A 46,454-nucleotide genomic window follows, 5' to 3' on the forward strand; every position below is an offset into this window, starting at 1 on the left:
ACGAAGGGACGCACCGAGTTGACCCCGGCCGAGGAGACAGCAGCCGTACGCGTCCACGACCTCTGGAAGTCCTTCGGGCAGCACACCGCGGTCGCGGGGATCGAACTCACGCTGCCCGCGGGCAAGTTCATCGGTCTCGTCGGCCCGAACGGCGCAGGCAAGACCACCACCCTCTCCATGGCCACCGGGCTGCTGCGCCCCGACCGCGGCACCGTGCACGTGGCGGGCCACGACGTCTGGGCCGACCCGGCCGAGGTCAAGGCCCGCATCGGCGTCCTCCCCGAGGGCCTGCGCCTCTTCGAGCGCCTCTCGGGCCGTGAACTCCTCGCGTACACCGGCCGGTTGCGCGGCCTGCCCGGCGAGGAGGTCGACACCCGCGCGGCCCAGCTCCTGGACGTGCTCGACCTCGCCCCGGCCCAGCACAGACTCGTCGTCGACTACTCGACCGGCATGCGCAAGAAGATCGGCCTCGCCGCGGCCCTCCTCCACAACCCCGAAGTCCTCTTCCTGGACGAACCGTTCGAGGGCGTCGACCCCGTCTCCGCGCAGACGATCCGCGGCGTCCTGGAACGCTTCACCCGCGGCGGCGCGACGGTCGTCTTCTCCTCCCACGTCATGGAGCTCGTGGAATCGCTCTGCGACTGGGTCGCCGTCATGGCCGCCGGCCGCATCCGGGCCCAGGGCCCCCTGGCGGACGTCAAGGGCGACGCGGCCTCCTTGCAGGAAGCCTTCCTGCACCTCGTCGGCGCGAACGGGCGGGACGGCGGCGGCACCCTCGACTGGCTGGGCGGCAAGCGATGACCCGCGTCCTCGTCCAGCTCAAACTCGCCCTGCTCCGCAACGGCCTGCGCCAGTCCGCCGGACGCCGCGCCGCCTACATCGCCTCGGTCACCGCCGCCCTGCTGGTCGCGGCGCTCCAGCTCCTCGGCCTCGTCCTCCTGCACGGGAACGCGCACGCCGCCACCGTCGGCATCCTCCTCACGGCCCTGCTCGCGCTCGGCTGGGCGGTGCTCCCCCTCTTCTTCCCGAGCGGTGACGAGACCCTCGACCCGACCCGGCTCGTGATGCTGCCGCTGCGCCCCGACCCGCTGGTGCGCGGGCTGCTCGTGGCCTCCCTCGTCGGCATCGGCCCGCTGTTCACGCTCTGCCTCGCGACCGGCGCGGCGTACGCGTCCGCGCGCGGCCCCGCCGCCGCGGCCGTCGCCGTGCTCGCGGTGCCGCTCACCGTCCTCACCTGCGTCGCGCTCGCCCGGGCCGTCGCCGCCGCCAACATCCGGCTGCTCACCAGCCGCAAGGGCCGCGACCTCGCCGTCCTCAGCGGCCTCGTCGTCGCCGTCGGCGCCCAGCTCGTCAACTTCGGTGTGCAGCGCCTGGGTTCGGCGGGCGGTGTGGGGGCGCTCGACCCGCTCGCGGACGTACTGCGCTGGGTGCCCCCGGCGTCGGCGATCGGCGCCGTCCACGCGGCGGGCAGCGGCTCGTACGCCGTCGCGGCCGCCCAACTCGCGCTCTCCGCAGCCGGGTTCGTCGCCCTGCTCATCATCTGGCGGCGCGCCCTGACCCGCCTGATGACCTCCCCCGACGGGTCGACGATCCAGGCCGCGGAGCCGGGCCGCCGCGGCCGCCGCTCCGGCGCCGGACGCCGGGTGCTCCCCAACGGCCGTACCGGCACCGTCATGGGCCGCACCCTGCGCTACGTGTGGCGCGACCCCAAGACCAAGGCCGCCTGGGTCACGTCCCTCGCCATCGGCCTGATCGTCCCGGTCTTCAACGCCCTCCAGGGCACCGGCTCCGTCTACTTCGCGTGCTTCGCCTCCGGCATGCTCGGCATCCAGATGTACAACCAGTTCGGGCAGGACACGTCCGCGTTCTGGATAGTGGCCATGTCGATCGCCTCGCCCCGCGACGCGTACCTGGAGATGCGCGCCCGGGCCCTGGCGCTGCTCCTCATCACGCTGCCCTACGCCACTCTCGTCACCGTCGTCACCACGGCGATGCTCGGCGCCTGGGCGGACCTCGCGGAGGTCCTGGGCCTCTCCTTCGCGCTGCTCGGCGCGATGCTGGCGACGGGCGCCTGGTCCTCGGCCCGGTTCCCGTACTCGATCCCGCAGGAGGGCTACAAGAACGTCGCCCCCGGTCAGGCCGGCCTCGCCTGGATCTCCATCTTCGGCGGCATGGTGGCCGCGGCCCTGCTCTGCGCCCCCGTCCTCGCGCTCACCGTCGCCCTGCACGCGACGGGCGCCGACGCCTGGTCCTGGACCCTCCTGCCGGTCGGCGCGGTCTACGGCGCGGCGGTGACCGCCCTCGGCCTGCGGCTGGCGGCCCCCCGCACGGCGTCGCGGCTGCCGGAGATCCTCACGGCGGTGAGCAAGGGCTAGGAAGCCCGGAAAAGCAGGCCACCGGAAACGGCCCCGGAAACGCGGGCGACCCGCGAGCCATGGTTCCTCCCGTACGAGACGGTCGGAAGCCGGCCGGACGTACCGGCGGCTCGCGGGTCGGGTGACTGCTTGGGAATAGGGCCGGCTGCACGCACAACACACGTGCTGGTCCGGCGCCGAATTCGAGTCGCGACGACGGGCCGCTAGCCCGCAGTCACCTCAGACGTCCGGCATTCATACATGCTCCGAACCACCTCCTCTCCTCTGTGCGACACAGCCTACGAACCGGTGCCACGGCGCTCAACCGGTTTTTCCAGACCGTGGGAAACCGGCCCGGGCCGAGGGTCGTGACCGGGGTGGCCCTCGGACTCCGGCCGGGCAGGGGGCATGCTGGGGGTGTGCTGGTATGGGATTTCGCGAAGTTGACCGAACTCCGTGTGGGATGCGTCACGTTCGAGTTGAATGATCTGGAGCAGTACGAGGATGTCGTCGCGCCGACACAGCCCGCAGGGGGTGCCAGGTGAGTGCTTCCCGGCGTAGTGGGACCGCCGATGCGCTCGGGCCCGATGAGCCCGGGCGGGACGGGGCCGATCTGCTGGCCGCGTTGCTGGACGGGATGGACGCCGCGTTGTGCGCTTTCGACGCCGACGGGGTCGTGACCCATTGGAACCGGGAGGCCGAGCGGATTCTGGGCTGGTCCGCGGCGGAGGCCGTGGGGCGTACCGGGTTCGCGGGGTGGGCCGTGCGGTCGGCCGACGCGGACGAGGTGCAGGGGCGGCTGCTGGCGGCGATGCACGCGCCGGGCCGACAGGTGAACGAGTTCGCGCTGCTGACCAAGGACGGGGGGCGCGTTCTCGTACGTACGCAGTCCGCCGCGGTCCCGGGGCCCGACGGCAAGCCCGCCGGGGTGTACTGCGCCTTCAGCGAGGTGCACGCGCAGATCGATCTGGAGCGGTCCATCGCCTTGAGCGAGGCGCTGTTCGAGGACGCGGTGTGGGGTGTGGTGCTGGTCGACGCCGATCTGCGGCCGGCCGTGGTCAACGCGCATGCCGCGCGGGCGCTGGGTTCCGGGCGGACGGCTCTCCTCGGGCGCCCGCTCGGCGATCTGATCTCCCAGGGCGTGGAGGAGCTGGAGAGCGCGCTCAACCACGTGCTGTCGGAGGGTGAGCCGCCGGCGCCGATCGAGGTGTGGGTGACGTTGCGGCTGCCGGAGGGCGGCCAGGAGCGCAGGTGCTGGCGGAGCGGCTTCGTGCGGCTGGCGTCGCCGCTGGCCGAGGAGCCGGTGCCGCTCGGGGTCGGCTGGCTCTTCCAGGACGTGACCGACGCCAAGCTGGTCGAGCAGGACGCCGCTCAACTCCGGTTCCGGGCCAACCAGTTGCACCGCGCCGCGCGCGCCGCCGCCGAGTGCGAGGAGCCTGCCGAGGCGGCGACCGTGCATCTGGACTTCGCGCTGGCCGGGTTCGCCGACCACGCGGTGATCGACCTGGTGGTGAGCGAGGAGCCGCCGCGGCTCGTGCGCGCCGCCGAGACGCCGTCGGGTGCGCCCGGGGCGAGTCTGCTGGTGACGCGGGGCGCGCTGCCCGTGCGGTACGCGGACGGGCATCCCGCGTTGCAGTGCGTGGACCGGGCGGGTTCGGTGCGGGCCGGGGCGCCGGAGCCGGGCGGGGCCGGCGCGGCGCAGTGGGCGGCGGCCCGGCAGTGGCCGGAGGGGTCGGTGTACGCGCTGTGCGCGGTACTGCGCAGCCGGGGGCGGACGCTCGGGGTGGTGACGTTCCTGCGGGGGGTCAGCCGGGCCCGGTTCGAGCGGGGCGACGCGATGTACGCGGAGAGCGTGGCGGTACGGATCGCCGCCGCGGTGGATCTCGCGGGCCTGGGTCCGGCGAAGGGCTGAGGTCCGGGCGCGCCTTCGGGTTCAGTGCTGGTAGAAGATGCGGTCGCGGTACTCGGCGAAGACCTTGGCGTTCCAGGCGTGGCCCCCGTCCACGTTGCCCGAGCGGAGCAGCGGCGGCTGGATGCCGCGGTCGGCGAGGGTGGTGGCGCAGGTGGCCAGGGTGGCCTGCATGAGGGCGCTGGTGGTGACCGTGGAGGCGGAGGCGAAGGGGGCGTCGATGCCGTCGTGGCCGAGCTCCGCGTCACCGACCTCGATCTTGGAGTCCAGAACGAGGTCGCAGTGGTCGCGCAGGTACGTGCCGGAGGCGTGGCGGGACTTGGGGGCGTCGGGGCCGGTCGCGTAGGCGAGGGAGGTCACGCCGATCACCTTCAGGCCGAGGGCCCGGGCGTTCATGGCCATCTCCACGGGCAGGGCGTTGCGGCCGGAGAGGGAGATGATGACGAGGGCGTCGCCCGCGGTGGCGGGGCTGGAGTCCAGGACGGCGGCGGCCAGGCCGTCGACGCGCTCAAGGGCGGAGCCGAGGGTGGCCGGCATGACGTCCACGCCGACGGCGCCGGGGACGGCCAGCAGGTTCATCAGGGCGAGGCTGCCCGCGCGGTAGACGACGTCCTGGGCGGCGAGCGAGGAGTGGCCGGCGCCGAAGGCGAAGAGGCGGCCGCCCGCGAGCACGGTGTCGGCGAGCAGGGTGCCGGCGGCGGTGATGTTCTCCGTCTCCTCGTCGCGGACCCGCTGGAGCAGGCCGATCGCGGTGTCGAGGTACTGCGTGGCCGGCTTGCTCTCGCGCATCGGCGTAGCCCCTTGCGTCGTGGTGTCGCGGATCACGGTGCGGTCTGGACCAGGGCTGTGTCAATACGCTTCCGGGCGCTGTCGGGCCGCTGTTTCCCCGGCGCGGGACGGTTGTCAGCGGTATGCGTCAGAATTGGGGGCAGGGCCAGCGCACGAGCGACGCGGCGAGCCAGCGGGGCCGGCGCCGAGCAGAGAGCTACACGAGGGGCACGTATGTCCGGACTGATCGACACCACGGAGATGTACCTCCGCACCATCCTCGAGCTCGAAGAGGAAGGTGTGGTCCCCATGCGCGCCCGGATCGCCGAGCGGCTCGACCAGAGCGGCCCGACGGTCAGCCAGACCGTGGCCCGTATGGAGCGGGACGGCCTGGTCGCCGTCGCCGCCGACCGGCACCTGGAGCTGACGGACGAGGGCCGCCGGCTCGCCACGCGCGTGATGCGCAAGCACCGGCTCGCCGAGTGTCTGCTGGTCGACGTGATCGGCCTGGAGTGGGAGCAGGTGCACGCGGAGGCGTGCCGCTGGGAGCACGTGATGAGTGAGGCCGTCGAGCGGCGCGTCCTGGAGCTGCTGCGGCACCCGACGGAGTCGCCGTACGGGAACCCCATCCCGGGCCTGGAGGAGCTGGGCGAGAAGGACGGGGCGGACCCGTTCCTGGACGAGGGCATGGTCTCGCTCTCGGAGCTGGACGCGGGCGCGGACGGCAAGACGGTCGTCGTGCGGCGTATCGGTGAGCCGATCCAGACGGACGCGCAGTTGATGTACACGCTGCGCCGTGCGGGCGTGCAGCCCGGTTCGGTGGTCAGCGTGACGCAGTCGCCGGGTGGCGTGCTGGTGGGCAGCAGCGGTGAGGCGGCGGAGCTGGCTCTGGACATCGCCTCGCACGTCTTCGTCGCCAAGCGCTGAGCGCGGGTCCGCGCGGGACCCTCCTGCCCGGCGCTTCCTCCGCGCGCTGACCAGCGGCTGCAACTGCCGTGACGGGCGAGGCAGTTGAATTGTTTTCAGGCGCGCGGCACCTTCGCGCAGAAAGCAAGATTCACTGCACGGAATCGCAGCGGCGGGACGCCGCACGTGCAAGGCTGTCGCCGTGAGGCATATGACCGGAGGGGGCCTGGTATGGACCTGCCGCTTGAGGTTGAGGGCCCCGGCGCCTGGCGGCGCCGGGGCCTGTCCTCCCCCGTGCTGACCCGGAGCCCCGAGCTCCCAGGGTCATCCCCTGCGGACCCCTTTCCCCGAGCGGTCCGCCTCCCGAGGAAGAGATCCCCTCGGGAGCGCAGGTCATTCCTTGAGCGATGTCACTCGAACGAGGGGTGTTTTCCGACAGCACCAGGAAGACCGCACTTTCGAAAGAATGTTCGATAGCGTGCGGGGGTACGCGACTGCAGGCGCGACCACAAGGAGGTGCCGGGGCCTATGGCACGGCGCATCGACGTGATGGGAGCGGGCGGGATCCGGCTGGCCGCCTGGGAGTTCGCCGATCCGCCCAAGACCGGCGACGGCGGGCGGACGCCGGGAGTCCTGTTGCTGCACGGCCTGATGGGCCGGGCCTCCCACTGGGCGGGGACCGCGCGCTGGCTGGCCGAGCGGCACCGGGCGGTCGCCCTGGACCAGCGCGGGCACGGCCAGAGCGACAAGCCCCCGCAGGGCCCCTACGACCGGGAGGCGTACGTACTGGACGCGGAGGCCGCCCTGGTGCAGCTGGGTCTCGAACCCGCCGTGCTGATCGGGCACTCCATGGGCGCGCTGACGGCCTGGCAGCTCGCCGCCCGCCGCCCCGACCTGGTGCGGGGCCTGGTCATCTGCGATATGCGGGCCTCGGCGCTCGGGGCCGCCTCCCAGCGCGAATGGGAGGACTGGTTCAGGGCGTGGCCGCTGCCGTTCGCGACCCTCGCGGACGTGCGGAAGTGGTTCGGCGAGGACGACCCCTGGGTGGAGCGGCCGAACCCCGCGCGCGGGGAGTTCTACGCCGAGGTGATGACCGAGTCCACGGACGGCTGGCGGCCGGTGTTCTCCCGGCGCCAGATGCTCCAGGCCCGCTCCACCTGGGTGTTCGACGCGCACTGGGAGGAGCTGGCCGCCGTGCAGTGCCCGACGCTCGTCGTGCGCGGCCTCGACGGGGAGCTCGGCCGGGCCGAGTCGCAGGAGATGGTGCGGGTGCTGCCCCGGGGGGAGTACGCGGAGGTGGCCGACGCCGGTCATCTGGTCCACTACGACCAGCCCGAGGCGTGGCGCGCGGCGATCGAGCCGTTCCTGGACGGGGTGCTCGCCGAGTGGTGAGAGTGGTGAGCGGGGCGGCCCGGGGCAGACGCGAATGTGCAGACCAGCCCTAGGGGCTCAGCCGTTCGACGCGCCAGGCACCGGTCTCTGCGCCTGCCCCCGCTCCGACGTACCGCAGTCGGTCGTGGAGCCGGTTCTCGCGGCCCTGCCAGAACTCGACCGTCCGCGGGGTGACCCGGAAGCCGCCCCAGTGCGGCGGCACCGGGATCGCCGAGCCCGCCGGGTAGCGGCTCTGCAACTGCGCGTAGGAGGCGTCGAGTTCGGAGCGGTCCGGCAGGACGGTCGACTGGGCGCTGGCCCAGGCCCCCAGTTGGGACCCGTACGGCCGCGAGTGGAAGTACGCCGCCGTCTCCCCGGGCGACGTACGCGCCGCGGTCCCGGTGACGAGGACCTGGCGGCCCATCGGGTGCCAGGGGAACAGCAGCGCGATGTGCGGGTTGACGGCGAGGTCGCGGGCCTTGCGGGAGCCGTAGTTGGTGTAGAAGACGAAGCCCTCGTCGTCGTACGACTTCAGCAGCACGGTGCGGGAGCTGGGGCGGCCCTCGGCGTCGGCGGTGGAGACGACCATCGCGTTCGGTTCGGCGGGCAGCGCGCCCGGAGCGGCCGCCTCCTTGAACCAGCGGGTGAACTGCTCCATGGGGTGCGCGGCGACGCCGGCCTCCAGGAGACCGCCGTCGCGGGGGCGGTACTGCCTTCGCATCGTGGCGGGATCGGGCACCGGGCCGTCGTCCTCCATGCGACCGGCTACGCGGTCGGCGTCACCGGCCCGGTCCCTGCGATCTGCGTGGTCCGTGCGGTGCGTGCGGTCTGTGCCGTCGTCGTGGGCGCTCACGGCGCCATCCTGCCGCACCCGGGGCCCGTCGGGTGAGACGTGGCACTCAGTGCCGTGAACTCTCGCCAAGCGTGGCACCGAGGGTTATCGTCCAGAGGCCGAAACGATGCCGAAACACATCCTGGATCGGTTGGATGACCCCGCGCCGTACGGGGCATCACGGGGTTGACCCAGCACAGTTGCAGTCCTGCTTCCCGTCCACGCATCAAGAGGAGCCGCCCGATGTCTGACCCCGGTTTTGTACCCGGCCTCGAGGGAGTCGTCGCGTTCGAGACGGAGATCGCCGAACCGGACAAGGAGGGCGGCGCCCTGCGGTACCGGGGCGTCGACATCGAGGATCTCGTCGGCCACGTCTCGTTCGGCAACGTCTGGGGGCTGCTCGTCGACGGGGCCTTCGACCCCGGCCTGCCGCCCGCCGAGCCGTTCCCGATCCCCGTCCACTCCGGCGACATCCGCGTGGACGTCCAGTCCGCGCTCGCCATGCTGGCGCCCGTCTGGGGCCTGAAGCCGCTGCTCGACATCGACGAGAAGCAGGCCCGCGACGACCTCGCCCGGGCCGCCGTCATGGCCCTCTCCTACGTCGCGCAGTCCGCGCGCGGGCAGGGCGTGGCGATGGTGCCGCAGAGCGAGATCGACAAGGCGCGGTCCGTCGTCGAACGGTTCATGATCCGCTGGCGCGGCGAGCCGGACCCCAAGCACGTCGCGGCCGTCGACGCGTACTGGACGAGCGCCGCCGAACACGGCATGAACGCCTCGACGTTCACCGCCCGGGTCATCGCCTCGACCGGCGCGGACGTCGCCGCGGCGCTGTCCGGCGCCGTCGGTGCCATGTCCGGGCCGCTGCACGGCGGGGCGCCCTCGCGCGTCCTCGGCATGATCGAGGAGATCGAGCGGACCGGTGACGCCGACGCTTTCGTCCGCAAGACGCTCGACAAGGGCGAGCGGCTGATGGGCTTCGGGCACCGGGTGTACCGGGCCGAGGACCCGCGTGCGCGGGTGCTCCGCAGGACCGCCCGCGACCTGGGCGCACCGCGGTTCGAGGTGGCCGAGGCGCTGGAGAAGGCCGCGCTGGCCGAGCTGCACGCGCGCAGGCCCGACCGGGTGCTGGCCACGAACGTGGAGTTCTGGGCGGCGATCGTGCTGGACTTCGCCGAGGTGCCGGCGCACATGTTCACGTCGATGTTCACGTGTGCGCGGACCGCGGGGTGGAGCGCGCACATTCTTGAGCAGAAGCGGACGGGGCGGCTTGTTCGTCCCTCGGCGCGGTATGTGGGGCCGGGTTCGCGTGCCCCGCACGACATCAGCGGCTTCGCCGGGATCGCGGAGTAGTTCGGTCTCGTTCGGTTCGGTGGCGGGTGCGGGCCGGTGGGGCTTCTCGCGCAGTTCCCCGCGCCCCTGAAATGCGCACTACGTGCGCCATTTCAGGAAGGCGCGTGGAACGCGCCCTCATGGGGCTGCGGCGAAGCCGCATGCCTCAGGGGCGCGGGGAACTGCGCGACCAGCCACGACGCGACCGCACCCGGCGACGGGACACCCGCCGCTACGGCGAGAGCACCCGGTCCACGATCCCCGCCCACTCGGCGACGACCCGCTCGCGCCGCGCCCCGTCGTCCGTCAGCAGATGGGCGAGGCCCAGCCCCCGCGCCATGTCGAGCAGGCCCTGCACGACCTCCCGCTCCCCGGGCACGGACTCGTCCGCGTCGAGGAGCCGGACGGCGATCCGGTGGGTCTCGCGGCCGACCCGGGCCTCCAGCTCCGCGACCCGGCCGCCGAGCGCGGGCTCGTTCGAGGCGGCGACCCACAGGTGGAGCGCCGCCCGGAACAGCGGGCCCGTGTAGAGGTCGACGAGCGCCGCGACCGCCTCGGCCCGGCCCTGGGGGCGCAGGCCGCGCAGGGCCACGGAGCGTTCCTCGGCGACGTACTCGACGGCCGCGGTGAACAGGTCCTCGCGGGTCGGGAAGTGGTGCTGGGCCGCGCCGCGCGACACTCCGGCGTGTTCGGCGACGACGGCGACCGTCGATCCGGACCAGCCGTGTTCGGCGAGGCACGCCACGGCGGACTCCAGGAGCTTCTGCCGGGTGGCGCGCGAGCGGTCCTGCTTCGGCGACGTCACAGCGCGCGCGCCTGTTGCACGTGGGGTCACCACACCCATGCGGGGTCCCGTCGTTCGAGGAAGGCGGTCATCCCTTCGCGGGCCTGGGAGGAGGCGAACAGCCGCGCCGACAGCGCCGTCAGCGTCTCCGCGTCCCGGTCGAAGGCTTCCAGGACCTTAACCGTGAGCAGTCGCTTCGTCTCGGCCAGGCCCTGCGGGGAGGCCCTGCGCAGCCCGTCGAGGACCGGTTCGAGGGCCTGGTCGGCGTCGTCCGCCGCCACCGTCACGAGTCCGATGCGGGCCGCTTCCGCCGCGTCGAACCGCTCGCCCGTCAGGTAGTAGCGGGCCACGGCGCGCGGGTCCAGGCGGGGCAGCAGCGGCAGGGAGATCACGGCGGGGGCGACCCCGATGCGTACCTCGGTGAAGGCGAACGACGAGGCCGTGGAGGCCGCCGCGATGTCGCAGGCGCCCAGCAGGCCAAGGCCCCCGGCGCGTACGTGCCCGTCGACGCGCGCGACCACGGGTCTGCGGAGTTCGACGATGCGCCGGAGCAGCCCGACGAGGGCGTCGGGGTGCGGCGGGTCGCGCAGGTCGGCGCCGGCCGAGAAGGTGGTGCCGGTGTGGGTGAGGAGGACGGCGCGGGTGTCGTCGTCCTTGTCGGCGTGGTCGAGGTGTCCGGCGAGTTCGCCGACGAGGGCCGACGACAGGGCGTTGCGGTTGGCGGGCGAGTCGAGGGTGAGGGTGGTGAGGCCGCGCGCGTGGGCGCGGTGGACCAGGTTCGCGGCGGGCATCAGCTCTGCTTCTCCCTCAGCTCGCGGCGCAGGATCTTCCCCGATGCCGCGCGCGGCACTCCGTCGATGAAGTCGACGCGGCGGACCTTCTTGTACGGGGCGACGCGTCCGGCGACGTAGGCCATGACGTCCTCGGCGGTGAGCGCCGGGTCGGAGCGCACGACGAACGCCTTCGGGATCTCGTTGCCGTCGTCGTCGGGCACCCCGATGACGGCCGCGTCCGCGATGCCGTCGTGGGTGAGCAGGAGCGCTTCCAGGTCGGCGGGGGCGACCTGGAACCCCTTGTACTTGATGAGTTCCTTGACCCGGTCGACGACGAACAGCCAGCCGTCGGCGTCGACCCGGCCGACGTCACCGGTGTGCAGCCAGCCGTCGCCGTCGATCATGTCGGCGGTGGCCTGGGGGCGGCCGAGGTAGCCCTTCATGACCTGCGGGCCGCGGATGAGGACCTCGCCGGGTTCGCCGGGGGCGACGTCCTTCGCCGGGTCGTCGAGGGAGAGCAGCCGCATCTCGGTGGCGGCGATGAGCTTGCCGACGGTGCCCGGCGGCGGGTTTTCGGCGTTCAGGGGGACGACGTGGGTGCCGGGCGAGAGCTCGGTCATGCCGTACGCCTGGCCGACGGGCGGCAGGCCGAGGCGGCGCGAGCAGGCCAGCGCGAGTTCGGCGTCCAGGGGCGCGGCCGCGCTGATGACGTACTCCAGCGACGACAGGTCGTACCCCTCGACGGCCGGGTGTTTGGCGAGGGCGAGGACGATCGGCGGGGCCACGTAGAGGGCATTGATGCGGTGTTTCTCGATGGCCGCGAGGAACGTGTCGAGTGCGAAGCGGGGCAGGACGACGACGGTGGCGCCCTGGCGGAGCGGGGCGTTCATGAGCGCGGTGAGGCCGTATATGTGGAAGAAGGGCAGGACGGCGAGGATGCGGTCGCCGGGGCCCATCGGGACGAGGGGTTCGAGCTGGGCGAGGTTGGTGGCGATGTTGTGGTGGGTGAGCATGACGCCTTTGGGGACGCCGGTGGTGCCCGAGGAGTAGGGCAGCGCGGCCACGTCCTCGGCCGGGTCGAGCGCGACCGAGGGTTCGGGGGCGCTGGTGCCGAGCATGTCGAGCAGCGAGCGGTGGCCGCTCTCGCCCGCCGGGTCGCAGACGAAGGTCTCCCGTACGCCGCCCGCGAGTTCGGCGGCGGCGACGGCCGGGGCGAGGAGCGGGGTGACGGTGACGATCCAGCGCGCCGCGGAGTCCCGCAGCTGCTTCGCGAACTCCTCGGGCGTGGCCAGCGGGTGCACCGTCGTCACGGAGGCGCCCGCGCGGGTGGCGCCGTAGAACGCCACCGGGTAGGCGACGGTGTTGGGGCTGTGCAGGGCGACGACGTCACCCTTGCGGACGCCCGCGTCGGCGAGTCCTGCGGCCACCTTGCGGTGGAAGGCGTCGAGTTGGGCGTAGGTGATCGTCGTACCGGCCACCCCGTCGATGAGGGCGGGGGCGTCGCCGCGGGCGGCCGCGCCTCCGAGCACGACGTCGTGAATGGGTTCGTCGACGACGGCCGTGTCCTCGTACTCGCTCCGGTACACCATGCTGAACTCCTCGTCCGCGGAGGGAAATCGGGCAGGCGGGTCTCAGTACGACTCAGGCGGGTCTCAGTACGACTCAGGCGGGTCTCAGTACGACTCAGGCGGGTCTCAGTACGACTTGGGCAGTCCCAGGGTCTGGTGGGACACGTAGTTGAGGATCATTTCCCGGCTCACCGGGGCGATACGCGCCACGCGTGAGCCGGTGATGAGGGAGGCGAGGCCGAACTCGCGGGTGAGGCCGTTGCCGCCGAGGGTGTGCACGGCCTGGTCGACGGCGCGCACGCACGCCTCGGCGGCCGCGTACTTGGCCATGTTGGCGGCCTCACCGGCGCCGGCGTCGTCGCCCATGTCGTAGAGGCGGGCCGCTTTCTGCATCATCAGGCGGGCCAGTTCCAGCTCGATGTGGACCTGGGCGAGGGGGTGGGCCATGGCCTGGTGGGCGCCGATGGGGGCCCGCCAGACGGTGCGCTCACGGGCGTACTCGACGGCGCGGTTCAGGGCGTAGCGGCCCATGCCGATGGCGAACGCGGCGGTCATCACGCGCTCCGGGTTGAGTCCTGCGAACAGCTGGAGCAGGCCCGCGTCCTCGTCGCCGACGAGCGCGTCGGCGGGCAGCCGCACCTCGTCGAGGGTCAGCTCGAACTGCTTCTCCGCGGCTTGCAGCTCCATGTCGATCCGGCGGCGTTCGAAGCCCGGGGTGTCGCGGTCCACGATGAAGAGGCAGGGTTTGAGGCTGCCGGTGCGGGCGTCCGACGTGCGGCCGACGATGAGGGTGGCGTCGGCGATGTCGACGCCCGAGATGAAGACCTTGCGGCCGGTCAGCACCCAGGTGCCGTCGTCGTCCTTGCGGGCGGTGGTGGTGATCCGGTGCGAGTTGGAGCCGGCGTCGGGTTCGGTGATGCCGAAGGCCATGGTGCGGCTGCCGTCGGCGAGCCCCGGCAGCCAGGCCCGCTTCTGCTCCTCGGTGCCGAAGCGGGAGATCACGGTGCCGCAGATCGCCGGTGACACGACCATCATGAGGAGCGGCGACCCGGCCGCCCCCAACTCCTCCAGGACGATGGAGAGTTCGGCGATGCCGCCGCCTCCGCCGCCGTACTCCTCGGGGAGGTTGACGCCGAGGTAGCCGAGCTTGGCGGCCTCCGCCCACAGCTCGTCGGGGTGGGCACCGGCTGCGGTGACCCGGGCCATGTAGTCGCGGCCGAACCGCTTGCCGAGTGCGGCGACGGCGGCGCGCAGCGCCTGGTGCTCTTCGGTTTCGAGAACGGTGCCGACAGTGCTCATGCGGGCGTTTCCTCCACGACGACGGCCAACAGGGAACCGACCTCGACCTGGCGGCCGACGGCGGCGTGCAGAGCGGTGAGCGTTCCGGTGGCGGGAGCGGAGATGCGGTGCTCCATCTTCATGGCCTCCAGCCAGACGAGGGGCTGCCCGGCGGTGACGGTCGCGCCCTCGGCGAGCCCGTCGGCGACGCGGACGACGGTGCCGGGCATCGGTGCGAGCAGGGAGCCGGGGGCGCGCTGCTCGCTCGGGTCGGTGAAGCGGGGCAGGGCGGTGAGGGTGGTGCCGTTGACGTACACCCGGTCGCCGTAGGTGGCCACGGTGAACTTCCGCCGCAGCCCGGCCACTTCGAGGACGACGTGGTGCGGTGAGGCGTGCACGACGCGTACGCCGCCGTCGGCTTCGAGTCCGGTGCGGGTGTGCCGGTAGTGGACCTCGTGCTCGGCACCGTCCGGTTCGCTGCGGTAGCGCTTGGCCAGGGGCTGCGAGGGCACGTTGCGAAAGCCCCCGAACCGGTGGCCGCGGGCGCTCGCGAGGGCGGCGGCGAGCGGTGCGTACGGGTCGGGTTCCGGAGCCGTCAGCTCGGCGAGATGCCGCTCGTAGAACCCGGTGTCCATGCGGCCGCCCGCGTACTCGGGGTGGCGCAGGGAGCGGACGAGGAGGTCGCGGTTGGTGACCGGGCCGTGCACCTCGGCGCGGTCCAGAGCCCCGGCGAGGGCGCGGACGGCCGCGGCGCGGGTGGGCGCGTGGGCGACGACCTTGGCGAGCATGGCGTCGTAGTGCACGCCGATGGTGTCGCCGTCGGCGTACCCGGCATCGAGCCGTACCCCCGGCGGCAGGGACAGGCGGTGCAGGGTGCCGGTCTGCGGGGCGAACCCGGCGGCCGGGTCCTCCGCGTACAGGCGGGCCTCGACGGCGTGCCCGCGCGGGTCCGGCGGAGCCTTGTCGAGCGCCTCGCCCTCGGCGATCCGCAGTTGCAGGGCGACCAGGTCGATGCCGAACACGGCCTCGGTGACGGGGTGTTCGACCTGGAGGCGGGTGTTCATCTCCAGGAAGTGCGCCGCGCGGTCCGTGACGAGGAACTCGACCGTCCCCGCGCCGACGTAGGTGACGGCGCGCACGGCCCGCTCGGCCAGCTCGTGGAGCTGTCGCTCGACTTCGGGGGCGAGGCCGGGCGCGGGTGCCTCCTCGATCACCTTCTGGTGGCGGCGCTGGAGGGAGCAGTCGCGCGTCCCGAGCGTCCACACGGTGCCGTGGGTGTCGGCGAGGACCTGCACCTCGACGTGGCGCCCGCCCTCGACATACGGCTCGACGAACACCTCGCCGTCCCCGAACGCGGAGAGCGCCTCGGCCCGCGCCGCCTCCAACTCCGCTTCCAAAGCGCCGAGTTCGCGTACGACACGCATGCCGCGGCCGCCGCCGCCCGCGGCGGCCTTCACCAGGACCGGCAGATCGTCCTCGGTGACCTCGCCGAGCGGGGCGATGCCCATGAGCTGCTTGGCGCGCGTCTTGGACGCCATCGCCTCGATCGCCTCGGGCGGCGGCCCGATCCAGAGGAGCCCGGCGTCGGTGACGGCGCGCGCGAATCCGGCGTTCTCGGAGAGGAACCCGTAGCCGGGGTGGACGGCGTCGGCGCCCGCGTCCAGGGCGGCCTTCACCACGAGGTCGGCGCGCAGATAGGTCTCGGCGGGCGTGGCGCCGGGGAGGCGGACGGCGAGGTCGGCCGCGCGGACGTGCAGGGCGCCGGCGTCCGGGTCCGAGTGCAGGGCGACGGTACGGATGCCCAGGTCACGGCAGGTGCGGAAGACGCGACAGGCGATCTCGCCACGGTTGGCGACAAGTACGGAGGAGATCACGTGAGGCTCACATCCTGAAGACGCCGAAGCCGCCGCGGGCGCCCTCGTACGGTGCGGTGTGCAGGGCGGAGAGGCAGATGCCGAGGACGGTGCGGGTGTCGCGCGGGTCGATGACGCCGTCGTCGTAGAGCCGTCCGGAGAGGAACGTCGGCAGCGACTCCGACTCGATCTGCTGCTCCACCATGGCGCGCAGCGCGGCGTCCGCGTCGTCGTCGTAGGGCTGCCCCTTGGCGGCGGCGGACTGCCGGGCCACGATCGACAGGACACCCGCGAGCTGCTGGGGCCCCATGACGGCGGACTTGGCGCTGGGCCAGGCGAAGAGGAAGCGGGGATCGTAGGCGCGTCCGCACATGCCGTAGTGCCCGGCGCCGTACGAGGCGCCCATGAGGACGGACAGGTGCGGGACCCGCGAGTTGGAGACGGCGTTGATCATCATGGAGCCGTGTTTGATGATGCCGCCCTGCTCGTACTCCTTGCCGACCATGTAGCCGGTGGTGTTGTGCAGGAACAGCAGCGGGATGTCGCGCTGGTTGGCCAGCTGGATGAACTGCGCGGCCTTCTGCGACTCCTCGCTGAAGAGGACGCCCCGGGCGTTGGCGAGGATGCCGACGGGATAGCCGTGCAGGGTGGCCCAGCCGGTGACGAGGCTGGCGCCGTACAGCGGCTTGAACTCGTCGAAGTCGGAGCCGTCGACGATCCGGGCGACGACCTCGCGCGGGTCGAAGGGCACCTTCAGATCGTCCGGCACGATCCCGAGCAGCTCCTCGGGGTCGTACTTGGGGGCCTGCGCCACCGGTGGATCGGCGTACGCCTTGCGGTGGTTGAGGCGGGCGACGACGCGCCGCGCCTGCCGGATCGCGTCCTGCTCGTCGAGCGCGAAGTAGTCGGCGAGCCCGGAGGTGCGGGCGTGCATCTCGGCGCCGCCGAGCGATTCGTCGTCGCTCTCCTCGCCGGTCGCCATCTTCACCAGCGGTGGTCCGCCGAGGAAGACCTTGGCCTTCTCCTTCACCATGATCACGTGGTCGGACATGCCGGGGATGTACGCGCCGCCGGCCGTGGAGTTGCCGAAGACGACGGCAACCGTCGGGATGCCCGCGGCGGAGAGCCGCGTGATGTCGCGGAAGATCGCGCCGCCGGGGATGAAGATCTCCTTCTGCGACGGCAGGTCGGCGCCGCCGGACTCCAGCAGCGAGATACAGGGCAGCCGGTTGGCGAAGGCGATCTCGTTCGCCCGCAGGGCCTTCTTCAGGGACCACGGGTTGCTGGCGCCGCCGCGCACGGTCGGATCGTTGGCGGTGACCAGGCACTCCACGCCCTCGACGACACCGATGCCGGTGACGAGGGAGGCGCCCACGGTGTAATCGCTGCCCCAGGCGGCGAGCGGCGACAGCTCCAGGAAGGGCGTGTCCGGGTCGAGGAGCAGCTCGATCCGTTCGCGGGCCAGCAACTTGCCGCGCTCGCGGTGGCGTCGTACGTACTTCTCGCCGCCCCCGGCCAGCGCCTTCGCGTGCTCGGCGTCGAGCGCGGCGAGCTTGTCGAGGAGGGCCGCGCGGTGGGCGGCGTACTCGTCGGACCGGGTGTCCAGGGCGCTGGCCAGGACGGTCACAGCAGAGCCTCCGGTATGTCGAGGTGGCGGGAGCGGAGCCATTCGCCGAGCCCCTTGGCCTGCGGGTCGAAGCGGGCCTGTGCGGCGACGCCCTCGCCGAGGAGGCCCTCGACGGTGAAGTTGAGGGCGCGGAGGTTCGGCAGCACGTGCCGGGTGACGGCCAGGCCCCGGGCCTCCGGCAGGAGTTGTTCGATCCGCTCGACGGTGAGGGTGTGGGCCAGCCAGGGCCAGGCGGCCTCGTCCACGGCCCATACGCCGATGTTGGCGTCCCCGCCCTTGTCGCCGCTGCGGGCCCCGGCGACCAGGCCGAGGGGCGCGCGGCGGGTGGGACCGGGCGGCGGCTCGGCGGGCAGGGCGGGCTCGTCGACCGGGGCCAGGGCCAGGGTGGCGCCCTCGTACGGCGGCAGGGCGCGGCGCTCCCCGTCCGGCAGGACGGCGAGGTGCGGGACGTCGCCGCGCGCCACGTACGCGGCCTCGAAGACGCCGTACGGGGAGCCCTTGCCGGGCGGGGCGGTGACGTGGAACCCGGGGTAGGAGCCGAGTGCCAGCTCGACGGCGGCCCCGCTCAGCGCCCGGCCGACCGCGTCCTGGTCCTGGTCCCGGACGACGAGCCGCAGCAGGGCGCTCGCGGTCTCCTCGGTGCCGGCGTCACGCCGGTCGGTCCTGGCCAGCTCCCAACGGACGTCGCCCGGGGCGGACTTGGCCCGGGCGAACGCCTCCTCCATCTGGCGTCGCACGAGAGCGGCCTTGGCCTCGATGTCGAGTCCGGTGAGCACGAAGACGACCTCGTTGCGGAAGCCGCCGAGCCGGTTCAGGCCGACCTTGAGGGTGGGCGGCGGCGCCTCCCCGCGTACGCCGTGGACGCGGACGCGGTCGGGCCCGTCCTGCGCCAGCCGGACGGTGTCGAGGCGGGCGGTGACGTCGGGTCCGGCGTAGCGGGCGCCCGCGGTCTCGTACAGCAGTTGCGCGGTGACCGTGCCGGTGTCGACGAGACCGCCGGTGCCGGGGTGTTTGCCGATGACGGCGGACCCGTCCTCGTGGATCTCGGCGAGGGGGAACCCCGGGCGCGCCAGGCGGTCGGCGTGGGCGGCGAACGAGGAGTAGTTGCCGCCGGTCGCCTGCGTCCCGCACTCCAGGACGTGTCCGGCGACGACGGCTCCGGCGAGCTGGTCGTAGGCGTCGGGCGCCCAGCCGAAGTGCCAGGCGGCGGGGCCGCTCACGAGGGCGGCGTCGGTGACGCGCCCGGTGACCACGATGTCGGCGCCGGCCCCCAGGCAGGCGGCGATGCCCGCGCCGCCGAGGTAGGCGTTGGCGGTGAGCGCGCCGGGGAAGCGGCCGGTGCCGAGCAGGTCGTCGCCCTCGACGTGGGCGACGCGGACGGGAAGGCCCAGTTCGGTGGCGAGCGCCCGGACGGCGGCGGCGAGTCCTGCGGGGTTGAGCCCGCCCGCGTTGGTGACGATCCTGGTGCCGCGTTCGACGGCGAGCCCGAGGCACTCCTCCAGCTGCCGCAGAAAGGTACGGGCGTAGCCGCGCCCGGGGTCCTTGAGCCGGTCCCGGCCCAGGATCAGCAGGGTCAGCTCGGCGAGGTAGTCCCCGGTGAGCACGTCGAGCGGCCCGTCGCCGAGCATCTCCTTCATGGCGTCGAACCGGTCGCCGTAGAACCCGGAGGCGTTGCCGATCCGCAGGGGCGCCCGGCTCATCCGGCCTGCCCCTTCGGCGCCCTGCCCCGCCCCGGCGGCCCGGCGAAGGCCTGTGCGATGTCCAGCCAGCGGTCGGCGTCGGGCCCTTCGGCGCGTACGGCGAGGTCGTCGCGGTGGGCGCGCTGGGTGACGAGGAGGCAGAAGTCGAGAGCCGGCCCAGTGACGCGCTGTGCGGCGTCCTCGGGGCCGTAGGCCCACAACTCACCACTGGGCGCGACGAGTTCGACGCGGAACTCGGCGCCGGGGGCGGGGACGCCGTGCACGGCGAAGGCGAAGTCCCGGGCGCGTACGCCGATCCGGGCGACGTGCCGCAGCCGGTCGGTGGGCGGGCGCGGAACCCCGAGCGCGTCGGCGACGTCCTGCCCGTGCGCCCAGGTCTCCATGAGGCGCCCCGTGGCCATGGACGCGGCGGACATGGGCGGCCCGTACCAGGGAAATTTGGTGCGGCTCGCGGCCGCCGCCCGCAGCGTCTTCTGCAACTCCTCGCGCCCGTCCCGCCATCGGGCGAGCAGCACGGCGGGCTCCTGGGCGGCGCCCTCCTCGGCCCCGTCGTCCACGAACGACTCGGGCGCGGCGACCGCCTTCTCCACTTCCCCGGCGAACGCGTCGGCGTCGTTCATGGCGAGCAGCGCGGCGCGGTCGGTCCAGGCGAGATGAGCGATCTGGTGGGCGACGCTCCAGCGCGGCGCGGGGGTCGCGGCGGCCCACTCCTCGGGGCTCAACCCCTGCACAAGTGCGTCGAGTTGCTGACTCTCGTCCCGCAAGTCGTCGAACACGGACAGCGTTTCGGACACGGTGCGCTCCCCTCGGGGCACGGCGGTGTGCGGCGTGAGGGGAGCATGGCAGCGGTCCTGGAAACAATCAAGCGTGCTTGCATGGAAAGTTCCCCGTACCGCTGTGCTCATGAGCCACTACTCTCCGCTACAGGACAATCGGAACGGGGCTCCTCCGCATGGCCAACATCCGCTCGCTCGATCCCAGCGCCTCCCCCCTCGACTTCTACGGTTCCGAGCTGCGTCGGCTACGTGAGGAAGCGGGGCTCAGTCAGGAGGAGTTGGGCGCCTGCATCTTCTGTACCGGCTCACTCGTAGGTCAGGTCGAGACGACCAAGCGGATCCCGACCCGGGATTTCAGCGAGCGGGCCGACGCGGCGCTCGGCACGGGGGGCACGTTTTCCCGCCTGCTCGGCCTGGTGCTGCGCAGTCGGTTGCCCGCGTGGTTCCAGCCTTACGCAGAGCTGGAGGCGCGGGCTTCGTACATCTCCACGTACCAGTGCCAGTTGGTGTATGGGCTGTTGCAGACCGAGGAGTACGCGCGGGCATTGATCGGCGCGGATCACCCCGAGCAGGTCGACGAGCAGGTGGCGGCGCGCATGGAACGCCAGCGCATCCTCGACCGCGACACTCCGCCCGCTCTGTGGGTGGTACTCACCGAAGCGGTGTTGCACCAGACGGTCGGCGGCCACGGGGTCATGACGAGGCAACTGCGGCACTTGGCGGGCTTCGCCCGGGACCCCTGGGTGAAGATCCAGGTACTGCCGTTCACGGTAGGCCAACATGCGGGATTGTTGGGGTCGTTCAATCTGCTGCGCTTCGACGAGGACCCCGACCTTTTCTACGCGGAGAGCTACGACCAAGGGCTCATGACCGCCAACCCGCAAGTAATCAGGGAACGTTCGGTCGGCTACGCTCGGTTGCAGGCCTGCGCCCTCTCCCCCGAGGAGTCGGCCCAGTTGATCGTTCGTGTGACGGAGGAACGCTATGGGCAGGAACCCGGTCCCGACGGAGGCACAGTGGCGTAAGTCGTCCTACAGCGGACCCAACGGTGGTGACTGCGTCGAGGTCGCCGCGCCGTGGCGCAAATCGTCCTACAGCGGCACCAGCGGAGGCGAGTGCGTCGAGGTCGCCGCACTGGCCGCGACGGTGGCGGTGCGGGACTCCAAGGACCCGGGTGCCGGCCTCTTCCGCGTCACGCCGAAGGCGTTCACCGCGTTCGTGGCGGCGGCCTCGCTCGGGCGCGTCTGAGCATCGAGGGACTTGCCGCCGTACGGGTACGTACCCGTACCCTGAGCGCAGGAGGTCCCACCATGACTGACGCCAACGTCCGCATCCCCACGGAGGCCCGCGACCGGCTCGCGCAGATAGCAGCCGAGGAAGGGATGTCGCTGCGCGCCTATCTCGCCCACCTCGCCGAGACCCTCCTGACCCCGGCCGAGCGTGCGGAGCGCGCCGCGCGGGCCCGTGCGGTGCTGCGGGAGTGGAACGGATACGACCCCACCCGGGCCGAGGAGGCCCGCATCGACGCCGAGCTCGACCGGCGGCTCTCCCAGGCGGGTGCGCCGTGACCGACGCCCTGCACATCGTCCTCGACGGATCGGCGCTGGTGGCCGCGGGGAAGGGCAATGCCTTGGCTTCCCGGCTCATCGACCGCGCTCATTCCACGGCCGGTTTCCACCTGTACGCTCCCGTCTGCGCCCTGATCGAGGCCGACCGGGCGCGGCGGGGCACCGCCGAACACATCGCGGCCCTGCCTGGCATCACGCTGCTCGAACTCGACCTGTCCACCGCGCTCGCCATGATCCAGGATGACACCTGGGCCTGGTCGCACTGCCGTCACGCGGTGCAGCCGACGCCGGACCGGCCGGACGGCGCCTTCGTCGCCACGGTCGAGCCCGATCGCTGGAAGGGCTACAGGATGATCGACCTCACCCCCTGAACCCCGCACTCCGCACTCCGCCGCGTCAGCCCCTTCCCTGCCCATCAAGACGGGCAAGGCCGACCACCTGCTGTGCTGCTGCTGTGCTGCCGGACGGCTTCGGTTCGGCCAGGTCAAGCGGCGGAGTGCGCCTCCGGTGCCGGATCGCCGCCTCGGCCCGGGCTCGGGTGGGCAGTGAAGACGAACGTGGAGTCGTCGCCGTCCAAGTCGATGCTGAGAGAGGCGTCCAGCGCTTTGGCGAGCCGGGAGAGCAGCGGGAGGGTCGGCACCGCGTCGCCGCCTTCGATGGTGGAGATCTGCGGCTGGGACATGTCCGCTCGACGTGCCAGTTCACTCTGCGAGAGGCCGAGTTCGGTACGCCGGTCGTAGACCGCCTGACCCAGCGCGAACGCGTGCCCGGCCTCTCGGTAGGCCGGGGACTCCTCGGCCGTCTCGCCCAGCAGCTTCCTGGCGCGGCGGGCCTTCCATTGGGAGTGGTTCATGGCTTGTCCTCCTCGGTCCGCTCATCACTGTGCTCGGCGGGACCCTGATCCGCCTCGCACAGCTTCAACCCCTCACGCGCCGATCTCCCCACCCCGCCGCCCCACCTGCGTCCGCACCGCGCCCATGCTCGCCGCGATGACGAGGGCGATCGCCAGGGCCTGGAGCCAGGAGAGGGCCTGGCTCAGGACGAGGAAGCCGGCCAGGGCCGCGATGGCCGGTTCGAGGCTCATCATCACGGCGAACGTGGACGCGGGCAGGCGGCGCAGGGCGATGAGTTCGAGGGTGTAGGGCAGGACGGAGGAGAGGACGGCGACGGCCGCGCCGAGGCCGATCGTCACCGGGTCGAGGAGCCGGCTGCCCGAGGCGGCGACGCCCAGCGGCAGGCAGAGCACCGCCGCGACCGCCATGGCGAGGGCGAGCCCGTCGGCCTGGGGGAAGCGGCGGCCCGTACGGGCGCTGAAGATGATGTACGCCGCCCACATGGCCCCCGCGGCGACCGCGAAGGCGACGCCGACGAGGTCGAGGCCGCCGAGTCCGTCGCCCGCGCCGCCGAGCAGGAACACGCCGCACAGCGCCAGGCCCGCCCAGACGAAGTTGACCGCGCGGCGCGAGGCCACGACGGACAGGGCGAGGGGGCCGAGCACCTCGAAGGTGACCGCGAGGCCGAGCGGGATACGGGCCGCGGCCTGGTAGAAGAGCAGGTTCATGCCGCCCATGGCGATGCCGAACGCGACGACCGTGCCCCAGTCGGCGCGCGAGTGCCCGCGCAGCCGCGGTCGGCACGCCACCAGCAGCACGAGCGCCGCCACGACCAGGCGCAGCGTCACCACGCCGACCGCTCCGGCACGCGGCATCAGGCTCACCGCGAGCGCGCCGCCGAACTGCACCGAGACGCAGCCCGCGAGCACCAGGCCGACCGGGCCGAGGGCGCCCCGGCGCGAGCCGTCGGCGGGCGCCGGGTCGTCGCCCAGCGCGAGGACCGCGGCCTCGGGCGCGGCCGGCTGGTGCTGTTCGGTGCGCGAGCCGTTCACAGGTCCTCGTTTCCTTGACTCTCGATACCCTCGATCCGAAGTCCATTATTTTGGACTGCCACGTGCACGGTACTGCACTAGACGTTCGGCGGGGAACCTCCACGCTAGATCCGCCGGACGCGGCTCGTGAAATGCCCGGCACGGCACGGGCGAAAGAGGGGTGCGTACGGCGGCGCCGCCGGGGGGCGCCGTCAGACCTGCCGCGGCGGCCGGCCCGTGGAACCCCGCGGCGTGAGCGTCGGCGTCGGGACCTGTCGGGTCACGGTCCGCCCGCCCGCCAGGACCTCGTACAGCGCGCGGGCGACATCGGCCCCGAAGGCGTGGATGTCGTGCGTCATCGCGGAGAGGGCCGGATGGGTCAGCCGGCAGAGCTGTGAGTCGTCCCAGGCAAGGAGGGAGAGGTCGGCGGGGACCCGCAGCCCCATCTCCGCCGCGACCGAGAGACCGGCGACGGCCATCAGGTCGTTGTCGTAGACGATCGCCGTGGGCCGCCGGTCGGCGGTCAGCAGCGAGCGCGTGGCGCGCGCCCCCGCCTCGCCGGAGAAGTCCGTGGCGAACTGCCGCCCTTCGGGGAGGCCGAGCCCGGCCATGGCCGCGGTGAAGGCGGCGCGCCGGATCGCGCTGTGCCCCAGTTCGGCCGTGCCGCCCACCCGGGCGATGGACCGGTGCCCGAGCGCCGCGAGATAGCGCACGGCCTCGGTGACGGCGGTCGTGTCATCGGTCCAGAGCGAGGGGAACGGCCCGGTCAGCGAGGGGTGGGCGACGGCCACCGCGGGCAGCCCGAGCCGGCCGAGGACGGGCACCCGCGGGTCGTGCTCACGGAAGTCGACCAGGATCGAGCCCGCTGTCTGCCCCGAGCGCCACCAGTGGCGCTGAAGCTCGATCTCCTCGTCCAGGTTCCTCACCAGGCGGAGCAGCAGCGCGCTCGACCGGTCGGAGAGGACACTCTCCAGGCCCGAGATGAACTCCATGTAGAAGGGTTCGAGGCCGAGTTGGCGTGCGGGCCGGCTGACCGCGAGCCCGATCGTGCCCGCGCCCTGCCGGTCGAGCGCCCGCGCCGAGACGTTCCGCTCCCAGCCCATGGACCGGGCGACCTCCAGGATGCGGACCCTGGTGGCCTCGGAGACGCCCGGCCTGTTGTTGAAGGCCAGGGACACAGCGGCCCGCGAGACCCCCGCGCGGGCCGCCACGTCTGCGAGCGTCAGCCGCCCCCCGCTCTTCATCCGCGTGGCCTCCAAGGAGTTCCGGGCGCCCCGTCGCGCCCCGCGCCTGCCGCACAAAGTAGAGGGCGGTTCAGCGCCGTGTCCATAGACCGGTTCAGCTCATTCCTGCCGGGCAAAGCCCACCGACCACCGGCCTTTACTGAACCATTGCTTAATTTGCCGCACTTCTAGACAACGTTGTCCCGCATGGGCAGAGTGAGCGCCCGACCGCTCCAGAGCCTTCGGAGGTCTCATGTCATGTTCCGGGCAAAAATGGCTGCGCCGCTTCGGGCGGGGCGGCGCTGCCGCGCTCCTCGCGATGGTGTGCGCCCCGGCGGCTCTCCCCGCCGCGGCGGCCGACACCCCGGCCACGGGCGCTCGGGCCGGCACGTCCCGGGCGGCCTGCCTCCGCTCCGCCGCCGCGGCGGGCGACGTCACGCTCCCGGTCACCTACGGCGGACGCTCGTACGACGTGCTCGTGCACCTCCCCCGCGCGCCCCGTGCCGGCCGGCTGCCGCTGGTGGTCAACCTGCACGGCAGCCAGTCCCGGGGCGCCCGGCAGCTCGACTACTCGGAGCTGCGGACCACCGCCGACCGCGAACGGTTCATCGTGGCCGCGCCGGACGGCGTCATTCCGGCGGGCGACGGCTTCTCCTGGAACGTGCCCGGGGTGACCACGGGCCCCCGGGACGATGTGGGCTTCCTCGGACAGGTCATCGACACGCTCGGCACGCGCCTGTGCGCCGACCCGGCCCGGGTCTACGTCACCGGGTACTCCGGCGGCGGCCGGATGGCCTCGGCGCTGGCCTGCCGTACAGCCGGGCGGATCGCCGCCGTCGCCCCTGTGGCGGGTCTGCGCGCGGGCTCCCCCGACCCGGCGGACGACACCGGGCCGGCCCCGGAGTCCTGCCGCCCGGCGCGCGCCATGCCGGTGATCACCTTCCACGGGGAGCAGGACGCCACCAACCCGTACTGGGGCGGCGGCGGCGCCGCGTGGCGCTACTCGGTACCGACGGCACTGCGCCGCTGGTCGGAGCTGAACGGCTGCGCCTCCGCCGCCAGGACCGGCCAACTCGCCCCGCACGTACGCCGCATCACCTACGGCGGCTGCCGGGGCGGCGCGGACGTCGTGCTGCACGACATCAGCGACGGCGGCCACACCTGGCCGGGCTCGTCCCAGGAATCCACCGGCAACGGCCGCACCAACCGGGAGATCAGCGCCAACGACCTGATGTGGTCCTTCTTCGAACGCCACGCGCTGCCCGCCGCCCACTGACACCGGAACGCAGGGAACCGCACCGAACCAGCTCCACCAACACAGCACCTACACCAGCACCAGCACCAGCACCACAAACCCGTAGCGAACGAACCGGCAAGGAGACACCCATGCGCAGAACACGCCTCACCGCGCTCTGCATGACCTCGCTGGCCGCGGTGGCCGCGCTGCTGGCCATGCCCTCCGCCACCCCGGAGGCCCAGGCGTTCCCCAGCGGCAACAAGCAGCAGGTCCTGAACTACCTCCGTTCCGTCACGGGCTCGCACATCGTGTCCGGGCAGCACAACAAGGAGCCCGCGTCCAACCCCGGCCAGTACACCCAGCAGGTCAAGGACGTCACCGGGCAGTACCCGGGCCTGTGGGGCGGCGACCTGATGTTCAACGCGGCGGACGTCGCCAACCGGCAGCGGGTGATCGACCAGGCGAGGACGGAGTGGACCAACGGCTCCCTCGTGGCGCTGACCTGGCACGTCTGCCCGCCGACCCAGGGCAGCTCCTGCGCGTTCGAGGGCGGCGTCAAGTCGCGGATCAGCGATGCGCAGTTCTCCCAGGTCGCCACCGGCGGCACGGCGCTGAACACCGCGTGGAAGCGCCGCCTCGACGAGGTGGTCCCGTACCTCCAGCAGCTCAAGTCGGCGGGCGTGCCCGTCCTGTTCCGCCCGCTGCACGAGATGAACGAGTCGTGGAACTGGTGGGGCAACCGTCCCGGCGCGAACGGCAGCCGCAAGCTGTACCAGATCACGCACGACTACCTCGTCGGCAAGGGCCTGGACAACCTCATCTGGGTCTGGAACGTCCAGGACAACCCCGCGGGCGGCTGGGCGAACTACTACCCCGGCGACACCTACGTCGACGTGGCCTCGCTCGACGTCTGGTACAAGAACCACCCGAGTACCGCCGACTACACGCAGCTCCGCTCCCTCGCGGGCAGCAAGCCGATGGCCCTGGCGGAGATGGGCAAGGTCCCCACGGCGTCCCTGCTCGACAGCCAGCCGAACTGGGCGTACTTCATGCTCTGGTCGGAGCAGTTGCGCGGCAACAACACCAACGCCGAGATCCAGTCCGCCTACTTCCTTCCGCGCGTTCTCAACCAGGGTGAGGTGAAACTCCCGGCTGGCGTGGCGAGTTCACGCGCCGCCGCCCGCCCCTGAGAGCCTGTCTCTGAGCACCACCGGCACTCGTCGGTGAACGCGGGCGCCGCCCGGTGGAGGATCCACCGGGCGGCGCTCCACCCTGCCGTCAGGCCCCCGTCCGCCCCGGCGGGAGCGCGTCCGCCAGCACCTCCGCGAGATGCCGGGCCCGCGCCCCCGCCAACTGCTCCACCTGCGTCCGGCACGAGAACCCGTCGGCCAGCACCAGCGCCCCGTCCCCGGCCGCCCGCACCGAGGGCAGCAGCGACTCCTCCGCGCAGGCAACCGACACCTCGTAATGCCCCTTCTCGAAGCCGAAGTTGCCCGCGAGGCCGCAACACCCGCCGCTCAACTCACCGAGTAGACCCGCCCGTTCGCGCAGCCGGCGCTCGGCCGCGTCGCCGAGCACCGCGTGCTGATGGCAGTGCGTCTGCCCCACGACGGGCCGGTCGATCCGCGGCGGCTCCCAGTGCGGTGCGAACCGTTCCAGCGCCTCCGCGAACGTCACCACCCGGTCCGCGAGCAGCCGCGCCCGCGGATCGTCCGGCAGCAGCTCCGGCAGGTCCGAGCGGAGCGCCGCCGCGCACGACGGCTCCAGGACCACGACCGGCGGGCCCTCGTCGAGCACCGGCCCCAGGAGATCGAGGGTGCGGCGCTGCACGGCGCGGGCCCGGTCGAGCTGCCCGGTGGAGACATAGGTCAGGCCGCAGCAGACCCGCCCCCGCCGCACGGGACCACGGCCGTACGTCCGCGTCGGCGGCAGCACCACGCCCATCCCGGCCGCCTCCAGGACCCGTACGGCGGCGTGCGCGACCTGGGGCGCCAGGTGGTCGGTGAACGTGTCCGGCCACAGCAGCACCTCGGGCTTCCCGGCGGGGAGCGTCACCTCCTCGCCGCGCCGCACCGCCGCACCCGGCCGGGCGATCCCGCGGCGCCACGACCGCGCGATCCCGCGGCGCCACGACCGGCTGTACGTCTCCCCGGCCACCCGCGGGATGTCCCGCTCCCCCGCGACCCCACCGATCCGCTTCGCCACGCCCGCCAACGCCCGTACGCCGCCGAGGTAGTTGACGATCCCCGCCGTCCGTGTCCGCTCGACCAGGCGCAGCCAGCGCGGCAGCCACCCCATCGCGTAGTGCGCCATCGGCCGGCGCCGCCCCGCGTAGTGGTGGTGCAGGAACTCCGCCTTGTACGTGGCCATGTCGACGCCGACCGGGCAGTCGCTCCGGCACCCCTTGCAGGACAGGCAGAGGTCGAGCGCGTCCCGCACCTCCGTCGACCGCCAGCCGTCGGTGACGACCTCACCGGCCAGCATCTCGTGCAGCAGCCGCGCCCGCCCGCGCGTGGAGTGCGCCTCCTCACCGGTCGCCCGGAACGAGGGACACATCACGCCACCGCCCGAACCCGCGCTCTCCGTACGGCACTTGGCGACCCCGACGCAGCGGCGCACGGCGGCCGAGAAGTCCCCGCCGTCGTGCGGATAGCCGAAGGCGACGTCCACCGGTTCGCGCGGCAGCACGGCGAACCGCAGGTTCTCGTCCAGCCGGGCGGGCCGCACCAGCATCCCCGGATTCAGCACGTCCGCCGGGTCCCACACGCCCTTGACCCGCTCGAAGAGGCCGACCAGCCCGGCGCCGTACATCGTCGGCAGCAGCTCGGCCCGCGCCTGCCCGTCCCCGTGCTCACCCGACAGCGACCCGCCGTGCGCGACGACCAGTACGGCCAGCTCCTCGGAGAACCGCCGGAACCGCCCGATCCCCGCCTCCGACAGCAGATCGAAGTCGATCCGCACATGAATGCAGCCGTCACCGAAGTGCCCGTACGGGGTCCCGCGCAGCCCGTGCTCCCGCAGCAGCCCCCTGAACTCCCGCAGGTACGGGCCGAGTCGGGCGGGCGGCACCGCGCAGTCCTCCCAGCCGGGCCACGCCTCGCTGCCGTCCGGCATCCGCGTCGCCGTCCCGCTGGCGTCCTCCCGGATCCGCCACAGCGTCCGCTGTCCCGCCGGATCGTCGACGACCAGCGCGTCGCGCACGTCCGCCGCCCGCACGATCCGCTCGGCGGCGGCCCGCGCCTCGCCCGCCGTCGCGCCCCCGGTCTCCACGAACAGCCACGCCCCGCCCCGCGGCAGACCCGAGTCCGCCGGTACGAGGTCGGCGGCCATGCCCTCGACGGTCAGCGGCCCGTACGGCAGCAGGCCCGCGGCGGCCTCCGCGGCCGCGCTCTCGTCCGCGTAGGCAAGGACGGCGAGGGCCTTCGCACGCGGCGCCTCCACGAGCTTGACGGTCGCCTCGGTGACGAGGCCGAGGGTGCCCTCGGTGCCGCAGAAGAAGCGGGCCAGGTCGGTGCCGTGCTCGGGCAGCAGCGCGTCGACGGCGTACCCGGAGATCCGGCGGGGCAGCCCGGCGAACGGGGCGAACCCGGTCCTGATCGCCGCCAACTCCCCCTCCACCAGGGCCCGCAGCCCGTCCGGCGCGCCGCCCCAGCCCTGCCCGAGCCGGTACGCGGCGCCGCCCGCGCCCGCGACCTCCAGCGCGGCGACGCTGTCGGCCGTCGTGCCCCAGGCCACGGAGTGCGAACCGCACGAGTTGTTGCCGATCATCCCGCCGAGCGTGCAGCGGCTGTGCGTCGAGGGGTCGGGGCCGAACCGGAGCCCGTGCGGGGCGGCTGCCGCCTGGAGCCGGTCCAGTACGAGGCCGGGCTGGACGACGGCGGTGCGCGCCACCGGGTCGAGGTCCAGGACGCGGTCCATGTACCGGGTGAAGTCGACGACGACGCCCGTGCCCGTCGCCTGGCCGGCGATGGAGGTGCCGCCGCCGCGACCCACCACGGGGATGCCGCGTTCGGCGCAGAGGGTGAGGACGGCGCGGACGTCGGCGGCGTCCTTCGGGGCGACGACGCCGAGCGGGACTCTTCGGTAGTTGGACGCGTCCATGGTGTGCAGCGCGCGGGCCGTGGTGCTGAAGTCGACGTCGCCGCGGATGGCGTTCTGCAGGGCCTTACCGATGTCGTCAGCCATGCCTCTAGCGTGCCCGCGATCACCTGGTCGATGGGGGGCGGCGCGCGAACGGGGCCGGCGGGGGCCGGGGGGTGGGGGCTGGGGGGCTGGGGGGCTGGGGGGGCGTTCGCGCAGTTCCCCGCGCCCCTGAGATGCGCACTTCGCGCGCCCGTGTCCGCCTGCGGCCCGGTGGGGGCTGATCGCGCAGTTCCCCGCGCCCCTGAGATGCGCACTTCGTGCGCCATCTCGTCGGGCCGCTGGGGCTGCGGCGAAGCCACTTGCTCCAGGGGCGCGGGGAACTGCGCGAGAAGCCCCACCGAGCCCGCGGCCGAATCGCAACCTCTCAAGGGGCGCGGGGAACTGCGCGAACAACCCCCACCGGACCCGCGGCCGAAGAACGACCCGCCCAGGGGCGCGGGGAACTGCGCAGGGCCGGCCCAGCCGAGGCGCACCCCCCGTAACGCCGTCAGGCAAGATCAGCCATCTCAGCCGCCGGACAGCGCCCAGCCCCGCCAAACCGACCCGCTACCCTCCAGGACGTGGCTGAGATCCAGATTCCCGCTGACATCAAGCCCGCCGACGGACGTTTCGGCGCTGGCCCCTCCAAGGTGCGTACGGAGGCGTTGGACGCCCTGGCCGCCACCGGTACCTCCCTGCTCGGCACCTCCCACCGCCAGGCCCCGGTCAAGAACCTGGTCGGCCGGGTGCGCGACGGTGTGAAGGACCTGTTCTCCCTCCCCGAGGGGTACGAGGTCATCCTGGGCAACGGCGGCTCCACCGCCTTCTGGGACGTGGCGACGCACGGGCTGATCGACAACAAGTCGCAGCACCTGAACTTCGGCGAGTTCTCCTCCAAGTTCGCGAAGGCGTCCAAGCTGGCCCCGTGGCTGGCCGAGCCGACCGTGATCTCCTCGGACCCGGGCACGCACCCGGAGCCGAAGGCGGAGTCCGGCGTCGACGTCTACGGCCTGACGCACAACGAGACCTCGACGGGTGTCGCCGCCCCGATCAAGCGCGTCGCCGGCGCCGACGAGGGCGCCCTCGTCCTGGTCGACGCCACGTCCGGCGCGGGCGGCCTGCCCGTCGACATCGCCGAGACGGACGTCTACTACTTCGCCCCGCAGAAGTCCTTCGCCTCCGACGGCGGCCTGTGGATCGGCGTCTTCTCCCCGGCCGCGATCGAGCGCGCCGAGCGCATCCACGCGTCCGGCCGGCACGTCCCGGAGTTCTTCTCGCTGCCGACGGCGATCGACAACTCCCGCAAGAACCAGACGTACAACACCCCGGCCCTCGCGACCCTCTTCCTGCTCGCCGAGCAGCTGGACTGGATCAACGGGCAGGGCGGCCTCGCCTGGTCGACGGCGCGGACGAAGGACAGCTCGTCCCGTCTGTACTCGTGGGCCGAGGAGTCGAAGTACGCGACGCCGTTCGTGACGGACGCGGCCAAGCGCTCGCAGGTCATCGGCACGATCGACTTCGCCGACGAGATCGACGCCGCCGCTGTGGCGAAGGTTCTCCGCGCCAACGGCATCGTCGACACCGAGCCGTACCGCAAGCTGGGCCGCAACCAGCTGCGCGTCGCCATGTTCCCGGCGATCGACCCGGCCGACGTGCAGGCGCTGACCGCCTGCGTCGACTACGTCATCGGCCAGCTCTGACCGCTCGGCCGAACCCGTGACCCCGGATCGGTGACCCGGGGCCCGGGGCCCGGAGCCGGACCCGCGACGTATGACGTGTGACGTATCACGTGTGACCCGTGGCCGCCGGAGGGCAGGACTCCCTCCGGCGGCCACGGGTCACTTCGCTGTGACGGCCTCTTCCGCCGTGCCAGTCACTTCCCCTGTCACCGTCGCTTCCGCCATGACCGTCACTTCGCCTTGGGCCGCCGCAACAGCCGCCCGGCCCCGAGCACCGCGATCAGTACGACGGCCGCGCCGACCGCCCCGGCCTTGCCGGTGATCCCGCCGCCGTCGCCACCGCCGTCGCCGGAGCTGCCGCCCTGTCCGCCGGAGCCGCTGCCGCCGTCCGCGCCCTCGACCTCCACGGCCTTGACCGAACTGCCCTGCCCCTCGCTGCCGTAGAGCAGCGTCCTGCCGTCGACGGTGTACGTCACCGACTCGCCCTGCGGCTGCATCGGCACGCTCAACTGGCCCTGCCGCTTGGGCTTCCCGTTGTTCCAGGAGTACGCGACGCCGCCGAAGTAGCCGCGCAGGGCGAGCTGTTTCCCGTCGGGCGAGAAGGCGCCGTCCGTCACCCACAGGTCGATGTCGGCGACCCGCTCGAAGACGTTCGTGGCGGCGGGGTCCAGCGGGTCAGGGCCCGCGTAGAGGCCGCCCCCGTCCTCGTCCTTCTCGACGATGTAGACCCGCCCGGTCTTCGGGTGGACCATCATCGCCTCCGCGTTGCGCGGCCCGTCCGCGTACTTCACGACGTACTGCGTGGCCCGTACGGTCTGGTCGCGCAGCTCCTTCGGCTCGGGCAGCTTGTAGATCCACACGTGGTCCCACCTGCCGCCGAGGTTGTCGCCGATGTCCCCCACGTAGAGGTCGCCGTCGGGGCCGACGGAGACCGCCTCGACGTCGCGCGGGGCGCCGATCCCGGTGAGGGTGAGCGTGGCGACGGTCTTCCCGGTCCGGCCGTCGACGGCGTAGAGGTACGCGCCGTCGTCGCTGTCGTTGTGGGTCCAGTAGACGCCGGGGTGGGCGCGGGAGGCCGCCAGGCCGCTGGACTCGGTGATCCGGGGGTCCTCGATGGTGAACCCGTCGGAGCCGGCCGGCCGGTCGGCGGCCGCGGCGGGACCTGCCACCGAGCCCCACACCAGCACGGCGGCGGCCGCGACCCCACCCACACGCGACGACGCCTTGTACGAACGCATGCCCCCAGCTTGCCAGGCGTGTTCGGTCTCACACGCACGCGGCCCGGGTGATCAACGATGATGAGCGGATGCTCAGGTTCATCTTCGTCGGCGACTCCATGACGATAGGCAGCGCGGGCGAGCACACCTGGCGCCACCGCATGTGGCAGCACCTGCGCGCGACCGGCACCGACTGCGCCTTCGTCGGCCCGCGCACCGCGCTCCACGGCGGCAGCCACGACTACGCCGACCCGGACTTCCCGCAGCACCACTTCGCCGGCTGGGGCGAGGGCTGGCTGCACATGGCGCCGGCCATCGCGGACGCCGTCACCGAGGCCCGCGCCGATGTCCTCCTCATCTCCCTCGGCCTGATCGACCTGGGTTTCTACACGGATGCCGACCAGACCGCGGAGAACGTCCGCCGCTTCATCGCCGGGGCCCGCGCCGCCAACCCGGCCCTGCGCATGGTCGTGCTCCCCGTGATCCCGAACATCCGGGCCGAGTCCGACGCGCCCTTCGCGGCGCAGGTCGCCCACTTCAACACCCTGCTGGCGAAGGCGGTCGCGGACCTCGACGAAGCCCGCTCGCCGCTCCTGCTCGCCTCGGTCCCGGAGTCGTACGACATCCACGCCGACACCTACGACGGCACGCACCCGAACGCCTCCGGCGAGCACAAGCTGGCCTCGGCCTTCGCGGACGCCCTGCACCAGGCGTGGGGCATCGGCGGCCCCTACCGCGCCCCGCTCGCGCCCGCCGTCGTCCGGCCTCGCCCCCGCACGGCTGACGCCCCGTCAATGTCCTGAAACGCTTGCCTAGAGCGCACTCCACGTCCTTGGCTAGGGCCTCATGAAGTACACGCAGCTCGGACGCACAGGACTCAAGGTCAGCCGCCTCGTCCTCGGCACCATGAACTTCGGTCCCGAGACCGACGAGGCCGCCAGCCACGCCATCATGGACGCGGCGCTGGCCGGCGGCATCAACTACTTCGACACCGCGAACGTGTACGGCAGGGCCGAGAACCGGGGCCGTACCGAGGAGATCATCGGCAGCTGGTTCGCGCAGGGCGGCGGCCGGCGCGACAAGACGGTCCTCGCCACCAAGGTCTACGGCAACATGGGGCCCGCCGGCGAAGACGTCTGGCCCAACCACGACCGGCTCAGCGCGGTGAACATCCGCCGCGCCGTCGACGCCAGCCTCCAGCGGCTGCGCACCGACCACATCGACATCTACCAGTTCCACCACATCGACCGGGCCACCCCGTTCGAGGAGATCTGGCAGGCCATCGACGTCCTGATCCAGCAGGGCAAGATCCTCTACGCCGGGTCGTCCAACTTCCCCGGCTACAAGATCGCCCAGGCCAACGAGGCCGCCGCCCGCCACGGCCGCGTCGGCCTCGTCAGCGAGCAGTGCCTCTACAACCTGGCCGAGCGGCGCGCCGAGATGGAGGTCATTCCGGCCGCCCAGGAGTACGGCGTCGGCGTCATCCCGTGGTCCCCGCTCCACGGCGGCCTGCTCGGCGGCGTGCTCAAGAAGGAGAGCGAGGGCAAGCGGCGCAAGGGCGGGCGCAGCGCGAGCTCGCTGGAGAACACAGCGGTGCGCGAGCAGGTCCAGCGCTACGAGGACCTGCTCGACAAGCACGGCATCGAGCCCGGCGAGGCGGCCCTGGCGTGGCTGCTGACCCGGCCCGGGATCACCGGCCCGATCGTCGGCCCGCGCACCCAGGAGCAGCTGGACTCGGCGCTGCGCGCGGTCGACCTCGAACTCGGCGAGGAGGTCCTGACGGAGCTGGACGCGATCTTCCCGGGTCCGGGTCCTTCGCCGGAGGCGTTCGCCTGGTAGAGCGCGCCGGACGCGCGTGCGTGGCGGCGGGTGCGGCCTACGAGCCGACGGCCGCCGCCACGGCCACCACGACGAACATCAGCACAAGCACCCCGGCCATGATCAGGTTCCGCGTCTTCGGGTCCACACTCCGAGCCTAACGCGCGCCCACCGGCATCCGGGCGGCGACCTTCTCGTACGACGGGCGCCACCTCGGCGGGCCGGCCTGCGAGAGAAGGGCCGGACGGAGAACCGTCCGGCCCTTTCGAGGAGCCCGTGCTCGGGCGAGACCGTGCTCAGGCCACCGCGGCGAGCCGCTGCGGGTCGCGCGGCACGAACTGGAGGTGGCGCTCGCCGCGCCGCAGGTCGACCTTGAGGCGCAGGTTCGCCGCGCGGGCCAGCATCAGGCCGACGCCGGCCGCCGCCGCGGCGCAGATCACCCCGCCCAGCATGAAGCTGACGCGCACCCCGTACTGGTCGGCCAGCCAGCCGAAGAGCGGGCCGCCCAGCGGCGTACCGCCGGTGAAGACCATCATGAACAGGGACATGACGCGGCCGCGCATCTCCGGGTCCGTACCCATCTGGACCGTGGAGTTGGCCGTCACGTTGACCGTCAGGCCGAGGATGCCGAGGAGCACGATCAGCGGCGCGAACGCCCAGACACCCGGCGCCCACGCGGCCAGGATCTCCAGGACGCCGAAGCCGATCGCCGCGCCGGCCAGGACCCGCAGGCGGGTCGAGCGACGGCGGGCCGCGAGCAGCGCGCCGGCCAGCGAACCGATCGCCATGAGCGTGTTGAACAGGCCGTACTGGCCGACCCCGCCGTGGAACACGTCATCGGCGTACGCGCTCAGCCAGATCGGGAAGTTGAAGCCGAAGGTGCCGACGAAACCGACGAGCACGATCGGCCAGATCAGTTCGGGGTGGAGCGACACGTACCGCAGCCCCTCCCGGAGCTGGCCCTTGCCGCGCGGGGCCCGCTTGATCTCGTGCAGCTCGCGGGTGCGCATCAGCATCAGGCCGGTGAGCGGCGCGAGGAAGGAGAGGCCGTTGGCGAGGAACGCCCAGCCGGGGCCGACGGCCGCGGTCAGCGCGGAGGCGACGGCGGGGCCGATGAGCCGGGCGGACTGGAAGTTCGCGGAGTTCAGGGAGACGGCGTTGCGGACCTGGTCCGGGCCGACCATCTCGGAGACGAAGGACTGCCGCGTCGGGTTGTCGACGACGGTGACCAGGCCGGTGAAGAACGCGGCTACGTAGACGTGCCACACCTGCACGTTGCCGGAGAGCGTGAGCGCGGCCAGGAACAGACCGGAGAGGCTCATCGCGCCCTGCGTGCAGAAGAGCAGGCTGCGCTTGGCGAAGCGGTCGGCGATGACGCCGCCGTAGAGACCGAAGAGCAGCATCGGCAGGAACTGCATCGCCGTGGTGACACCGACGGCGGTGGAGGAGCCCGTGATGGACAGGACCAGCCAGTCCTGGGTGATGCGGGCCATCCAGGTGCCGGTGTTGGAGACGACTGCCCCGGTCGCGAAGAGGCGGTAGTTGCGTACCTTCAGGCTCGCGAACATCGAGGTCTTGCCGGGACCGTCCTTACGGCGCCTGCGCAGCAGGCCCCGCCAGGGGCGGCGGCTGGGTGACGGGCTGGAGTCGTGGGCGGTTGGTGCGGGGGCGGAGTCTGCTCCGGATCCCGTACTCAAAGTAGGTTCGCCTCCTCGGCGGTCGTCGTGCTCGGTGCTCGGTGCTCGGTCAGAGGTGCGCCAGCTTCTCCAGGACGGGGGCGGCCGCGCGCAGCTTGGCCCAGTCGTCCTCGTCGAGTCCGGCGGTGAGCTCGGCCAGCCACGCGTTCCGCTTGCGGCGGGACTCGGCGAGCATGGCCTCGGCCCGCTCGGTCGACGTGACGACCTTCTGCCGGCGGTCCTCGGGGTGAGGTTCGAGGCCGACCAGTCCCTTGGCTTCCAGGAGGGCGACGATGCGGGTCATCGACGGCGGCTGCACATGCTCCTTGCGGGCCAGCTCGCCCGGGGTCGCCGAGCCACATCCGGCCAGGGTGCCGAGCACCGACATCTCGGTGGGGCTCAGCGATTCGTCGACCCGCTGGTGCTTGAGTCGACGCGACAGGCGCATCACGGCGGAGCGCAGAGAGTTCACGGCGGCTACGTCATCGCCATGGGAGAGGTCCGGCATGTTCGTTAGCGTAACTCATTACTGTGTCTAACTACTACCGGGCGGGCGCACGGTGCCCGTGATTCGCGCCACCGAACCTCTTCGTCACTCGTACGAGTGAGTCGGCTCAAGAAAGTGACGCGCCGGGCGCGGCGTGGCCGCGACCCTATCCGCATGGGATCGACAGTGCTCAGCCTGCGGATAGACGGTGAGCTGCTCGACCGGCTCAAGGGGCATGCCGCGAAAAGGGGAATGAGCGTCCAGGACTATGTGGCCCGGACGCTCGTTCGAGACGACTTCGACGAACGGTTCAAGACATCCGTCGAGGAGACGGAGAGGTTCTACGGGGCGGTCTGAACCCTCAGGACCGCCCCGTGGAGCCGGATCACGTCAGACCGAGAGCCGGCATGAGGTAGTAGAAGGCGAAGACCGCCGCGACCGCGTACATCGCGACCGGCACCTCCTTGGCCCGGCCGGCCACGACGCGCAGCACGGTGAAGGTGATGAAGCCCATGCCGATGCCGTTGGTGATCGAGTACGTGAACGGCATCATCAGCATCGTCACGAACGCCGGGATCGCGATCGTGTAGTCGCTCCAGTCGATGGCGCGGATGCCGCCGGACAGGATCAGGAAGCCGACCGCGAGCAGCGCCGGGGTGGCCGCCTGGGAGGGGACCATCGTGGCGATCGGCGTGAGGAACAGCGCGACCGCGAAGAGGCCGCCGGTGATGACGTTGGCGAAGCCCGTGCGGGCGCCCTCGCCGACGCCGGCCGTGGACTCCACGAAGCAGGTGGTGGCGGAGGCCGAGGAGGCGCCGCCGGCGGCGACGGCGATGCCGTCGATGAAGAGGACCTTGTTCATGCCGGGCATCTGACCGCGCTCGTCGGTCAGGTGCGCCTCGTCGCTGATGCCCATGATCGTGCCCATCGCGTCGAAGAAGCACGACAGCAGCACGGTGAAGACGAAGAGGATGCCGGTCAGCACGCCGACCTTGTGGAAGCCGCCGAACAGGCTGACGTCGCCGACGAGCCCGAAGTCCGGGGTGGAGACCGGGTTGCCGGGCCACTTCGGGGAGGTCAGACCCCACGAGCCCACCTTGGTGACGGCCTCCACGATCACCGCGAGGACGGTCATCACGACGATGGAGATGAGGATGGCGCCCGGCACCTTGCGCACGAGGAGCGCCAGCGTCAGCAGCACACCGAGGACGAAGATCAGCACGGGCCAGCCGTTGAGGTGGCCGTCGGCGCCGAGCTGGAGCGGCACGGTGGTCTGCGCGACGTCCGGCATCCGGGAGACGAAGCCGGAGTCGACGAGGCCGATCAGCATGATGAAGAGGCCGATGCCGATCGCGATGCCCTTGCGCAGGCCGAGCGGCACGGCGTTCATGACGCGCTCGCGCAGACCGGTGGCGACGAGGAGCATCACCACGAAGCCCGCGAGGACGACCATGCCCATCGCGTCCGGCCACGACATGCGCGGCGCGAGCTGGAGGGCGACGACCGTGTTGACCCCGAGGCCGGCTGCGAGCGCGATCGGGACGTTGCCGATGACGCCCATGAGCAGCGTGGTGAACGCGGCGGTCAGCGCGGTCGCGGTGACCAGCTGGCCGTTGTCGAGCTGATGCCCGTACATGTCCTTCGCGCTGCCGAGGATGATCGGGTTCAGCACGATGATGTAGGCCATCGCGAAGAACGTGGCGAAGCCGCCTCGCACCTCACGGCCGACCGTCGAGCCGCGCTCGGAGATCTTGAAGTAACGGTCGAAGCCGTTCTTCGGCGCCGACGGCGGCTGTTCGTTGGCATCGACCGGGGCGGTGGCCGAAGTGGACATGGGTGACCTCAGCGGATTCGGAGCGGTGGTTCTGCGGACGGGAACGCGATCGAGTCTGGGCCTCGTGTGATCACGAACCGGTTTCCCCGATGTTTCCGTTGGCATTTCGTACGAACAGAAGTGGCCAGACTCAGGCCGTTTCAGTATGAACATATGAGGCCGAAATCGCTATCTCCGCGCGTAGACCCTTGCGGCACTTGGGTGAGGAGGGGGCCGGGCGGGTTCCGGCGGGCCCCGGATCCGCGCACTCGTAAACTGTGCACATGGCTGCGTCTTCCACGGGATTCCCGAAGCACGAGGCACCCGAACCCCTGGAGGGTCCCGTGGTCGCCACCATCACCGGCGGAACGATCCTGTGGTTCGTCCTCTTCCTCGTCCAGCTGCCGTTCTACGGCTGGTTCGCCGACCACGACCGGACCTGGTGGGTGTGGACGTGCCTGGCCGGGGCCGGACTGGGCCTCATCGGCATCTGGTACGTCCGGGGGCGCGACGCCGCGATCAAACGTTCCGCCGCGGCGGACCCCTCCTAGCGGACCCGGCGGGCGCCTTCCAGGGCCGGACGGACTCCTCCTAGGGGATCCGCGGCCTCCTCCTGGGGGGGCTTCTCCGGGGCTCCCGAGGGGATTTCCGGGGCGCCGCACGCCGGTATCGCCCTTAGTGTCGGTTCCATGACGCACATCGACGCGGGTGCCGAACTGGATCCGGTGCACCCGGTGCCCGTTCCGGAGCGGGCGAGGGGGCTCACCGGCGCCGAGGTCGCGGAGCGCGTCGCCCGCGGCGAGGTCAACGACGTACCCGTGCGCAGCTCGCGCTCGCTCACCGAGATCGTCCGCGCGAACGTCTTCACCCGGTTCAACGCGATCATCGGCGTGCTCTGGGTGATCATGCTCTGCGTCGCGCCGATCCAGGACAGCCTCTTCGGCTTCGTGATCCTCGCCAACACCGGCATCGGCATCATCCAGGAATGGCGCGCCAAGCAGACCCTGGACGCGCTCGCCGTGGTCGGCGAGGTCCGGCCGACGGTACGCCGCGACGGGGCCGCCACCGAGGTCGCCACCTCCGACATCGTGCTCGGCGACCTGATCGAGGTCGGCCCCGGCGACCGCGTCGTCGTCGACGGCACCTGCGCCGAGGCCGACGGCCTGGAGATCGACGAATCGCTGCTGACCGGTGAGGCCGACCCGGTCGTGAAACGCCCCGGCGACCCGGTCATGTCGGGCTCGTTCGTGGTCGCGGGCGGCGGCGCGTTCACCGCGACGAAGGTCGGGCGCGAGGCGTACGCCGCGCAACTCGCCGAAGAGGCCAGCCGGTTCACCCTCGTCCACTCCGAGCTGCGCTCCGGCATCTCCACCATCCTCAAGTACGTGCAGTGGATGATGATCCCGACCGCGATCGGCCTGGTCATCAGCCAGCTCGTCGTCAAGGAACACGGGTTCAAGGACTCCATCGCCCGCACCGTCGGCGGCATCGTACCGATGGTCCCCGAGGGCCTCGTCCTGCTCACCTCCGTCGCCTTCGCCATCGGCGTCATCCGCCTCGGCCGCAAGCAGTGCCTCGTGCAGGAACTGCCCGCCATCGAGGGGCTGGCCCGCGTCGACACGGTCTGCCTCGACAAGACGGGCACGCTCACCGAGGGCGGTATGGACATCGCCGGGCTGCGCACGCTCGGCGGCGCCGACGAGGAGTACGTCCACCAGGTCCTCGGCGCGCTCGGCGGATCCGACCCGCGCCCCAACGCCTCGCTCCAAGCCGTCATCGACGCCTACCCGGACAGCGGGCAGTGGCGCTGCACCCAGGCGCTGCCCTTCTCCTCCGCCCGCAAGTACAGCGGCGCCGCCTTCGCGGAGGGCGACGGGACCAGCAGCGCCTGGCTGCTCGGCGCCCCCGACGTGCTGCTGCCCGACGGCGACCCGGCCCTCGCCGAGACCGAGGAGCTCAACCAGCGGGGCCTGCGCGTGCTGCTCCTCGCCCGCGTCGACAAGGACCTGGACGACCCGCGCGTGAAGGAGGGCGCCGAGCCGGCCGCCCTCGTCGTCCTGGAGCAGCGGCTGCGCCCCGACGCGGCCGACACGCTGCGTTACTTCGCCGAGCAGGACGTCAGCGCCAAGGTCGTCTCCGGCGACAACGCCGTCTCCGTCGGCGCGGTCGCCGCCAAGCTCGGCCTGAGCGGCGCGGAGCACACCGTCGACGCCCGGACGCTGCCCGAGGACCGGTCGGAGATGGCCGACGCGCTGGACGCGGGCACGGTCTTCGGCCGGGTCACCCCGCAGCAGAAGCGGGACATGGTGGGTGCGCTCCAGTCCCACGGGCACACCGTCGCGATGACCGGCGACGGCGTCAACGACGTGCTCGCCCTCAAGGACGCCGACATCGGTGTCTCGATGGGCTCGGGCTCGGAGGCGACCCGGGCCGTCGCCCAGATCGTGCTGCTCGACAACAGCTTCGCGACCCTGCCCTCGGTCGTCGCCGAGGGCCGGCGCGTCATCGGCAACATCACCCGCGTGGCGACGCTGTTCCTGGTCAAGACCGTCTACTCGGTGATCCTGGCGCTGCTCGTGGTCTGCTGCCAGGTCGAGTACCCGTTCCTGCCGCGGCACTTGACGCTGCTGTCGACGCTGACGATCGGCGTCCCCGCGTTCTTCCTGGCCCTCGCGCCGAACAAGGAACGCGCCGAGCCGCACTTCGTGAGACGGGTCATGCGGTACGCGATCCCGGGCGGGGCCGTCGCGGGGCTCGCCACCTTCGCGATGTACATGATCGCCCGGCACTTCTACCGGGGCTCGGGGGCGCTGGACGCGGAGACCAGTTCGGCGACGCTGACCCTGTTCCTGATCTCGATGTGGGTACTCGCCATCATCGCCCGCCCGTACACCTGGTGGCGGGTGTGTCTGGTGGTGGCGATGGGGCTCGGGTTCCTGCTGGTCCTGGTGGTGCCGTGGCTCCAGGACTTCTTCGCGCTGAAACTGGTGGGCTCCACCATGCCGTGGACGGCGGTGGGGGTCGCGGCGGTCGCGGCGGTCGTCCTGGAACTCCTGTGGAGGTGGATCGGCCGCCGCTTCGCCGTCTGACGTCGCTGCTCCCGGGGCAGGCGAGACTTTCGAAACACGCCCTAGTCGAACCAGCGGTCCCGCGCCAGCTCCGCCGTGCGGGACGGGTCCTCCAGGAGGGCCGCCACCTCGAACCGCCGCGGCCACTGCCCCGCCGCCCACGCGAGCCCGGCGGCGACGCCCTCCAGGGTCGCCGCGTGCACGGTGCCGTCGGGGGCGCGGCGCCAGTCGACCTCGGTCCCGGCGGCGTACAGCTCCTCGTGCTCGACGTACGAGTCCGGGGTCGCGGGCCCGAGGAGGGTGCGCACGGGGTCGGGCACCGGGTGCGTGATCCCGTCGCCCGTCACCTCGGCGTCGACGACGGCGCTCAGGCGGTGCACCTGGAAGAGCTCGGCGAGGTCCGCGGCCCCGGCCGGGGCGACCGGCAGCAGCGCCCGTCCGGCGGCGAGCGGGAGCAGGTCGGGGGCGTCGGCGACGTACGCGTCCCGGGCGTCCACGACGACCACGGCGCCGTCCCGCACCGCGCGCACCTCGTCCGGCAGTGTGACCTGTTCGGGGTCGAGCCCGGCCAGGGCGCCGTAGATGGCGTGGAGTTGGGCCTGGGTCACCTCACGGTCCGGGTCGGCGAGGCGGTCGAGGAGTTCGGCGGCGCCGCCGGGCTCGTCGAGCAGCGCGGCGACGGAGGTGCGTACCCCCAGGGAGCGCAGCACCTGCTCGTCGTCGAAGCCGCCGGCGTCGGCGGACTCGTACAGGCCGACGAGGAGCGGGTCCGTGCCCTCGGCGCGCAGTCCGGCGGGGCGGCGGCCGTCCAGGACCGGATTGCCGCGCAGCCACCAGGCCGTGTACGGGCGGACGAGTTCGTGGGTGCCGTCGGGCAGCAGGACCCGGACGGGCTGGGTGAGGGCGTCGCGCAGCGGCGGCCGTGACAGCAGGGCGAGCGCCTGCGGCCAGCGGTCCTCGTCGACCAGGTCGAGGTCGCGGACGGCGACCAGTTCGGTGGCGACGGGCGGCACGGGCGTGTCGGGCAGCTGGTCGAGGACGTCCTCGCACCACACGTCGACGGCGTCGAGCAGGCCGGGGTCGTCGGGCTCGGGGAAGTCGCTGTCGCGCGGGTCGAGTTCATCGGGGTCGAGGACCACATCGGTGGCGCGGACCAGGGCGAAGGTGGCGAGCACCCCGCAGGCGGCGAGCGGCTGTTCACCCCACCGCCCGGCCAGCTCCTCGTCGACGTAGGGGAGTTCGCCCTCGCGGACGACGGAGGCGAGCGGGCCGTTCGGCAGCAGGAGTTCGGCGGCGGGCGCGAGTTCGCCGTTCTCGTCGGGCAGCGCGAGGGCGCCGAGCCACGGTTCGTCGCCGGGGCCGAGGTGGGCGTCGCGCACCAGGGTGAGGACGACGTCGGCGAGTTCGTCGACGCTCAGGGTGCCTTCGTCGTCCCAGGCGGGCTCGTCGTCCAGGGACGCGGCGACGGCGGCCCGCAGCTGCGGGGTGAGCAGGACGGCGCGGGGCGTGGCGGGCAGCGCGCCCAGCTTCTCCAGGAGGGGGTGGACGGCGTCGGGGTGGGCGACCTTGAGGCCGAGCCGGGCGAGGGCGTCGCCGGGCACCGCCGACGCCTCGCCGGTGGGCAGCAGCACCTGGCGCGGCCCGATGACGGTCCGGCCGCCGGCGAGCGGCACGGGGAGCCCGGTGAGCCGGTCGGGGTCGACCCCGGCCAGCGAGTCGTAGAGCCGCCGCCACCAGCCGGGGTCCTTCTCCAAGCCGGCCAGCCGGTCGATCGCCTCGGTCAGCGGGACCCGCGCGACGCCCACCGTGCGCAGCTCCGCGCGGCGTTCGAGCCCGGCGGGCAGCAGGCTGGGCAGCACCTCGGCGAGGACGCGCACGGTGTCGGCGCCGACCCCCTCGACGACCTCGGCGTCGCGTGGCCTGAGGGCGACGGGCCGCTCGTCGTCCTCGTCACCGCCGTCGGCGGCGGCGGGTTCGAGCGCGGGCGGCAGGAACGCGGTGCGGGGCAGGCGTTGCAGGATCGCGGCCCGCAGCACACCGTCCAGCTCGCTCTTGCCGAGCGGCCCGGGCACGAGGTCGAGGATGCCGGTCCCCACGGGCCGCCAGTCGCCGAGGAGTTCGGCGTACGCGTCGGCGGCCCGCTCGGTGAGGAACCCGGTGAGCGGCCCCGGCGCGACGTGCCGCCGCGCGGTGTCGAGCGGGAACGAGCCGATGAGCAGCGCGGGCACGCCGAGGGCCTCGTCGCTCGGGGTGGGGGCGTAGAGCACGGGCGCGCTGCGGGGCCGTCGCGGGGCGCCCTCGTCGTCGACGGGCACGGCCCAGGTGACGGACCAGTGGGGGCGCAGCCGCTCCTCGACGGGCCGGTCGGCGAGGAGGTCGGGGGTGAGGGCGCCGGACCGGGTGACGGTGCGCCAGCGCAGGTCGGCGGGGTCACGGGCGTCGTCGGAGATCACCGTGTACGTGTCCACGGTGCGGCGGCGCAGCAGGCGCGTCCCCGCGTCCGTGGTGACGCTGACCTCCGCGAGGCCGGGCAGGGCGAGCAGCAGCGTGTCGTCCACGTCGTCGAGCAGCCGGGCCGCGAGCGCCTCCGCCGCCTCGTCGCGCAGCGGCATGATCACGACGGTGTCGTACGACTCGGGGGCCTGTCCCTCGGCGGCGAACGGCAGGCGCAGCAGCGGGACGTGGCCGTCCCTGCGGCGCAGTTCGTCACCGAGCGCGGGGCTGTGCCGGGCGGCGTCGGCGGCGGCGACGCGCGCCTCCCCGAGGGACCACCGCACTCCCCCGGTACGCCCGACGACGGCCGGCTCGTCGCTGACGGCGAGCACGGCGGCGAACCCGACACCGAACCGGCCCACGGCGCCCACAGCCCCGGCAGTCCCCGCAGCCTCTTCGGCAGAGTCCCGCTTCGCGGACGCCCGCAGCGTGGACAGCGACTCGACCCCGGCGGCGTCCAGCGGCGCCCCCGTGTTCGCGGCCGCCAGGACCCCGCCGCGCAGGGTGAGCGCGAGCCGTCCCTCGACGCCAGCGCGGGCGGCGGCGTCGGCGGCGTTCTGCGCCAGCTCGATAACGAGCCTGTCCCGGTAGCCGCCGAGCGCGAGGTCCTCCTCGGCGTTGGCGTCCTCCCGGAACCGCGCCGCGCTCCCGGTCCAGGCGTCCAGCACCCCGCGCCGCAATCTGGCGGTGCCGAACGGGTCGATGCCCTCCGGTGCCGGCCACGCGATCTTGCTGACGCTCACGGGTGTCTCCTCTGGGGGGCGGCTGATCGATCGGCCCGAACGGTATCGCGGCGCTCGCGGGGGCCCGTCCGGCGCGTCGCCGGGTGCGGCCCGGTGGGGGCTGATCCGGCGCGTCGCCGGGTGCGGCCCGGTGGGGGCTGATCCGGCGCGTCGCCGGGTGCGGCCCGGTGGGGGCTGGTCCGGCGCATCGCCGGGTGCGGGTTTCGACGGGGCTGGTCGCGCAGTTCCCCGCGCCCCTGAAAGGCGCACTGCGCGCGCCCTCATGCGGCTCCGCCGCGTGGGCGCGATCTGCCCCCACCGGGCCGCACCCGGTACACGACGGCCGGGCTACGAGTGGCCCAGATCCTCCGCGCCGTCGGTCGGGGCCGCACCGACCGACCCCGCGTCCGCCTCCGGGCGGAGCGGGAACGCGTCGACGCGCGTCTCGTCGATCACCGGCGGAGCGGGTCGCGGCGCCTTCGGCATGACCGCGGCCTCCGAGTGCCCGCCGCACCCGTACGCCAGGGAGACCACATGCCCGTCGGCCGGCGAGAACTCGTTCGCGCAGGCCCCGAACGCCTGGCCGAGCGAACCGCCGATCGGGGCGAGGAACCCGCACGAGACACACGTCGCCGGGGCGGCCTGCGCCATCGGGGTCTTCGCGCCGAACGACTCCTCCCAGCGGTCGGCCGCGATGTGCAGGCCGTAGCGCGAGAGAACCCGCGCCCGGCGCATGCCCAGCTCCTCCGCCACCGCGGCGATCGAGCCGCGGGTCGGGACGACGGGCAGCTCCGACACCGGCCCCGCGGTCACCTCGACGTCCTCGGCCTCGACCAGCTCGGCCAGCTCGTCGGAGTAGAGCGCGTTCGGCGGTGGCGCGTCCTCGCCGGAGTAGCCCGGCTCCAGCCGCAGATCGTCGGCCTCGGTGGGCAGCAGATCGCCCGGGCCCATGTCGCCGGGGCGCAGCCGCTCGCTCCACGGCACCCATTCGGGGGCGAGGAGGGAGTCGGGTCCTGGCAGCAGCACCGTCTCGTCGAGCGTGACGTGCTTGGCCCGCGAGGCCCGGGCCACGGTCACGGCCCAGCGCCATCCGCGGTAGCCGAACTCCTTGCACTCGAAAAGGTGGGTGACGACACGGTCACCCTCGACGACGATCTCGACGTGCTCGCCGACCACACCGGGCGCGGCGGCCTCCTCGGCCGCTGTCCGGGCGAGGTCGACCGCCTCGGCGCACAGGCGGTCGGGGGTGCGGCTTCGCGTTGTCGCTGCGCTCACAGGTATCGCTTCTCTCCTACGCCGTCTCTCGAGTGCGCCATCCTGTGTGCGGGAGCGCGGACGGAGCGGACCGGAGGGCCGCGTCGACGTCCGCACCCGACGTTCCGGGCGCACCTACGTCATCCATTCTGCGGGATGGCCGAGAGGCGCGCGGCCGATAACAACCGCCGCGGGCGCGCTACGCACGCTACCTCCTTCGGCGCCTCGCGCCCACACCGACGTACGAGCCGCACGTGACGCGAAAGCAGACCCGCGCACCCATATCGGCACTAGGCCGTTTCTGATGGCTCTTGGTGTGCTGGGTGGATCTTTTGGTCGGGTGGGAAGTGGCTTCGTATGGTGCGACGACATGAACTCACCGACG

Annotated in this window: 38 protein-coding genes; 18 read left to right on the top strand and 20 right to left on the bottom strand. The window is 72.6% G+C overall.

The window, feature by feature from the left end:
• The first annotated feature begins 18 nt into the window (after positions 1 to 18).
• The 3 genes from ACZ45E_RS25970 to ACZ45E_RS25980 all read left to right on the top strand — a co-directional run bounded on the left by ACZ45E_RS25970 (position 19) and on the right by ACZ45E_RS25980 (position 4,266).
• Positions 19 to 801, top strand: coding sequence for an ABC transporter ATP-binding protein (locus ACZ45E_RS25970; RefSeq protein WP_468224708.1), 783 nt, complete (start codon positions 19 to 21; stop codon positions 799 to 801).
• Complete coding sequence (locus ACZ45E_RS25975; RefSeq protein ID WP_468224614.1) at positions 798 to 2,375, top strand: transporter; 1,578 nt, start codon at positions 798 to 800, stop codon at positions 2,373 to 2,375. The genes ACZ45E_RS25970 and ACZ45E_RS25975 overlap by 4 nt, the downstream gene beginning before the upstream one ends.
• Positions 2,376 to 2,895: 520 nt before the next feature.
• Positions 2,896 to 4,266, top strand: a complete 1,371-nt coding sequence (locus ACZ45E_RS25980) for a PAS domain-containing protein (RefSeq protein ID WP_468224617.1) — start codon at positions 2,896 to 2,898, stop codon at positions 4,264 to 4,266.
• 21 nt (positions 4,267 to 4,287) lie between these two features.
• Here ACZ45E_RS25980 and ACZ45E_RS25985 read toward each other — a convergent pair whose 3' ends face one another.
• Complete coding sequence (locus tag ACZ45E_RS25985) at positions 4,288 to 5,052, bottom strand: SIS domain-containing protein (protein WP_468224618.1); 765 nt, start codon at positions 5,050 to 5,052, stop codon at positions 4,288 to 4,290.
• Positions 5,053 to 5,265: 213 nt separating this feature from the next.
• On the opposite strand from ACZ45E_RS25985, the gene ACZ45E_RS25990 reads away from it, so the two are divergent.
• Entirely contained in the window at positions 5,266 to 5,958 is a 693-nt protein-coding gene (locus ACZ45E_RS25990; protein ID WP_468224621.1) for a metal-dependent transcriptional regulator, read from the top strand.
• A 507-nt stretch (positions 5,959 to 6,465) separates the two neighbouring features.
• Positions 6,466 to 7,329, top strand: a complete 864-nt coding sequence (locus ACZ45E_RS25995) for an alpha/beta fold hydrolase (protein WP_468224623.1) — start codon at positions 6,466 to 6,468, stop codon at positions 7,327 to 7,329.
• Positions 7,330 to 7,378: 49 nt separating this feature from the next.
• Here ACZ45E_RS25995 and pdxH read toward each other — a convergent pair whose 3' ends face one another.
• On the bottom strand, positions 7,379 to 8,065 hold the full coding sequence (pdxH, locus tag ACZ45E_RS26000; protein ID WP_468224711.1) for a pyridoxamine 5'-phosphate oxidase: 687 nt from the start codon (positions 8,063 to 8,065) through the stop codon (positions 7,379 to 7,381).
• Between the two features lie 318 nt (positions 8,066 to 8,383).
• On the opposite strand from pdxH, the gene ACZ45E_RS26005 reads away from it, so the two are divergent.
• Entirely contained in the window at positions 8,384 to 9,490 is a 1,107-nt protein-coding gene (locus ACZ45E_RS26005; RefSeq protein ID WP_468224626.1) for a citrate synthase 2, read from the top strand.
• A gap of 211 nt (positions 9,491 to 9,701) precedes the next feature.
• Here the strand turns inward: ACZ45E_RS26005 and ACZ45E_RS26010 are convergent, their stop codons facing one another.
• The 8 genes from ACZ45E_RS26010 to ACZ45E_RS26045 form a co-directional block, all read right to left on the bottom strand.
• Complete coding sequence (locus ACZ45E_RS26010) at positions 9,702 to 10,313, bottom strand: TetR/AcrR family transcriptional regulator (protein WP_468224628.1); 612 nt, start codon at positions 10,311 to 10,313, stop codon at positions 9,702 to 9,704.
• Positions 10,301 to 11,044, bottom strand: coding sequence for an enoyl-CoA hydratase family protein (locus tag ACZ45E_RS26015; protein ID WP_468224631.1), 744 nt, complete (start codon positions 11,042 to 11,044; stop codon positions 10,301 to 10,303). Before ACZ45E_RS26015 ends, ACZ45E_RS26010 begins: the two co-directional genes overlap by 13 nt.
• Positions 11,044 to 12,615, bottom strand: coding sequence for a 4-coumarate--CoA ligase family protein (locus ACZ45E_RS26020; RefSeq protein WP_468224634.1), 1,572 nt, complete (start codon positions 12,613 to 12,615; stop codon positions 11,044 to 11,046). The genes ACZ45E_RS26015 and ACZ45E_RS26020 overlap by 1 nt, the downstream gene beginning before the upstream one ends.
• Positions 12,616 to 12,720: 105 nt before the next feature.
• Complete coding sequence (locus ACZ45E_RS26025) at positions 12,721 to 13,893, bottom strand: acyl-CoA dehydrogenase family protein (RefSeq protein WP_468224637.1); 1,173 nt, start codon at positions 13,891 to 13,893, stop codon at positions 12,721 to 12,723.
• On the bottom strand, positions 13,890 to 15,746 hold the full coding sequence (locus ACZ45E_RS26030; RefSeq protein ID WP_468224639.1) for an acetyl/propionyl/methylcrotonyl-CoA carboxylase subunit alpha: 1,857 nt from the start codon (positions 15,744 to 15,746) through the stop codon (positions 13,890 to 13,892). Before ACZ45E_RS26030 ends, ACZ45E_RS26025 begins: the two co-directional genes overlap by 4 nt.
• A 7-nt stretch (positions 15,747 to 15,753) precedes the next feature.
• On the bottom strand, positions 15,754 to 17,352 hold the full coding sequence (locus ACZ45E_RS26035; protein ID WP_468224641.1) for an acyl-CoA carboxylase subunit beta: 1,599 nt from the start codon (positions 17,350 to 17,352) through the stop codon (positions 15,754 to 15,756).
• Complete coding sequence (locus ACZ45E_RS26040; protein ID WP_468224644.1) at positions 17,349 to 19,052, bottom strand: acyclic terpene utilization AtuA family protein; 1,704 nt, start codon at positions 19,050 to 19,052, stop codon at positions 17,349 to 17,351. Before ACZ45E_RS26040 ends, ACZ45E_RS26035 begins: the two co-directional genes overlap by 4 nt.
• Positions 19,049 to 19,846, bottom strand: a complete 798-nt coding sequence (locus ACZ45E_RS26045; protein WP_468224647.1) for a TIGR03084 family metal-binding protein — start codon at positions 19,844 to 19,846, stop codon at positions 19,049 to 19,051. Before ACZ45E_RS26045 ends, ACZ45E_RS26040 begins: the two co-directional genes overlap by 4 nt.
• Positions 19,847 to 20,004: 158 nt before the next feature.
• On the opposite strand from ACZ45E_RS26045, the gene ACZ45E_RS26050 reads away from it, so the two are divergent.
• From ACZ45E_RS26050 to ACZ45E_RS26065, 4 genes are all read left to right on the top strand, one after another.
• A complete protein-coding gene (locus tag ACZ45E_RS26050) occupies positions 20,005 to 20,853 on the top strand; it encodes a helix-turn-helix domain-containing protein (protein WP_468224649.1) in 849 nt (282 codons plus the stop codon).
• Positions 20,813 to 21,076: a DUF397 domain-containing protein gene (locus ACZ45E_RS26055; protein WP_468224651.1), complete on the top strand. Its 264-nt coding sequence runs from the start codon at positions 20,813 to 20,815 to the stop codon at positions 21,074 to 21,076. The genes ACZ45E_RS26050 and ACZ45E_RS26055 overlap by 41 nt, the downstream gene beginning before the upstream one ends.
• A 62-nt stretch (positions 21,077 to 21,138) precedes the next feature.
• Positions 21,139 to 21,396 carry a hypothetical protein gene (locus tag ACZ45E_RS26060; protein ID WP_404209519.1) on the top strand — a complete coding sequence of 86 codons (258 nt, stop codon included), beginning with the start codon at positions 21,139 to 21,141 and terminating at the stop codon, positions 21,394 to 21,396.
• Positions 21,393 to 21,767: a PIN domain-containing protein gene (locus ACZ45E_RS26065; RefSeq protein ID WP_404209517.1), complete on the top strand. Its 375-nt coding sequence runs from the start codon at positions 21,393 to 21,395 to the stop codon at positions 21,765 to 21,767. The genes ACZ45E_RS26060 and ACZ45E_RS26065 overlap by 4 nt, the downstream gene beginning before the upstream one ends.
• A 113-nt stretch (positions 21,768 to 21,880) precedes the next feature.
• Here the strand turns inward: ACZ45E_RS26065 and ACZ45E_RS26070 are convergent, their stop codons facing one another.
• From ACZ45E_RS26070 to ACZ45E_RS26080, 3 genes are all read right to left on the bottom strand, one after another.
• A complete protein-coding gene (locus ACZ45E_RS26070) occupies positions 21,881 to 22,249 on the bottom strand; it encodes a helix-turn-helix domain-containing protein (protein ID WP_468224654.1) in 369 nt (122 codons plus the stop codon).
• A gap of 72 nt (positions 22,250 to 22,321) precedes the next feature.
• Positions 22,322 to 23,221: an EamA family transporter gene (locus ACZ45E_RS26075; protein WP_468224714.1), complete on the bottom strand. Its 900-nt coding sequence runs from the start codon at positions 23,219 to 23,221 to the stop codon at positions 22,322 to 22,324.
• A gap of 251 nt (positions 23,222 to 23,472) precedes the next feature.
• Positions 23,473 to 24,504 (bottom strand): LacI family DNA-binding transcriptional regulator, encoded by a 1,032-nt coding sequence (locus ACZ45E_RS26080; protein WP_468224655.1) that lies wholly within the window; start codon positions 24,502 to 24,504, stop codon positions 23,473 to 23,475.
• A gap of 232 nt (positions 24,505 to 24,736) precedes the next feature.
• Between ACZ45E_RS26080 and ACZ45E_RS26085 the strand changes: the two genes are divergently transcribed.
• Together ACZ45E_RS26085 and ACZ45E_RS26090 are read left to right on the top strand one after the other, a co-directional pair.
• Positions 24,737 to 25,759 carry an extracellular catalytic domain type 1 short-chain-length polyhydroxyalkanoate depolymerase gene (locus ACZ45E_RS26085; protein ID WP_468224657.1) on the top strand — a complete coding sequence of 341 codons (1,023 nt, stop codon included), beginning with the start codon at positions 24,737 to 24,739 and terminating at the stop codon, positions 25,757 to 25,759.
• A 110-nt stretch (positions 25,760 to 25,869) separates the two neighbouring features.
• Entirely contained in the window at positions 25,870 to 26,910 is a 1,041-nt protein-coding gene (locus tag ACZ45E_RS26090) for a glycoside hydrolase family 26 protein (protein WP_468224660.1), read from the top strand.
• An 88-nt stretch (positions 26,911 to 26,998) separates the two neighbouring features.
• On the opposite strand, the gene ACZ45E_RS26095 is transcribed toward ACZ45E_RS26090, so the two are convergent.
• The gene (locus ACZ45E_RS26095; RefSeq protein ID WP_468224662.1) at positions 26,999 to 29,905 is read right to left on the bottom strand and encodes an FAD-binding and (Fe-S)-binding domain-containing protein; all 2,907 of its coding nucleotides are present in this window, start codon (positions 29,903 to 29,905) and stop codon (positions 26,999 to 27,001) included.
• Between the two features lie 518 nt (positions 29,906 to 30,423).
• Between ACZ45E_RS26095 and serC the strand changes: the two genes are divergently transcribed.
• On the top strand, positions 30,424 to 31,542 hold the full coding sequence (serC, locus tag ACZ45E_RS26100; RefSeq protein WP_468224664.1) for a phosphoserine transaminase: 1,119 nt from the start codon (positions 30,424 to 30,426) through the stop codon (positions 31,540 to 31,542).
• A 209-nt stretch (positions 31,543 to 31,751) separates the two neighbouring features.
• Here serC and ACZ45E_RS26105 read toward each other — a convergent pair whose 3' ends face one another.
• A complete protein-coding gene (locus ACZ45E_RS26105) occupies positions 31,752 to 32,759 on the bottom strand; it encodes a WD40 repeat domain-containing protein (RefSeq protein ID WP_468224667.1) in 1,008 nt (335 codons plus the stop codon).
• A 68-nt stretch (positions 32,760 to 32,827) separates the two neighbouring features.
• Between ACZ45E_RS26105 and ACZ45E_RS26110 the strand changes: the two genes are divergently transcribed.
• Positions 32,828 to 33,541, top strand: coding sequence for an SGNH/GDSL hydrolase family protein (locus tag ACZ45E_RS26110; protein WP_468224669.1), 714 nt, complete (start codon positions 32,828 to 32,830; stop codon positions 33,539 to 33,541).
• A gap of 43 nt (positions 33,542 to 33,584) precedes the next feature.
• Positions 33,585 to 34,577 (top strand): aldo/keto reductase, encoded by a 993-nt coding sequence (locus tag ACZ45E_RS26115; protein ID WP_468224672.1) that lies wholly within the window; start codon positions 33,585 to 33,587, stop codon positions 34,575 to 34,577.
• Positions 34,578 to 34,852: 275 nt separating this feature from the next.
• Here ACZ45E_RS26115 and ACZ45E_RS26120 read toward each other — a convergent pair whose 3' ends face one another.
• On the bottom strand, positions 34,853 to 36,253 hold the full coding sequence (locus ACZ45E_RS26120; RefSeq protein WP_468224674.1) for an MFS transporter: 1,401 nt from the start codon (positions 36,251 to 36,253) through the stop codon (positions 34,853 to 34,855).
• 49 nt (positions 36,254 to 36,302) lie between these two features.
• Positions 36,303 to 36,740, bottom strand: coding sequence for a MarR family winged helix-turn-helix transcriptional regulator (locus ACZ45E_RS26125; RefSeq protein WP_468224676.1), 438 nt, complete (start codon positions 36,738 to 36,740; stop codon positions 36,303 to 36,305).
• Positions 36,741 to 36,893: 153 nt separating this feature from the next.
• Between ACZ45E_RS26125 and ACZ45E_RS26130 the strand changes: the two genes are divergently transcribed.
• On the top strand, positions 36,894 to 37,076 hold the full coding sequence (locus ACZ45E_RS26130; RefSeq protein WP_468224679.1) for a ribbon-helix-helix protein, CopG family: 183 nt from the start codon (positions 36,894 to 36,896) through the stop codon (positions 37,074 to 37,076).
• A 28-nt stretch (positions 37,077 to 37,104) separates the two neighbouring features.
• Here the strand turns inward: ACZ45E_RS26130 and ACZ45E_RS26135 are convergent, their stop codons facing one another.
• Positions 37,105 to 38,553, bottom strand: coding sequence for an NCS2 family permease (locus tag ACZ45E_RS26135; protein WP_468224681.1), 1,449 nt, complete (start codon positions 38,551 to 38,553; stop codon positions 37,105 to 37,107).
• Between the two features lie 263 nt (positions 38,554 to 38,816).
• On the opposite strand from ACZ45E_RS26135, the gene ACZ45E_RS26140 reads away from it, so the two are divergent.
• Together ACZ45E_RS26140 and ACZ45E_RS26145 are read left to right on the top strand one after the other, a co-directional pair.
• Complete coding sequence (locus ACZ45E_RS26140; RefSeq protein ID WP_468224684.1) at positions 38,817 to 39,083, top strand: DUF2530 domain-containing protein; 267 nt, start codon at positions 38,817 to 38,819, stop codon at positions 39,081 to 39,083.
• 138 nt (positions 39,084 to 39,221) lie between these two features.
• Positions 39,222 to 41,621, top strand: a complete 2,400-nt coding sequence (locus ACZ45E_RS26145) for an HAD-IC family P-type ATPase (RefSeq protein ID WP_468224687.1) — start codon at positions 39,222 to 39,224, stop codon at positions 41,619 to 41,621.
• Positions 41,622 to 41,662: 41 nt separating this feature from the next.
• Here ACZ45E_RS26145 and ACZ45E_RS26150 read toward each other — a convergent pair whose 3' ends face one another.
• Positions 41,663 to 44,836, bottom strand: coding sequence for a sacsin N-terminal ATP-binding-like domain-containing protein (locus ACZ45E_RS26150; protein WP_468224689.1), 3,174 nt, complete (start codon positions 44,834 to 44,836; stop codon positions 41,663 to 41,665).
• A 327-nt stretch (positions 44,837 to 45,163) separates the two neighbouring features.
• The gene (locus tag ACZ45E_RS26155; protein WP_468224691.1) at positions 45,164 to 46,090 is read right to left on the bottom strand and encodes a DUF3027 domain-containing protein; all 927 of its coding nucleotides are present in this window, start codon (positions 46,088 to 46,090) and stop codon (positions 45,164 to 45,166) included.
• Between the last annotated feature and the right edge of the window lie 364 nt (positions 46,091 to 46,454).

It is taken from the genome of Streptomyces sp. NPDC030991 (genome assembly GCF_055571235.1).

What these genes read in the sequence shown, in the direction of transcription:
- ACZ45E_RS25975 (WP_468224614.1), top strand. Translation starts at nt 798, where the DNA reads ATGACCCGCGTCCTCGTCCAGCTCAAACTCGCCCTGCTCCGCAACGGC.
- ACZ45E_RS25985 (WP_468224618.1), bottom strand. Translation starts at nt 5,052, where the DNA reads ATGCGCGAGAGCAAGCCGGCCACGCAGTACCTCGACACCGCGATCGGC.
- ACZ45E_RS25990 (WP_468224621.1), top strand. Translation starts at nt 5,266, where the DNA reads ATGTCCGGACTGATCGACACCACGGAGATGTACCTCCGCACCATCCTC.
- ACZ45E_RS25995 (WP_468224623.1), top strand. Translation starts at nt 6,466, where the DNA reads ATGGCACGGCGCATCGACGTGATGGGAGCGGGCGGGATCCGGCTGGCC.
- pdxH (WP_468224711.1), bottom strand. Translation starts at nt 8,065, where the DNA reads ATGGAGGACGACGGCCCGGTGCCCGATCCCGCCACGATGCGAAGGCAG.
- ACZ45E_RS26005 (WP_468224626.1), top strand. Translation starts at nt 8,384, where the DNA reads ATGTCTGACCCCGGTTTTGTACCCGGCCTCGAGGGAGTCGTCGCGTTC.
- ACZ45E_RS26010 (WP_468224628.1), bottom strand. Translation starts at nt 10,313, where the DNA reads ATGGGTGTGGTGACCCCACGTGCAACAGGCGCGCGCGCTGTGACGTCG.
- ACZ45E_RS26015 (WP_468224631.1), bottom strand. Translation starts at nt 11,044, where the DNA reads ATGCCCGCCGCGAACCTGGTCCACCGCGCCCACGCGCGCGGCCTCACC.
- ACZ45E_RS26020 (WP_468224634.1), bottom strand. Translation starts at nt 12,615, where the DNA reads ATGGTGTACCGGAGCGAGTACGAGGACACGGCCGTCGTCGACGAACCC.
- ACZ45E_RS26025 (WP_468224637.1), bottom strand. Translation starts at nt 13,893, where the DNA reads ATGAGCACTGTCGGCACCGTTCTCGAAACCGAAGAGCACCAGGCGCTG.
- ACZ45E_RS26040 (WP_468224644.1), bottom strand. Translation starts at nt 19,052, where the DNA reads ATGAGCCGGGCGCCCCTGCGGATCGGCAACGCCTCCGGGTTCTACGGC.
- ACZ45E_RS26050 (WP_468224649.1), top strand. Translation starts at nt 20,005, where the DNA reads ATGGCCAACATCCGCTCGCTCGATCCCAGCGCCTCCCCCCTCGACTTC.
- ACZ45E_RS26055 (WP_468224651.1), top strand. Translation starts at nt 20,813, where the DNA reads ATGGGCAGGAACCCGGTCCCGACGGAGGCACAGTGGCGTAAGTCGTCC.
- ACZ45E_RS26060 (WP_404209519.1), top strand. Translation starts at nt 21,139, where the DNA reads ATGACTGACGCCAACGTCCGCATCCCCACGGAGGCCCGCGACCGGCTC.
- ACZ45E_RS26070 (WP_468224654.1), bottom strand. Translation starts at nt 22,249, where the DNA reads ATGAACCACTCCCAATGGAAGGCCCGCCGCGCCAGGAAGCTGCTGGGC.
- ACZ45E_RS26080 (WP_468224655.1), bottom strand. Translation starts at nt 24,504, where the DNA reads ATGAAGAGCGGGGGGCGGCTGACGCTCGCAGACGTGGCGGCCCGCGCG.
- ACZ45E_RS26085 (WP_468224657.1), top strand. Translation starts at nt 24,737, where the DNA reads ATGTCATGTTCCGGGCAAAAATGGCTGCGCCGCTTCGGGCGGGGCGGC.
- ACZ45E_RS26090 (WP_468224660.1), top strand. Translation starts at nt 25,870, where the DNA reads ATGCGCAGAACACGCCTCACCGCGCTCTGCATGACCTCGCTGGCCGCG.
- ACZ45E_RS26095 (WP_468224662.1), bottom strand. Translation starts at nt 29,905, where the DNA reads ATGGCTGACGACATCGGTAAGGCCCTGCAGAACGCCATCCGCGGCGAC.
- ACZ45E_RS26105 (WP_468224667.1), bottom strand. Translation starts at nt 32,759, where the DNA reads ATGCGTTCGTACAAGGCGTCGTCGCGTGTGGGTGGGGTCGCGGCCGCC.
- ACZ45E_RS26110 (WP_468224669.1), top strand. Translation starts at nt 32,828, where the DNA reads ATGCTCAGGTTCATCTTCGTCGGCGACTCCATGACGATAGGCAGCGCG.
- ACZ45E_RS26115 (WP_468224672.1), top strand. Translation starts at nt 33,585, where the DNA reads ATGAAGTACACGCAGCTCGGACGCACAGGACTCAAGGTCAGCCGCCTC.
- ACZ45E_RS26125 (WP_468224676.1), bottom strand. Translation starts at nt 36,740, where the DNA reads ATGCCGGACCTCTCCCATGGCGATGACGTAGCCGCCGTGAACTCTCTG.
- ACZ45E_RS26130 (WP_468224679.1), top strand. Translation starts at nt 36,894, where the DNA reads ATGGGATCGACAGTGCTCAGCCTGCGGATAGACGGTGAGCTGCTCGAC.
- ACZ45E_RS26135 (WP_468224681.1), bottom strand. Translation starts at nt 38,553, where the DNA reads ATGTCCACTTCGGCCACCGCCCCGGTCGATGCCAACGAACAGCCGCCG.
- ACZ45E_RS26140 (WP_468224684.1), top strand. Translation starts at nt 38,817, where the DNA reads ATGGCTGCGTCTTCCACGGGATTCCCGAAGCACGAGGCACCCGAACCC.
- ACZ45E_RS26145 (WP_468224687.1), top strand. Translation starts at nt 39,222, where the DNA reads ATGACGCACATCGACGCGGGTGCCGAACTGGATCCGGTGCACCCGGTG.